The following is a 57,671-nucleotide window of genomic DNA, read 5'->3' as shown; positions in this document are numbered from 1 at the left end:
GTCATCTGCCTCATATTGATTAAGCTCATAATGTGGAATACTGAATGCATCCAGTAATTCGCGCAAAAGAGGAAACTGTTCAGAAAGCTCTGGCGGTGTTTTTTGTCTGCCGCCTTTATATTCCTGATATGTTTTATGACGAAAGGTAGTTTTTCCTGCGTCAAAAGCGACCAGCATGTGGGTAGGCTTTTCCGTATCTAATATTTTTAATAGCATATTGGTAAATCCATATATCGCATTTGTGTAGACACCTTTGTCATTGTTCAAAAGCGGCAATGCAAAAAATGCCCGATAGGCGATGCTGTTGCCATCGATTAGGATAAGTTTATTTGTCATCTTTTGCTCTCCTTTTTTCTTTTCTTATAGAATGTTGTAGCTCCCTACAAGGTAATTGTCGTTATTTGTTGTATGTATTCTTTGCTAACTAATCATTCCGTCTTCCCTTCTATCTTATCATGTTTAAGGAAAAGAAGAAAAAGTCATTCACCAGGAAGCAGCTAGCCACTCCACCAATGTTGAAGAAATTGTGTCTACATCCCGTTTAGGCAAGGAAATAAGTTCATGGGGGATCTGGCAGAGGCAATGTGCTGAACGGAATGAAATCTCGGTATTATATCCTCTTCCCAACACAAAGGGCTGCCCACCAGTCCTTTGACTAAATGAACAACCCGTTTTTTTGTTTAAGAAGAAGCCATTTTCGCTACTTTAATTATTTTTCCATTAAATAGGTCATCGAGGAGGAAATCAATGCTTAAAAAGTACGACTTTTTATGTATTTTCCGTTAAGCATTAAAAAATGGACTACGTTATGTCTCCCATCAATCCCATTATGTTGAAACAAGAGATAATAATCCAATTTTACTCCGGTTTTAAAGGAACTTTAATCGTGAAAGTTGTTCCTTCATTTACCTTGCTCTCTAAATAAATGGATCCCTTATGAGCCTCGATGATATGCTTGACAATCGCTAAACCAAGTCCAGTACCGCCAGTATTTCTGCTTCTTGCCCGATCAACTCGATAAAAACGTTCAAAAATGCGACTTTGAGCTTCCTCCGGAATTCCGATGCCGGTATCGGTTACGATAATTTTCAACAAATTGGAATCGGAGCTGACGGTCAACACCACTTTTCCGTGCTCTTGCGTATAATTGACCGCGTTGTTCAACAAATTGATAAACACCTGTTTCATTCGTTCTCCATCTATTACGGCCACTAATTCGTCTGGAAGATTGACAGACACCTCGATTTCCTTTTTCTCAGCTTGCTGCCGGACAACAGGCAGTAAATCATTTACCAATAAAGTTACATCATAATTCCCATACTCCAAACGCAACTCGTCTTTTTCCAGTTTTGATAGCTCCAATAAATCATGTACCAAGGCTTGCAAACGGCCACTTTCTGTCAGAATGATTTCTAAAAATTGACGGCGAAGCTCGGTATCGTCCATCGCTCCTTCCAGCAACGTTTCTGCAAAACCTTTGATGGAAGTAATCGGGGTTTTGAGTTCATGGGAAACATTTGCCACAAAATCCTTCCGCATTTCCTCCAGCCTTTTTAACTCCGTAATATCATGGAACACCAATACGGCACCTTTTAACTCCTTCTTCTCATTGAAGAGAGGTGCACCGACAGCTTCAACAGATTTCCGTTCCAATCCGGTAGGAATAGAAAAGGAGACCTTCACCTTATCTTCATACAAAAAAGCTTCTTGGACTGCTTTATGTATTTTTTCCTGTATCAGGACTTCATAGTAAAGAAACCCCACATAATCCTTTTCCTCGGCACCGAAAATTGACAAAAATTTCCGATTGACCATATGGACATATCCTTTTTCGTCAATCAGCATCAAACCGCTTTCCATATTGTCTATCACGGTACTCATCTGATTTTCCTGCATTTTTTCCTGTAACGTAATTTGCTGTAAGCTTCTTGCCAGAACATTGATGGAATTGCTTAATTTCCCAGCCTCCCCAAAATAACTGACATAGGTTCTCGCCTTGTAGTTTCCCCGTACCAGTTCGTCAGCCACCCTTGCTGCTGACTGAATGGGTTTTATGTATTTCTCGAAAATATTCATGATTAAAACCATAAAAACGATCAATCCGCCAAGAAGGCTGCTAATGCCTATGATCCTTTCTGTGAATCCCAATAATGGTATGATGATGACAGCCATGCCGGCAAAGACTAAGACTACTACAAAAATGTAGCTGAGAAAGGGTCGTACGTTAACCGATCCCATTTACATGATCCTCCATTTTGTACCCTAGCCCTCTAATCGTTTTAATATAGACCGGGTGTTTTGTATCAGGCTCTATTTTCTCCCGCAAATGACTGACATGTACATCCACAATGCGCGTGTCTCCAACGAAATCGTAGTTCCATACAGCACTAAGCAATTGATCCCTTGATAGCACTTTTCCTTTGTGTTTGGCCAGATAAAGTAAGAGTTCAAACTCTTTTCTCGTAAATAGCAATGGTTCACCCTTGAGCACTGCTTCGTATTGTTCGGGGTAGATTACCAAATCAGCAATTTTCAAAAAAGACATATCCGCTTCAGCAGGCTGCTTATTGGTCCTGCGCAAAATCGCTTTGATGCGGGCTATGACCTCCTTAGGACTGAACGGTTTCGTTAAGTAATCATCCGCGCCTAATTCAAGACCAAGAACTTTATCGAACTCGTCATCTTTAGCTGTCAACATCAAAATAGGAGTGTCTATTTGTTTTTGCCTGAGCAGCTTGCAAACTTCCGTCCCATCAAGCTCAGGAAGCATGATGTCCAGAACAATCATGTCAAAATTCTCCTGAACGGCTTTTTGGACTGCCGTCTGCCCATCGTATGCCACATCGGTATCAAAGCCTGCTTGTTCAATATTGTACCTCAACAAAGTGACAATCGATTCCTCATCGTCTACTATCAAAATCTTGCGGTTCATCCCAACACCCCATTGTCTCTAGTATGTCTGCTTTCTTTTTTCATCATACAATGAAGGAAGGGTTATGTGAATACAAGAAGCCTCTTTATTATCCATGTCATCTGTAAATTTTCCTTTACAAACTTTACATTTTACCGGGTGATCAACTCCTTTTAGTAAAAATTCTCCAAAGAGGAAGCAATCATCGATTTCGGTTCATAAGCAGGACAGACGACCAATTCTCCCTCTAGCACGGTTCTATTTTCCGTATCGTTACCACGGACATCCAACTTCACCTGATGCTTATCCAAATCGATCGAGGAAATATGCAAGTGAAAAAAGAGCTTGCTTTCATGATAGACAGGATGGGGATAGCGAAGCTGCTGCTCCAGAATATGGCTTCCTGGTCCCGGAAGGTGCATGGAAACAATAGAAGAAACGTTTCCAAACAAAAGAACAGACGGGACAATTGGACGTTTGTAGGGAGTTTGTGAAGCATAATCATGTTGGAGATATAGTGGGTTGGCATCGTTGGTAATTCCCAGATAAAACAGTAAATCCTGATCAGTCAATTGATAATCCTGTTGGTAAGAATCTCCGACATTCAATTCGGTTATCTTTTTACCCAAAGGTCTTTTTTTATCAAACATCCTAAACGCCTCCTGTTATGTATGCGCTTTCTTTCCATTATACCGGAAACAAACCAGACATGAAAAGGGAAGAATAAAGAAAGATGACGGTGAAAGAAAAGCGCAACTGCCCGTATGTCACCTTTTTCCTTCAGGGCCCCTCCTCGTCCTATCCTCTACTAATTATCTGCTACTATACTTACTTCTATTTGGGAGAATAGGAACCTCTTCCTAAATAAAAAAGATTTTATCGTTCCTTAAAGATACAAAAGGTAACCTAATGTTAGGGAAATTACTTTCCTTCTGGGTGAAATAAAGTACTAACCAACCGCTGCGGCAGCATACTTCGCTTTCCGCGGGCACGGCCTCAGCTTCCTCAGAAGCACACCCCGCTTCTTGCGGGATTTTCGGACACGTGCTGTTCCCACAAGAGTCTACGTATGTTGCGCTGGGCGTAGCATTCTGAACAAAGGAAATACAGCTTTCCTCCCACTTGGCTCATTCCAAAGTTACACATATTTCGAAACAAACAGGATGTTCGGATTTTCTCCCTATTTTTCTAAATATAAGCTTTCACCACACCAAGAAAAAGTTGCTAGTTTCCTCCGGTGGTCATCCATTGCGCGGAAATACCCTGCGCTTTCCGCGGGCGGCTGGTGAGCTTCCTCGAGCCAAAGCTCTGCGGGATCTCACCGAGGCCTTTCCTCCCGCGGGAGTCTTCGGGTATTTCCTCCGCAAGGAACAGCTTCTTGTTTCTAAATAAGATTTCCAAGAAAAGCTCCGACAGCGAAGAGAATCAAATTGTATTCTCAATGATTATTAGAGTTCTACCTTCGCTGGTTAGCACTTTGGAATAGTAATATTCTCAAATAGAACATGTCTGGCAAAAGAGTCTTCTGGAACTTCTAAAACAAAAAAGCTTTATGAGGAATATGGATCCCCATAAAGCTTTTCTATTAATTCAATATGTCGATTACCTTTTTAACAGACTCCGCCGACTTATCGAGGGCTGCTTTCTCATCTTCCATTAAATCGAGTTCGATGATGTCTTCCAAGCCATTTCCTCCGATGATAGTAGGAACCCCTAAATAAATATCTGAGTATCCATATTCGCCTTCCAGATAAGCGATGGAAGGAAGGACACGACGTTGATCTTTCAAAATGGCTTCTGCCATCACAGTCAAGGAAGCTGCCGGAGCATAATAAGCACTTCCATTTCCTAAAAGATTGACGATTTCACCGCCGCCTGTTCTAGTCCGGGCAACAATTTCATCCAGCCGTTCCTTGGAAATAAGATTTTCCAATGGTATTCCTCCGGCGAAAGAGTAACGAATCAATGGGACCATGTCATCACCGTGACCGCCTAAAACAAAGCCAGTAATGTCTTTGACCGACAAATTAAGCTCTTCTGCTACAAAAGTTCGGAATCTCGCAGTATCAAGCACGCCTGATTGACCGATCACACGGTTTTTCGGTAAACCCGATTCTTTGAAAACGGTATAAGTCATCGCGTCAACTGGATTAGTCAGGACGATGATAAAAGTATCCGGTGAGTACTTCATGATTTGCTGTGTCACACTTTTCATTATTTTAGCATTTGTGTTGACCAAATCATCCCGGCTCATCCCCGGCTTTCTCGCAATACCGGCAGTAATGATGACCAGGTCGGATCCCTCGGTATCCTTGTAATCTGCAGTTCCGATTATCTTCGCATCAAAACCTTGGACAGGGCTTGCTTCCAACATATCAAGAGCCTTACCTTTTGTAGGGTCTTCCATGTCCGGTATGTCTACCAAAACAACGTCAGACAATTCTTGTTGTGCAAGCATCAACGCAGTAGTAGCTCCAGTGAAACCACCGCCTACTACAGACACTTTTTTCCGTTTAATGGCCATGATATTAACCCCTTTTCTACAAAGCTTAATCCATATTCTTGATCAATGCATCTCCGAATCCGGAAGTTTTGACTTCTTTTGCTCCATCCATCATTCTGGCAAAGTCATACGTAACTTCTTTAGAAGCAATGGTCTTATCCATCGACTTTGTAATCAGATCAGCTGCTTCTCTCCACTCTAAGTGTTCAAGCATCAGAACACCAGAAAGGATGACGGAAGAAGGGTTCACCTTATCCAGGCCTGCATACTTAGGAGCTGTTCCGTGTGTTGCTTCAAAAATAGCATGACCAGTTTCATAGTTGATATTGGCACCTGGAGCAATACCAATACCACCAACCTGTGCGGCCAATGCATCGGAAATATAATCTCCATTAAGGTTCATCGTTGCCACGACATCAAATTCACGCGGACGGGTAAGAATCTGTTGAAGGAAAATATCGGCAATTGCATCTTTGACGATGATTTTTCCAGCTTTCTCCGCCTCTTCCTGCGCTTTATTAGCTGCATCTTTTCCTTTTTCTTCCACGATACGGTCATATTCCCACCAAGTGAAGACTTTGTCCCCGAATTCTTCTTGAGCAACTTCATAGCCCCAGGCTTTGAAGGCACCTTCCGTGAATTTCATTATGTTACCTTTGTGGACAAGCGTCACACTCTTACGGCCTTCGTTAATTGCATACTCAATAGCTGCACGTACCAACCGTTTCGTCCCTTCTTCTGAAACCGGTTTGATGCCGATTCCGGAAGTTTCAGGAAATCGGATTTTATGTACTCCCATTTCATTTTGCAAAAACTCGATGACCTTCTTGACTTCATCTGATCCTTTTTGCCACTCGATTCCTGCGTAAATGTCTTCTGTATTTTCCCGGAAAATTACCATATCTGTATCTTCCGGATGCTTAACTGGGGAAGGTACTCCTTGGAAATAACGGACTGGACGTAAACAAGTGAACAAGTCCAATTCCTGACGCAATGCTACGTTCAAAGAACGGATTCCGCCTCCTACTGGTGTGGTCAATGGCCCTTTAATAGCAATTTTATATTCACGAATCGTATCAAGTGTATCGTTAGGGAGCCACTCGCCAAATTGATCATAAGCTTTTTGACCGGCAAAAACTTCCTTCCACTCAATCGATTTTTCTCCATTGTAAGCTTTTTCTACTGCTGCCTCGATTACTCTCTTGGCTGCAGCCCAAATGTCGGGTCCTGTGCCATCGCCTTCGATAAATGGAATAACCGGGCGATCCGGGACGTTCAATACCCCATTGTCTACCGTAATTTTTCCGCTTTGTGCCATAAGATGACCTCCTCAAAAATTAATCAACCAGATAAATAGTATCATAAATCATGGTGAATTTTTATAATTATCAATTATCCGTTTCGTCTTCTCTTCGCAAAAGAAGGAAGCCCTTACTTTTCCAGGCGGAAGACAACCGCCTGAAAGCTATCGAATTGCCTTTTTCTTTAACGATCTTCAATAGACTTATAGGTTTGATGTTTTGGTCCTACGTATTCTGCACGCGGACGGATTAGCCGATTGTTTTCATATTGTTCGAGGATATGGGCTAGCCAACCGGATACTCTGCTTACCGCAAAGATTGGCGTAAATAAATCATGGTCGATTCCAAGGCTGTGATAAACAGATGCTGAATAAAAATCGACGTTTGCCGGCAAACCCTTATTTTCTTTAATATAGTCTTCGATTTTAACAGACATATCGTACCATTTCGATTGGCCTGTCAATTCTGTCAGTTCACGGGACATCTTTTTCAAATGCTTGGCTCTCGGATCGCCATTTCGGTATACTCGATGACCCATCCCCATTATTTTCTCTTTGTTTTGCAACTTCTTTTCGATATACGGAATGGCATGGTCGACTTCACCGATTTCCGTCAACATTTTCATTACCCGTTCATTCGCTCCGCCATGTAACGGTCCTTTCAAGGCACTGATTGCAGATGTAATTCCAGAATAAACATCCGATAATGTCGCCACACATACTCGGGCTGTAAAAGTAGAGGCATTCAGTTCGTGATCCGCATGGAGAACCAACGCCTTATTTACAGCTTCGATTTCAAGATCTTCCGGTTCTTTACCATTTAGCATGTAAAGAAAATTAGCTGCATAGCTCAATCCCTGCTTAGGAGAAACAGCTTCATTGCCCTCGCGGATTCTCGAAAACGCTGCCACAATTGATGAAATTTTAGCCTGCAGGCTGATGGCTTTCCGCTTATTAGCCTCTTCATCCATTTCATCTGCTTCCGAATCTAAAAGACCAAGCATGGAAACAGCAGTCCTTAATGCAGCCATAGGATGAACCGTGTTAAGGTCATAAGATTTTAAATGCTGGATAATCTCTTCAGGAAGTTCCATTTTGGAAAATAAATCTTCGGACAAACGATCCAATTCTTCTTTATTAGGAAGTCTCTTATTCCAAAGCAGGAAAATGACTTCCTCAAAACTTGAATTTTCAGCCAAATCATCAATTGTGTATCCAGCGTAGGTCAACTGATCATCGATGATGGAGCTTATTGATGATTCTGTAGCTACAATTCCTTCCAACCCTTTCGTTGTTGACATTACATCTCTCTCCTTTACCCGTATTTTCCTCGCGCTTACGCCCGACTGTCAGATAAACGATATTCTCGAAGACATCTGACTAACAAATAAGAAACCAAGCAAAGTAACCCGGTGGACCGGCCTGTCAGGCGAAGCAATCCAGCATTGCTGTATAAGGTCAGAAAGCGACAAAACTTTCCATACATTGATAGATAGAAAATGCTTTCCATTCATCCCCACGTTCAATTATAAACAATAAAGATAACAAAGTGAAACGTTTTCTTTTTCATAATAGAACACAATTGGCGTCACGGATGTTCTCCATGGACTGAATCGTGTCGAAAACGGTACCTTGCTGGATACTGCTGTTTGGTTGCCATGCTTTCATGCTATGTATGTTGAACTTATCAGCCTGACAATTATAGACTACCTTTAGTTGATTTATTTTTCAAATAATTCAACCTTATCATAGCCAGGTAATGGAAGGAAGTATTTACCGGGAAAGTGATATATTAAATAGACAGGGCTGGCTATCGAGTTAAAAGACAGGCGTGCTTGTTCCTGGCCCTTTCTTAGTTATACTGGGGAAAGAAGCAGGTAATGATGAACGATTTTCAAGCCAGTTGAAAAGGAATATTTTATGTTTTCCACCAATAAAATGTACAAGCGGTGAATAAGAAAGAGGATACTTTTCATGTCAGTATCCTCAACCAAATTTCAGCAAGGAATCGACCAGCTTCATCACCATATAGGCAATACCTGCTCCTATCAACGGGCCAACTGCCACTCCATGGAAAAACACAACCGCTAATATCGTTCCCATGACCAAGGCTGTAGTTAAATGCGGATCGTTTGCCAATAAATCCAGGCCATTTTTGGCAATCAAGGCCACGAATATACCTGCTGCAAGTGCAATCCAGGCATAATAGGATTTCACACTGTTCAGCAAATCCTGGAACCCGATATCTCCCGTCGCAATTGGCACCAAAACAGCAATTGTTATGATAGTGACTCCTAAGCTGATTCCTTTGTCAGCCAGATAAGGAAACACTTTATCATCCAACCGGAAGAGCTGCAGGCCCAATAAAACATAAACAGCTACCATAATTGATTGGTTTTTTCCGAAATATCCCAGTAAAAATAAAATGAGCAAAAAAATCGTTGATTGATTAAACATGTTGCTACCTCCACTCTGCATTACAAACCATTGTTAATCCTATCATATCAAGCGTCGTCGAAAAAGCATCAGGTTACTGTCCGCTCTTATTTTAATGTATTCAATTCTTCTAAATGAAGTTGGACTTCAGGGAGGTGTAAAATATGTACTCTGCATTATTAAACAAATGGCTGCGCCTTATTCTTGTTGTATGCTGTGCCGCAGTGGGAACCCTCGCCCTGTACTATGTTGCCAAATACACATATCCGTTTATCATAGCCATTGTCATGGCTATCCTTCTCAATCCAATCGTTTCTATTCTCCAACGCCTGACAAGGCTTCCCCGTGCAGCTTCTGTCGTGCTGGTGCTGGCAGGATTTCTCGTGATTGCTTCTTTCCTGGTCGCCTTTTTAATTGTCGAATTGATCAATGGAACAAGTTTCCTTGCAGCCAGAATTCCCGGACAGTTTAAGGAACTAATCCACTTTACAGAGGAGTTTGCTTCCTACTATTTAAGCCCTTTCTATGAAAAGATGAATAATCTTGTTGATAAACTTGAACCCTCGCAGCAGGATTTAGTAACTGGACAGTTAAAAGAACTCGGGGCAAATATCGCTGCCGCAGGTGCCCTCATCATTCAGCACTTATTGCAAATGGTATCCCAGTCACTAATCCGATTACCAAATTATTTTTCTATTTGGCTGTTTTCGTTATTAGGTACCTTTTTTATTTGTAAAGACTGGTACAAGCTGAAAGATACCTTCTTTAACTATTTGCCCTCATCATTTACTACAGGGGCAGCAGCAATGTATAAGGGGCTAAAGCAAGCATTCTTCGGGTATCTAAAGGCTCAAATGCTACTGATTTCCATCACTTTTCTCCTTGTATTGACCGGACTGCTAATATTGAAAATCGATCATTCGTTAACTATTGCTTTGATAACCGCATTGGTCGACCTGCTTCCTTATCTAGGTGCTGGCATTATTTTTTTTCCCTGGATGGTATATGTATTCTTTACTGGGAATTACGGGTTGACGATAGGCTTGGCCATTTTATATGGAGCTGTGGTGATTCAGCGTCAAATCAGCGAGCCGAAAGTTTTATCTGATAACATCGGAGTCAATCCTTTAGCCATGCTCATTTGCTTGTTTGCAGGATTTCAGCTATTCGGTTTATGGGGACTGCTCGCTGGGCCTGTTGCCCTCGTAACGGTGACCACTTTTATAAAAAGCGGTTTGTTGAAGCAGCTATGGGATTTTATAAAAGAGTAATATAACCTCCTATTATGGGTATTCTCAAGATGAATTTAAAAAAGAAGGACTGAACCCTATACGTTTACAGGACAGCCCTTCTCTTCATTTCACCTGCGAAAAATGGTAATGGTTCCCCTATCCATCATTCGACGCAGCATATTCATCATCCACCGCTTAATCGGTTTCCGTGTAGGAGGAAGCAATAAAAGGAAGCCAATTGCGTCAGTGATAAAGCCGGGAGTCAGGAGTACTGCTGCACCCACAAGGATGCAGATGCCATCCATGATTTCCTCCCTCGGCGGTTCGCCGTATGACATGGCTTGTCTTGCTCTGGCAAGCGTCTCCAGCCCTTGCTGTTTCGCCAGCCATGCGCCTATAACACCTGTCAAGATGATCAAAAACACAACCCACCAAGGGCCGATTCTGTTACCTGACCATACTAATACACCGATTTCCAAAGCAGGAACCACTAATACAAAAAGCAATATCCACCGAAACATCTGTTAATCTCCTTCCTCCTGTCGACCACCTGGTCCATCTTCATTTAAAAGAAAAGAAGAGGCCGCAAAACCTCTTCTTCGTTTCCTTTTACAGGACACTTGCATGTCCATTGTATATATCGCCTTTGCTAGCGTCAATGGTTATATCTTTTCCATCTTCCACTAACTCGATAGCCTTGTCAACTCCCACGATAACCGGGATTCCGAGGCTCAATCCTACCACCGCAGCATGGGAAGTCAGGCCGCCTTCCTGAGTGATCAGTCCACTAGCCTTTTCAATGGCAGGCATCATGTCTTTATCCGTACCGTAAGTCACCAGGATATCATCTTCTCTTACCTTTTCCAATGCTTCGGCTGTATTCTTGGCAACAACTGCCCGCCCATATGCGCTTCCTTTGCCGACACCTTGCCCTTTTGCAAGCACGTCTCCGATAACGTGGACTTTCATCAGGTTGGTGGTGCCACTTTCGCCCACTGGAACACCGGCAGTGATAATAACACGATTACCACGCTCCAGAATACCGGAATCAATTCCACGGTCGATAGCCACATCCAACACGTCGTCAGTAGAATGAGCGAGTTGACCGACGATTGTTTGTACACCCCACACAAGGGCAAGCCTGCGGTTAATTCGCTCATCGAAAGTCACGGCAATAATAGGAGCTTTCGGACGGTATTTGGAAATCATTCTGGCTGTATGACCACTAACAGTCGGAGTCAAAATCGCATCCACTTCCAAATTCATAGCTGAGTGGTTAACCGACTGACTGATTGCATCGGTAATCGTCATATCGCTGTTTTTCGAACGTAAATCAAGAATCGTTTTATGGTCAATTGCTGTCTCAGCCCTCATCGCGATATTGCTCATTGTTTGGACTGCTTCCACAGGATAATCTCCAGCTGCTGTCTCACCAGAAAGCATAATCGCATCCGAACCATCAAAAATGGCGTTCGCTACGTCAGATGCTTCCGCACGAGTAGGACGCGGATTGCGCTGCATGGAATCCAGCATTTGGGTTGCCGTAATAACTGGCTTTCCTGCTGTATTACACTTGCGAATCATTTCTTTTTGTACCAACGGAACCTCTTCAGGTGGGATTTCAACCCCAAGATCTCCCCGTGCCACCATTAATCCATCACTGACCTGCAGGATATGATCTAAGTTGTCGACACCTTCCTGGTTCTCAATTTTAGGGATGATTTGAATATGACCTGCATCATGCTTCTCAAGCAAGTCACGAATCTCCATCACGTCTGTTGCACGTCTGACAAAGGAGGCGGCGATGAAGTCCACACCCTGCTCAATGCCAAACTCGATGTCTTTCGCGTCCTTTTCCGTCATTCCTGGAAGGTTTACGCTAACGTTTGGTACGTTGACACCTTTTTTGTTTTTTAACAAGCCAGAGTTGAGTGCTTTTGTTTTCAGCTCGTTTTTGTCCTTTAGAATTTCTTCTACTTCCAATTCAATCAAGCCATCGTCCAATAATAATTTGGAACCGATGTGAACATCGTTGATTAAATCTGGATAGGTGACAGAAATCCGCTCTGCAGTACCCTCAATGTCCTCCATGGATACATAAACGGTATCTCCCTTAGTTAGTTGGGCTTCTCCGTCTTTTAATGTACCGGTTCTGATTTCAGGGCCTTTTGTATCCAAGAGAATCGCTACCGTACTTCCAGTTTTCTCAGCGGCCTCCCTGATGTTTTTGATGCGTTGTCCATGTTCTTCGAAATCTCCATGAGAAAAGTTCAACCGGGCAACATTCATCCCCGCCTCCATCAACTTTGTCAGTGTCTCTACTGATTCGGAAGCAGGACCGATTGTACTTACAATTTTTGTTTTTCTCATTTGATTTCCTCCTTTCAAAATTCCTCTTCTGTCATTTCTTCTTAGATGGAAAGCTGCTTGGAAAGCTCGTACATTTGAAAATCGACTTGATGCTCTTCATCCAATATTTCTAAAATATCATGATCGACCAGTTTGTTGTTTTGGATGCCGACTACCCTTCCGGCCTTTCCTTCCAACAGTAAATCGACGGCTTTGGCTCCAAGTCTGCTCGCGAGCACACGGTCAGCTGCTGTAGGCGAACCGCCCCGTTGTGTATGTCCCAAAACGGTAACACGTGTTTCCAGGTTGGTAGCATCCTTAATGCGCTGGCCAAAATCCATGCCAGACCCTACGCCTTCAGCAAGGACAATGATACTATGCTTCTTCCCTCTATCTTTTCCCCTTTTCAGGCGCTCAATAACATCTTCAAAATCATCCGCATGCTCCGGGATCAAAATACTTTCAGCACCATCAGCAAGTCCGGCCCATAATGCTAAATCACCCGCATGGCGGCCCATTACTTCTACCACATATGTACGTTCATGCGAAGTTGCGGTGTCTCTGATTTTATCAATCGCCTCAATAACTGTATTGAGTGCTGTATCAAAACCAATCGTAAAGTCTGTGCCAGGAATATCGTTATCTATCGTACCAGGTACGCCTATACAGGGATAGCCTTTCTGTGTCAGCTTTTCAGCGCCACGGAAAGAGCCATCTCCACCGATGACAATAAGCCCTTCAATTCCAAACTTTTTTAACTGTGCGATGGCTTTTTCTCTACCCTCTTCTGTACGAAACTCGTCACTTCGAGCAGTGTAAAGAATAGTGCCTCCTCGCTGGATAATATCACCGACAGAGCCGATTTCCATTTTTTTGATATTTCCATCTATTAAACCCTGGTATCCGTTATAGATACCATAGACTTCCATGTCATGAAAAATTGATTTACGGACAACTGCCCGGATAGCAGCATTCATACCAGGAGAGTCGCCGCCGCTAGTTAGAACTCCAATCTTTTTCATTTCTTATCACCTCTATTTAGATTATGCCTTTTAATTCCTCTCCCCATTCCAAGATAATCCCAAAGAATGATATTATCAAATAAAATTATACATGAAAAGGGCTGGCTTCGCACCAAACTTCCATCCGGCATGGAACGAGGGCATAGAAACAGCTGTCCTGACCTTGGCCGGGACAGCAATTAAACTCGAGCTGTTTAAGATTCCAACTCTGAATAATCTCCTATTTGTTTATATTTTTCCCAACGTTTATCTAGCAATTCTTCTGTTTCCAATTCAGAGAGTTCTTCCAGCGAAGCTGCGAGCACTTCCCCTATATAATCAGCCTGTTTTCTGACGTCTCGATGGGCTCCACCACGTACTTCCTGGATAATTTCATCGATGATGTTCAATTCCTTCAAATCATAAGAGGTTATTTTCATCGTTTCGGCAGCTCTTTGAGCCTGACCGGAATCCTTCCATAGCAAAGCCGCAGCTCCTTCCGGTGAAATAACGGAATAGGTCGAGTTTTCGAGCATATGGATTTTATCGCCGACCCCGAGTGCAAGTGCACCACCGCTGCCGCCTTCTCCAATAACGACACAGACAATCGGCACCCGCAACCCAGCCATCTCCATCAAGTTTCTTGCGATCGCTTCGCTTTGGCCCCGTTCTTCTGCTGCCTTTCCCGGGTATGCTCCTTTTGTATCGATAAAACAAATGACAGGTCGGTGAAACTTTTCTGCCTGTTTCATGTGACGAAGCGCTTTTCGATATCCTTCCGGGTGTGGCATGCCAAAATTCCGGCGTATATTTTCTTTTGTTTCTTTACCTCGTTGATGACCAACTACTGTGACAGGCTTTCCATTAAATTTAGCAATCCCTGCAACTAACGCTTCATCATCGCCAAACAGCCTGTCCCCATGAAATTCCATAAAATCAGTAAAAAGCAGCTCGATATAATCCAGAGTTGTAGGTCTTTCCGCATGACGGGCAATCTGTACCCTGTCCCATGGCTTGAGGTTTCCATATATATCATTTTCCAAGTTTTCCAGGCGTTTTTCCAAGGTTGTAATTTCTTCCGTTAAGTCGATTTCACTATCCTTCGTAAAAGCTTTCAATTCAGAAATTTTTTCTCGTAATTCTACCACAGGTTTTTCGAAATCAAGGACCTGTTTCATGACAATCCCTCCCCTGCCTGATGGATATCAAGCAATGTTGCCAATGTATCTTTCATGTCATGTCTGTTGATCACTTTATCTAACTGACCGTGTGCCAACTGAAATTCAGCTGTCTGAAAATCATCCGGAAGGTTTTCACGAATAGTCTGCTCGATCACTCGTCTTCCTGCAAAGCCAATCAATGCTCCCGGTTCCGCAAAATTATAGTCCCCTAATGAAGCAAAGCTGGCTGACACCCCTCCGGTAGTAGGGTTTGTCATGATCGAAATCATTAAACCGCCTGCATCGCTAAACCGCTTGATAGCCACCGATGTTTTGCTCATTTGCATCAGGCTGAGTACACCTTCCTGCATTCTTGCTCCACCGGATGCCGTGAAAATAATGAAGGGTAGGGATTCATCTCCTGCTTTCTCGATTGCCCTGGCTATCTTTTCTCCTACAACCGATCCCATGCTTCCCATGCGGAATCTTGCGTCCATGACAGCCACCGATGCTCGATGTCCATCAATGGTTCCAGCCCCCGTCACGACCGCCTCGTTTAAATCCGTTTTCTGCCTGTCTTTCTCAAGCTTGTCCTCATATCCGGGAAATTGGAGAGGGTTAGCGGAAATCAATTGTTTGTCCCATTCTTCAAATGTCCCTTCATCAAAAAGGGAAGCAATTCGATCATATGCAGGCATTTGATGATGATAACCACAATTAGGGCATACATTCATGTTTTTTTCCATTTCTTTTCGGTAAACTATTTTATGACAATTATTACATTTTTGCATTAAGCCCTCAGGAATATCTTGCTTTGCTTCCTCTCTAGGTATTGATGCATACTTTTTTTTCTTGCTAAATAAGTCTTTAAGCAAGGATGATCCCTCCTTCTAACTCTTACTTGAAGCCTGTCTGCTCCCTAAAGGGGGCTTATTCTGCCGCTTTATACATTCTTGTAAAGGGTGTTCTCATTCTGCTTCGGGTATAGTTTCCCGTTGCAAGCTGCTAAAGAGCGTTTCAATATTTTCATAATTACCATCCATATATATATGTATAAGCAGATGATAAAATTGCTTGTTATAGAAAACATTCTCCACTGCATAAGAAAAATCATTCAATAAGTGCCATATTTTTTGCAGGAGAAAATTTTCTCCGCTCTTAAAAATAATCGAGAAAAACTGATAATGAACCTGCTCAGCTGTTAACTGGTCATTTTCCAAGACCATTTGCAGCTCTTTCTTTTCCTGTTCGGATAAGTGGCTGTAAGCCAGCTTTGCCGCTTCTTTTTCTATGATTCGCTTTGAAAAGACAATATCTTGCTTGGTATTGGAATCCCGTAGAATAAACGATGACAACAGCTCTACTGTGTGATATGGTTGGTACATTTTCAAAAAGGTTCCCTCTCCTCTTCTCGTTTCGATTAACCCCAACAACTCAATAGCGCGGAGTGCCTCTCTGACGGATGATCTTCCAGCACCTAAATGCTCCGTCAATTCGCGTTCAGAAGGCAGCTTGTCCCCCGGCGACAAATCATTTTTCTCAATGAAATCCCGAATTTCGTTGAGCACTTCTTCATAGACCTTCATCTTCTCCGGCTTGGAAACGATAAGACCCCCCCTTCAACAAAACAAACAAGATGCTGGTTTCAAGCACCTTTAAAGCAAAATGGTTCCTTATGGAGAACAAGGAGAGCCTTGGTTTTTGACGCCAAGGCTTTCCGTTTACATGGAGCTTCGCTCATCGCAGTACAATCCTGCGCATGCTTTATTCGTTTTCATCAATCATCGTAAGTCTTCGGGTTTTTTCGGCAACCTGCTCCGGATCGACTTGAATTCTGGCCACCCCAGACTCCATTGCTGCCTTTGCTACACTAGCTGCCACAGCAGGAGCAACCCTTGGATCAAAAGGAGCAGGGATAACATAATCGGCATTCAGCTCTTTTTCGGTAATCAACGCAGCAATAGCTTCGGCAGCCGCAACTTTCATTTTTTCATTAATACGGGTCGCCCGAACATCTAAAGCGCCACGAAAAATACCAGGAAATGCAAGCACATTGTTCACCTGGTTCGGAAAATCGGAACGACCTGTACCAATCACCTTTGCACCAGCTGCTTTGGCATCTTCAGGCATTATTTCCGGATCTGGATTTGCCATTGCAAAAATGATCGGATCATCATTCATGCTTTCCACCATCTCTTTGCTCAGCAATCCACCTACGGAAACTCCGATGAACACATCCGCCCCTTCCATCACTTCTTCGAGGCTTCCTTGCTTGTGTTCCTTGTTGGTGATTTTCGCCACCTCATCTTTCACTTCATTCATCCCATCATTTCTACCTTCAAAAATGGCTCCTTTGGAATCACACATTATGATATCCCTAACACCAAGGTTATGCAAGAGTTTGATGATGGCAATTCCTGCTGCACCTGCCCCGTTTGCTACCACTTTTATATCAGAAAACTTCTTATCTACCAACTTCAAAGCATTTAAGAGACCTGCAACCGTAACGATAGCAGTTCCATGCTGGTCGTCATGGAAAATCGGAATATTCGTCTCTTTTTTTAATCTTTCTTCGATGATGAAACAGTTTGGCGCTGCGATATCTTCCAAATTCACGCCCCCGAAAGTCGGCTCCATCAGTTTTACTGTCTGGATGATTTCTTCAACATTATGTGTATTAAGGCAAATCGGAAAAGAATCCACCCCGGCAAAACTTTTGAACAGAACGGATTTTCCTTCCATGACAGGCAGTGCAGCTTCCGGTCCAATATTCCCCAAACCAAGGACAGCAGATCCGTCACTGACAACAGCAACCATGTTGCCTTTCATTGTGTACTCATATACCGCTTCTTTCCGGTCATATATCTCTTTGCATGGTTCCGCCACTCCCGGTGAGTAAGCTAAACTGAGATCGTTGGCATTTCTGACGGGAATCTTCGTCTGTGTCGATAATTTCCCCTGATTCGCTCGATGGATATGTAATGCCTCATCCCTTAAATTAGACATTTCCGACCCGCTCCTTTAATCATTCCGGACGTATTTCCGTCTGTTTTAAATTGGTCTGACCACTTAACTATTCTATTATAACAAAAGCTTTTTTGGTGTAAAGGCTGACTTTCTTGCACAAGTATCCACTAATTCTTAATTAGGATTCCGACTTTCGTACCGCAACATTCTCTTTTCCAAGCAACTGATAGAGCTGGTTCAAGCTTTGTTTGTTGATGTGAATATGATAGCTGCTGGCCAACTGATAGGTCTTTTTTCGGCCGGCATGATAAATGATGACCGGGCTGCTTCCCGGAAAAGCATTTGCAACTTTCTGGATTTGTAACAAGATTTGCTCTTCGTTTTGCTCAAAGATTTTCAAAAATAACCTGCTCTGGCCACTTACTTCTAAATATTCTTCGTCAAATGGAACAATTTCGGCCAAGAGCCACTGCAATCGTTCATTCCGCTGTTCTACTTTCCCTTTTATAATGATCATCGACTCTTCTTTAAGCCAGCGGTTGATCTGTCGATAGAGTTCTGGAAAAATGACGGCTTCCATCTGTCCATTTTCATCCCCCATTGTCATAAAAGCCATAGGGTCTCCCCGCTTGGTTCTGATCGTTTTGAGCTCTTGTACGACCGCTCCTGCCTTCATGTTATTTCTTCCTACAAAATGCTTCGAGTCTTCCAGTGCAATGAATCCGGCGGCCCTCAGCTGTTCTCTGTATTTTGCCAAAGGATGGCTCGATATATATATTCCTAGCACATCCTTTTCAAAGGAAAGCTTTTGTATATCAGAAAAGTCTTCTGTCTGTTTATAGGTGGCATCCAATTCAACACTCTCCTGGAAAAATGAAGGCTGGTCACCGAATTCCCCGAACAATTCTCCCTGTTCCATCGCCTGGTCGATTGTTCCGAGCAGGCTGGCCCGGTTAGCATTGCTTTCATCAAATGCTCCGGCAAGGATGAGTGATTCTAAAACCGGACGGTTTACTGTTTTCGAGGAAACACGCATACAAAAATCGAAAAGACTTTTAAAAGGGCGGTTATTCCGCGCTTGAACAATTTCCCTGACTGCTTGACCACCCACGCCTTTGATTTGTAACAACCCCATACGGATATGATGGTTTTCCACACTAAACCTGCCAAAGCTCTTATTGATCGAAGGCGGCAATACTTTTATCCCCAGCTGCTTGGCTTCATTAACATAAAGCTGGATTTTTTCCTGCTGTCCTGATACAGATCCCATGATCTCCGCCATAAAATGAGCGGGAAAATGAGCTTTCAAATAGGCTAATTGATAGGATATCATGCTATAGGCAACAGCGTGGCTCCGGTTGAATCCATAATTGGAAAATCGGACAATCCATTCAAAAATTTGACTCGCTGTTTCTTGGTCGTAACCATTGGCAAGGCAGCCTTTAAGGAATGCCTGTTTTTGTTCCTTCATGACGCTATGCTGTTTTTTGCTTACTGCTCTTCGCAGTATGTCCGCCTGGCCCAATGAAAATCCGGCCATCTTGCTGGCAATTTGCATGATTTGCTCCTGATAGACGAGAACCCCATAGGTTTTTGACAAAATCGGCCGCAAATCAGGGTGAGGATATTCCACCCTTTCCCGGTTATGTTTACGATTTACATACACAGATATATATTCCATTGGTCCGGGTCTGTACAACGCATTTACCGCTACAACATCCTCAAAGGAGGTCGGCTGTAAATCCATCAGGACGCTTTGCATCCCTTTCGATTCCAGTTGGAAAACCCCATTTGTTTGGCCACGCCGCAGCAATTGAAATGTTGCCTCATCCTCTAACGGAATGTCCCTTACATCAATTTCCACTTTTTCTTTGTGTTTGATTGATGCGGTAATCCTTTCGAGCAAGGACAAGTTCCGCAACCCTAAAAAGTCCATTTTCAATAGACCGATTGCCTCTAGTTCCTTCATGGCAAATTGCGTCAGTGCCACCTCATTATGGCCGGCAATTAACGGAACATGATGGACCAAAGGTTCCTCACTGATCACAATTCCGGCGGCATGCGTGGAAATATGGCGGGGCAGACCCTCAAGCCGAGCAGCAACCTTAAAAAGGGTCTGAAGCTTCGGTGACTGCCTGACATAATTCGTTATCGCTTCGCTTGCTTTCACCATGTCAGTGATCGACTGGGAAGTATGATGCGGAATCTCTTTTAAAATAAATGCCGCGTCTTGCTGATCAATTTGCAAAGTTTTGATCAATTCCCTGATCAAGGAGCGGGCCGCAAAAGTTCCATAAGTGATAATTTGGGCCACATGATCGGATCCGTACTTGTTTTTCACATATTGAATGACTTCTTCTCTTCGTGTATCTGAAAAATCGATATCGATATCGGGCATCGATACTCGCTCAGGATTCAAAAAGCGTTCGAACAGCAAATCATACTTTACCGGATCCACTTCCGTAATCCCCAATATATATGCAACCAATGAACCTGCTGCAGAGCCACGTCCCGGACCTACCATGATCCCGTTATCCTTAGCAAATTGAATGAAATCCCAAACAATCAGGAAGTAGTCGCTGAATTGCATGGAGGAGATCACCTTAAGCTCGTAATCTAGGCGCTTTTGCACCTTCTCTGAGACATAGCCGTATTTATCAAAAATAAAATCATAGCACAATTTTTTTAAATAATCATCTGCAGATTCTTCCCCTGGTACGGGATAGGACGGGAGCATTCTTCGGTCAAAACGAAGATCCACATTGCATTTGGCCGCTATTTCACCCGTATTTTCCACGGCTTCCGGCCAAAATTGGAAGGTGTCTTGCAATTCCAGTTTCGATTTCAGATGTTCCGCCGAACCCGCAGACACATGCTCATTTTCGGAAGGCTCCCATTTTTCACCCTTCCTCATGGCTTGAAGACAGTCATATGCAGAACGGTCGCCAGCAACTAAGTAACGCACATCCGTAAGAGCCACTGCCGGGAGACCGGCAGTCTGACTGAATTTTTTTAACGAAGACAGCTCCGGTGCATCAGCAAGGCTGCCATCAATTCCTAAATAAAGGTTTTCATACGAGAATACATCCCGCCCCTGGTCGATTAAATCGGCTAATTGACCGGAGGAAAAACTTTCCAATAGTTTTCGAGAGAGTGCCAGAATAGCAATCACGTCACCAGTAAATCCTGACAATTCCTCTAATCCTGGCTGTGCCAGGTTGTCTAACTGTAATGTAGAGCTCAATCTCAGCAATTGTTGATAACCTTGATTATTTCGGGCAAGCAGGATCCAAGGAATTTGCTCCTGGCCCAATTCCACTCCCATTCCCAAAATCGGCTTTATTCCTCTGGCAGTGCATGCCTGATAAAAAGGAACAGCTCCATGGAACACGCGATCGTCTGTCAGTGCAATCGACTTATATTCCATTTCCTCCGCTTTTTGCACTAATTGACTAATCTGAATGGTACTCTTCATTAAACTGTATCCGCTTCGCACTTGTAAATGTGTGAAATCCATATATACATACCTGCCTTTATCATTCATCCCTATTATATCCGATAGGCTAATCAGATTAAATGATAACCCCTTAACATAACTTGTCTTTTGTCATCATAAAATGAACAGAGAATTCGATACATCCGTTTGAATTCACGGTAAAAAAGTGAGACGGGAGGAAAGAAGCATGGAGGAAAGGTTTGTGTTCTCCCTGATCCATTGTTATTTCATTGCTTTAGGGGTAATCATGGGAGGATCGATTATAGGCAGTATTGGTTATCTGGCAACCGGTGATCCGCCTTTGACCTCTATCACAACTGTCGCAAGAAAGCTGAGAATATGGGCAATTGTTGCGGCAATAGGCGGAACCTTTGATGCCATTTCAAATTTCGAAAAAGGGATTTTGAATGGATCTACTCTCGATATTGTCAAACAAATCCTCTTGATCATCACCGCTATGGGTGGAGCCCAAACTTCCCTGCTGATCATTGAATGGCTTACACAGGAGGACATCGAATAAATGCACATTCCTCCTTACTATAAAAAAGAGAGCTGGCAGCGATTTTTTGCAGGGGGATTTATCGGTGCTATCATCGCATTTGTCATTTATTTGTATATGTATGGTCAATATTATGAAAAATGGCTGGAAGACAACATGAATTTACGCTCCCAAATAGCAGAATTGAAGAAACAGAATGAAGTGCTCCTCGAGAATGAAAAAGAAATGAATGAAAAAACAAAGCAAAAGGTGATTGTCCAGTCCGTCGATGTTGAGATAGACAATGCAGAGCAGTTAAAACTAGACCGACTTATCGTCCATCAACTACAAGAAGTAATAAAAGCGGAGATAGACAGCGTCATCGGAAAGGATATTGTCAGCTTGTCCGAAAACGACCAATTACTGATTTCGACTCTGGAAAATACCGTCTACCGAGTCGAAGATATCAACTATACAGCTTCCATCAACAGGCTCGTTATCGCTCCTACCCTGAAACTGCATCTTTCTCTCGACTTCTCCAATTAAAGAAAGCCGTCAAGAAGCAACCTTGCCATTTGGCAAGAGGCGGCCTGACGGCTTTGATTATGGCTATTCCTCTTTATATTCTGCACATACCTGCTCCATATCAGCAATGACATATTCCGTTTCTTCCCAATTTTCTACAGACGCTCCAGCAGCCATTGGGTGGCCACCTCCATTGTATTTGGCAGCTACTTCATTCACTACCGGCCCTTTTGAGCGGAGTCTGACACGGATTAAATCATCCTCTTCCACGAAAAACGCCCATGCCTTAATCCCTTCCATGTCCCCAAGAATGCCGACAAGCTGACTCGTCTCAAGAGACGTTACATCAAACTCCTCTAACGTTTGCTTTGAAATCTTCACATTGCAAAAACCAGCTTGGCTTATCTTGAAATGCTGGAGGATATACCCTTTCAGCCTTGCCACATTTGGCTTGGTATTATAAAGCGCAGTATAAAGCTTCGGCCGGTCAAAGTCATATACGACTAATTCGGATGCATATTGAAAAGTTCGTTTGGTTGCACTAGGGAATAAAAATCTTCCTGTATCTCCAACAATCCCTGCATAAATCAAACGAGCGGCTTTATCGTTAAAAGCAAAACCCATTTCCTTCCCTTCAAGATATAATTCATAAATCATTTCACTGGTGGAGCTTGCTGTAGTTTCTACCCAGGACAAGTCCCCGTACGGATCAACGTTAGGATGGTGATCGATTTTGATCAATTCTTTCCCATTTTTGTACCGCTGATCTGCAATCCTGGCTTGATTGGCAGTATCACAAACAATGACCAGAGCCGATTCAAACAATTCGTCCGGCACACTGTCCATTTGCGCCAAAAAGCTGAGGGAAGGATCTTCATCCCCGACAAGATAAACATTTTTATCTGGAAAAGAATGCTTGATCATTTCTCCCAGTCCTGCCTGAGAACCGAAAGCATCCGGATCAGGCCGCACGTGTCTATGGATAATGATTGTCTGGTATTGTTTTATTTTTTTTACTATTTCCTTGTTTTTCATCTGTACACTCCCTTTGGAATTATCTTATTTTATTCCTAGTAAAACGAGTAAAAAAAAGCTACAATGGAGACGTTGTAAAATTAGGTTAGGAGTAGATTTTATGGTAATATTCCCTATCGTCATCATGATCTCGCTAGTCTTATACGTTTATTATAAGGTAGCAATCCTCAGAAGTAACGATGCTTTAAATCAATTGTATATGAATGCAAAAGGCAAAATCTGTTTAGGTATTTTTGTTGTATTTTTCGGTATCAATCAATATCTATACTATCAAACACAACTGGCCTTATACATAGGTATTGTCTTTTTGTTATTGGGCGGTCTTCAATTCGTGGATGGATATAAACGAGCACGTCATTACCGCAACGAACGAAAGAGACTCTCCCGATAGGATACGAAAGATAGATATGTACAGCTAACCCCTGTTTGTGCCGGCCATTTTTGGCCGGCTCACAATACCCTAGCGGTCGATGAGCTGGGCTAGCAGCAGTGCTTTTCCGACTAATACTTTTCCGTTATAGACTTCGATATCCACCTTCGCGAACTTCCTGCCAGCTTCAAGCAAGCGCGGCTTTATCTCCAACATACTGTCCAATTGGACCGGCTTGATGAAGTAAATCGACAAATTTTCAACAACTAAATCGCCTTTTTTATATTGCCGAAGAAGTCTGCTCGAAGCTTCTGTAACAAATGAAGTGAAAACCCCGTATGACAAGGTACCAAGCTGGTTAGTCATTTGTGGCGTAACCACTGATCGGTAGATGGCCGGGTTTTCCCCGTCCTCGACGGCCTCCAGTCTGTTTGTGACAAGATTGTCAATCGTCTCTCCTACATGCGGCTGGCGCTGAATGTGCTGTAATGCTTTCAGTACATCCTGTCTGGAAACAAGCCCTTCCAGTTTTTGAGAAGGTCCGACAACGGGCATAATTTCTATCCCTTCCCATACCATCATATGGGCTGCATAGGTCAAGGAAGTTTCCTTTTGGACAGTCATCGGGTTTTTCGTCATGACTTTTTCGATAGTAGAAGATCTGTCTTTTCCGATAATGTCTTTGGAAGTCACCATGCCGATCACCCGATAGTTTTCATCCACCACAGGATAACGACTGTGGGTTGTTCGGTCATTCAGCTCGTACCATTTCTCCAGTTTATCCTTTGCTGTCAGTATAAAGGCATCCTTTTTTGGAGTATAAATATCTCCTACGAGGACAATTTCTTTTTTTATCAGTTGATCGTATATCGCTCTATTGATCATCGCAGCCACGGTAAAAGTGTCATAGCTGGTAGAAATGATCGGAAGCTTCTTTTCATCTGCCAGACGTTTGACATGATCCTCTGTATCGAAGCCGCCGGTTATTAGTACAGCCGCCCCTTCCTGGATTGCCAGTTCATGAGCACCCACCCTGTTACCGACGATCAACAAAGAGTCCCTTTCCGTGTAACGCATCATGGCATCCAATTTCATGGCTCCGATGACAAATTTATTCAGCGTTTTATAAAGCCCTTCCCTTCCGCCTAGTACTTGGCCGTCGACAATACTGATAATTTCAGCAAAAGTCAAATGCTCAAAATTCTCTTTTTTCTTTGTTTCTATCCGAATCGTGCCGACCCGTTCGATCGTGCTGACCATCCCCTGGTTTTCCGCTTCTTTAATAGCACGGTAAGCCGTCCCCTCACTAACGTTCAATTCTTTTGCGATTTGTCTTACGGATATTTTGTTTCCTACCGTCAGTGATTCTATGAACGAGAGGATTTGTTNCGATAGGATACGAAAGATAGATATGTACAGCTAACCCCTGTTTGTGCCGGCCATTTTTGGCCGGCTCACAATACCCTAGCGGTCGATGAGCTGGGCTAGCAGCAGTGCTTTTCCGACTAATACTTTTCCGTTATAGACTTCGATATCCACCTTCGCGAACTTCCTGCCAGCTTCAAGCAAGCGCGGCTTTATCTCCAACATACTGTCCAATTGGACCGGCTTGATGAAGTAAATCGACAAATTTTCAACAGCTAAAGCGCCTTTTTTATATTGCCGAAGAAGTCTGCTCGAAGCTTCTGTAACAAATGAAGTGAAAACCCCGTATGACAAGGTACCAAGCTGGTTAGTCATTTGTGGCGTAACCACTGATCGGTAGATGGCCGGGTTTTCCCCGTCCTCGACGGCCTCCAGTCTGTTTGTGACAAGATTGTCAATCGTCTCTCCTACATGCGGCTGGCGCTGAATGTGCTGTAATGCTTTCAGTACATCCTGTCTGGAAACAAGCCCTTCCAGTTTTTGAGAAGGTCCGACAACGGGCATAATTTCTATCCCTTCCCATACCATCATATGGGCTGCATAGGTCAAGGAAGTTTCCTTTTGGACAGTCATCGGGTTTTTCGTCATGACTTTTTCGATAGTAGAAGATCTGTCTTTTCCGATAATGTCTTTGGAAGTCACCATGCCGATCACCCGATAGTTTTCATCCACCACAGGATAACGACTGTGGGTTGTTCGGTCATTCAGCTCGTACCATTTCTCCAGTTTATCCTTTGCTGTCAGTATAAAGGCATCCTTTTTTGGAGTATAAATATCTCCTACGAGGACAATTTCTTTTTTTATCAGTTGATCGTATATCGCTCTATTGATCATCGCAGCCACGGTAAAAGTGTCATAGCTGGTAGAAATGATCGGAAGCTTCTTTTCATCTGCCAGACGTTTGACATGATCCTCTGTATCGAAGCCGCCGGTTATTAGTACAGCCGCCCCTTCCTGGATTGCCAGTTCATGAGCACCCACCCTGTTACCGACGATCAACAAAGAGTCCCTTTCCGTGTAACGCATCATGGCATCCAATTTCATGGCTCCGATGACAAATTTATTCAGCGTTTTATAAAGCCCTTCCCTTCCGCCTAGTACTTGGCCGTCGACAATACTGATAATTTCAGCAAAAGTCAAATGCTCAAAATTCTCTTTTTTCTTTGTTTCTATCCGAATCGTGCCGACCCGTTCGATCGTGCTGACCATCCCCTGGTTTTCCGCTTCTTTAATAGCACGGTAAGCCGTCCCCTCACTAACGTTCAATTCTTTTGCGATTTGTCTTACGGATATTTTGTTTCCTACCGTCAGTGATTCTATGAACGAGAGGATTTGTTCATGTTTGGTAGCCAAGCTTTTTCACCAATCTTTCATCTGTACTAATAATTTTTTTCTACTTGTTATTATACAGATGTTCGATGCCGCCTTCAATTTTTACCAATTGCTGTTTGCTTCTCGCGGCTTTGCTCCATGACCGGAGGTTTGGTCATTTTTAGCATGGTTGCTAAGTTTGCTCCAACTACCAGCAAGAAGAAGATCAGCCAGCCAGCCCAAAAATATCCGCCAGCATTACTGGTTTGCTTGCCGATTTCCGGCCAAGCCACATATAAAAAGAAACAAGCCAGCAAGATTCGCAATAGCGCATACTGTTTCACTCTTTCACCCCCAGCTGTTTTGTTCTATTGTATGCAACGGGCCAACAAGACATGCTCTGGACAAGAAAAGCGAAAGTGCCTTGCCCACCCCCGATACACTTAAAACGATACACGGTTAGAACACCTTCAAAGAAAGATAGGAAGGCAGCTGCCTTTCTCTATTTGCTTCTTTCAACCATTCATTGCACCAAATTTCTCTTTTGCAAAAATGACATAGACTAAAAAAAGAACCCTTGCCAAAAATGGCAGGGGCTCCTTTGAGTATATTACAGTTCGATGGATTCACCTGGTTTAAGGGCTATACCTTTTCCAGGTTTCACTTTTTCTGCAAACGCATCCCCATTCTGTTCAATCAGCGGGAATGTATTATAATGGATCGGAACGACTTGTTTCGCTTGAATCCATTCTGCAGCAACCAGCGCATCATCTGGTCCCATCGTAAAATTATCACCAATCGGAAGGAAAGCAAGATCAATATTATTTCTGTCGCCTATTAATTTCAAATCGGAGAATAGTCCGGTATCCCCTGCGTGATAAATGGTTTTTCCTTCGACTGTCAACAGGATTCCAGCTGGCATACCGGTATAGATACTCTCTCCATTTTCATCAGTAAACGAAGAGCCGTGAAAAGCCTGGGTGAGCTTCACCTTTCCAAAATCAAATGTATGAGCACCGCCGATATGCATCGGGTGGGTATTCAATCCCCTTGAGTCCAGATAATTGGCTAGTTCATTCGGCGCAACGACCAACGCATCATTACGTTTCGCGATGTCGATTGTATCTCCGACATGGTCGTTGTGACCGTGGGTAAGCAAAATGACATCCGCTTCGACTTTGCTTGCATCCAAATCAGAAGATCCGTTACCTGTTATAAAAGGATCAATAAAAATCGTATGGTTGGCTGTAACAACCTTTATTGCAGATTGGCCATGGAAAGATACTTTCATTTCTTCACACTCCTCCAAAGTTATTCTTATCTTCATCCTAGCAAGTCAACATTTACTATTCAAATGTTATACCCTTTCTTGCTTTTTCTAATAGTTTTCCCAGGCTTTTTCATACTTCTGAATCAGGTTGGGGTCAATCAGCGTATTAGGTTCCAATTCCATCTTGTCGCTTCTCTCGGTACCAACCGGGGGACCTTCATCCTTACCAAAAACGGTCAAACCGGGAAGCAATTCGGTGGTGAGGAACCTGGCTGGTACAGATACTTCCAAATCGTTTACATCGATTGGATTCCTGCTCCCCATCACGAATCCCCAATTCCCGAAACTCGGTACATCGACATGAAAGTTTTCGATCGTAAGGCCGGTTGCTTTGATGGTTTCGGATATGGTCCAGTACACTTCCCTGGCAAAAACCGGGCTTGTCGCCTGAACCATCATGGCCCCGTCATAATTTAAATGATTGCGGGCGAGCGAATAAAATTCTTTCGTATACAATTTATTTAAACTCTCATCATTTGGGTCAGGCAGGTCAACAAGAATAACATCAAACCAACGATCGGTGGATTCCAAAAACTGAAACGCATCCTCATGGATAATTTCCACTTTTTCATCTTGAAGAGCGCCCTGATTCAAATCCAACAAGTGCGGATCCCGTTCTGCAAGATCGACTACCGCCGGATCCAAGTCAACAAGTGTAAGGGTGTCTACATCCTGATATTTCAATACTTCTTTGGCAGCTACCCCATCCCCGCCACCTAAAATCAATACAGTGCAATGGCTGTCCGCCTGTGCCATTGCCGGATGAACAAGCACCTCATGGTAACGGTATTCATCGGTAGAACTAAGCTGCAATCCTCCGTTCAAATATAAGCGCGTATCATCTCCGTCTTTCGTCAGAATAATTTTTTGGTACTGACTTTCCTCCATATGGATAATGGGGTCCTGATACAACTTTTGTTCGAAGCTAAACGCCATTTCCTCTCCAAACAGGAAACCCAGCAGCAGTGCGACGAAAATGATACCGCCTATTGCAAAATGTAAGGCTATCCGTCTGATTTCTTTGCGGAAAAGCCATAAAACAATTAACGCCACCAGCAGGTTGATACAACCTACAAAGAATGCGCTCTTTACCATGCCCAAAGCCGGACGTAGAAAAAACACAAACAAAAGACCACCTATGAGACCCCCGGCATAGTCGGAAAACAAAACACGGGCAGTACTTCGATTCAATGCAACCCCGATTTCATTGGCTTTTCTGATTAATATCGGCAGTTCCAGTCCCGTCAAACCTCCAACCGTCAGCGTAATGAGATAGAGGAATAAAGCATCCGATCCATCAGGAGAAAAAGCGGTGATTCCAAACATCGCAAAACTGGAAAAGCCGCCGATCAACGCTACAAGAAATTCAATATAGACAAAAGCAATCAGTAAATGCTTCATTACTTTTTCACTTATACTTGCGCCGATTCCCATTCCAGTCAAGAAAAAGGAAATGACCAATGTGTACTGTTTGACACCATCTCCAAGAATATAAGATCCCAGGGCTCCAAACAGCACCTCAAATACTATCCCGCAAATCGAAACAATCCCTGAAGCCCAGTAGATAAAATTACTTTGCCTGACAGCTTGTCTTTCCAAATAGATTCACTCCGTCTTTCCTAAGTCTTTGAAAAAAAGTTGGGTCTGACTTTTCACTTTAAAGTCAGACCCCCTTGATACAACTGGTTTTATGTAATGGATGCACCAATTACAAAAGCTAATCCGATGGACACAGCCAGGGATACGATGCCGACTGCTACATTATTTTCTTTGAGCTTTACTTCCACCGAGAATTTTCTGGTCAGCATTTCAAAAAGCAGGTAGGCAACAACTTGCAGAACCAGTCCGTATACTCCCCAAATGATTGTTTCCCAGATGCTCACGCTATGATAAATGGCAAAAGCGAGAACAATGCAAATACCGATTATCTTTCCCGAAACCGACAGAGCAACAGCTGCGTTTCCATTTTCTATTTCCTCCCAGTCGCGATACTTTCTTGTCAACATTTCAAATACGGCCACTCCGGCCAGAACAACCAAGATAGCAATCACAAAATAAATAAACGTCGATATAAATGGTCCCATTTCTTTCCCTCCTCTAAAAGTTATTTACCAGCACTTGCTCCTCCACCACGATAGGAAGACATCCCTCTTTTCGTATTCAGTCCTCCCCGGTCACGTGTCGTGTAACCGCCGTAACAGCCGCCATTTCGACACTGTTCCATTCGGGAATTCTCCCAGCCGGAGGTTCCCAGCATCCTGTTTAACAGTAAAAACGTAAAAAAACCATTCAAATGGTTGGGAGAATAGTTGCTGCGAACAAACTGGTCAGATGCCACTTCGATCAACAACACATCCGCATCTTCTTCACTTGGCTTGAAAGTGACAAAATAATCCGGATAAATCAATATCTGCTCCCCATCTTTTACCTCACTTGCTTCCTCAGGCGGCTTTACATTGGAAACAAGCGATACAAGCTGTTCTCTCGTAAATTGTCGTGTAGCATACACATTAGCCTGAGCATCTTCCCCAGTTACGACATCCAATAGGTAAAAATTGTTTGCAAAAAAGGATTCGATTTTCTGACCGGAAGAAGCTCTCAGCTTCTCCTCTATTTCCCGTCTATCCGGCTCTTTTGGAATCTCTTCAACCGACACCGAAGGTTCTTCTTCTACCCCTGACAGCTCGGAAAGATTGGAGCCGCAAGCTGTCAACAACAGAACGAGAGAAAGCAACCAAACACCTACTATTTTATGCATGACGGAAGCCATACCTCCTTTCTGACCACTTGAAAAAACCTACAAAAACCCTTGCAACCTATGATTGGTACAAGGGTTTTTCCGGTGATTGCTTCCCCTGTCTAATCCATCCCCTGATAGCTCCGGAAACGTTATTCTTTGCCGAGTTTTTTCTTTAATGCGGCCAATTCATCGTCTACATCGCTCTTTTCCAGGCTTTCAAACTCATCATCAAGCGATTTTCCGGCTGCAGATAAATCATCGGATGTATCTGCTTCCGCTTCAAACTGGAGGACCTTTTCTTCCATGCGTTCAAAACCACGTTTTGATTCATCACTGCCAATCGAGGACATCGTCCGATTCATTTTTGTTCTTGTTTTTGCAGATTCGGCACGGGCTTTCAATGAATCCTTTTTCAGCTTCATCTGCTGGTATTCTTTTTTCATTTCATCCAGTTTATCCCGAAGAATCTTGGAATCATTTTTGGCTCTTTCCCAAGACTCTTTTAGTGTATCAGCCTGTTCCTGTTGGTCCTTTTTGTCTTCCAGCGCCCGACGGGCAAGATCTTCGTTCCCAGCTTCAATCGCCTTTTCGGCTTGGCCCTGCCGTTTATCGACCAACGCCTGTGCGTCGTCATATTTCCGTTTCAACATCTTTTCATTAGCGATTTGTTTAGCAACCGAACTTTCGACCTCACGGATGTCCGACTCCATATCCCGCATAAACTGCTCCAGCATTTTCACCGGATCCTCCGCTTTATCCAACATGGCATTCAGCTCTGAATTGACGATTGTACTGACGCGTTTAAACATTTTAAACATAATGTGTATCCTCCTTTTTATTAGTTGGAACCTGCAATAATTTTTATCTCATAAGGTTCGATTTCATACCCGTAACTGGCTTCGACCTCACTTCCCCAGTCTTCCAGGCTTAAATAATGCTCTTCTTCTTCATCACAGTATTCAGCATATTGAATTTGTCTTCCGTTTATGTTTCTGCTCCTGCCTTCTCCTACCACTCTTGCTTCTCCTTCTTCCTCCAGGTAATAAGTGGTATCCTGATAAGTCAGTTCCTTTGGAAATGGTTTGGACACCGGAAGATTTATCGATTGATATATCCCAAGCTCCAGCTGTTCATCCGTTTCAGCAGACAGCCAAATGGAATTTTTGCCTTCCAGTAGTTGATAACCGAACCATTCATAATTGTCTTGCCGGTAAGTGATTTTTCCGACTACTTCATAATCAACTAGATCATAGGTGATAATGTCGCCAACTTCTATGGACAAGGGCGACCGTTCCTTTATCTGCGGTTTGTCTGTATCTTTTTTAAACAGTTTCGAGAAAATCCCCACTGGTTCACCTCTTCTTTCCAAGATAATTCCTATTACATTCTTGTTTACGGTCGACAACATACTCAGGTTTCATTTTTTTAATTATTTCTTCTCATTGTTTCCATGGTAACAGATTTTTCTCCGGAAACATATTTCGGGTTTATTTGACTCGGTATCATTGTCATTATGTCCATTTAGTTTGTTATACTATTAGAAGACAAAGAAAGGTGGAAAAACCATGGAACGATTACAAACGTTGACCGAAAAACTAAAACAAAACCATTTTGACAGTGCCCTGGTTACCTCCAAGGCAAATGTGTACTATCTTAGCGGGCATTATACCGATCCACACGAAAGACTGGTAGCAGTCTACATAGGACAAGATGGGGAGCCTTTGTTCATACTACCTGAAATGGAAAAGGAAGACGCCATTGCATCCGGCTGGAAAGGGGACTTTCTCACTTACAAGGATCAGGATAACCCATGGAGTTTATTCAGAGAGTATTTAAAGAAACGCCACAAATCCCCGGAAACGATCGCTATTGAGAAAGAAGATTTTTCCGTTTCCCGGTTCGAACAGTTACAGCATATAATGCCGGAAGCACAAATAATCGATGCTACTGAAATGTTAGCAAGCTTGCGGGTGATTAAGGATAAGAAGGAATACACCATCTTAAAGCAAGCAGCTGAATTAGCAGATTTCGGCGTTAAAACGGGTGTAAAAGCTATCCAAGAAGGCGCCACCGAAATGGAAATACTGGCAACCTTAGAATATGAGTTAAAAAAGCAGGGTGTCCGGGAAATGTCTTTCTCGACCATGGTGTTGTCAGGCAAAAAAACAGCTTCCCCGCACGGAACTCCCGGTCAGAAAAAGGTAGAACCAGGAGACCTCGTTTTGTTTGATCTTGGGGTCGTATTTGACGGATATTGTTCCGATATCACCAGAACCGTTGCTTATAAGCAGATAAATCCGGAACAGGAAAAAATTTATCAAACGGTTCTTGCTGCACAGGAAAAAGCAATCAACGCTGCGGTGATCGGTAATGCCGCCGGCAAAATGGACCAAGTGGCCCGCGAACATATTGCGAGCCAAGGGTATGGAGAATACTTCACCCATCGGATCGGACACGGTATCGGTGTCGACGTCCATGAATACCCATCCCTTACGTCGGAAAATGAACTAACCTTAAAAGAAGGCATGAGCTTTACGCTGGAGCCCGGGATTTATGTGCCAGGGGTTGGCGGTGTCCGGATAGAAGATGAAGTTTTCCTAACCAAAAAAGGCCCTGAACGGTTGACCACTTATCCAAAAACGTTACAGATTATCGAATAATGTAGAAAGAAGCCTGGAATTTTCATTGAAAACCAGGCTTCTTTTACTTCAGAGACAGAAGCCGTTTTTCATCCAACTTTACGAATTTGTTAGATCCGCTAAGTTTTTTGCTACATAATTGAATGTGGAGACATAGGTGACGGGAGTGCGACGCAACTTTATCATAAAGAATTATTTGGAATTAGTTTAAGTTCGTCGAGAAGTTAAACGAACAGTTATAAAGCGAAATAGCGTAGCAGAGAAAATAAGCGTGACTCCTGCGGAAAACGGGGCAACCGAGACCCCGCAGCGGGTTTTGCGAGATGGCTCGGTAATTCATCCGCGGAAAGCGAGTTTATTTCCTCTGCGGCCATAGTAAAGTCGCTATTTCTTAAGATTGAGTCTTTCGATTAATAGTTGGTGGAGCAAAAAAAGCACACCACCATTGTCTATTCGACTGGCAATAGAAAGGAGCTACTTTAAAAACTTTTTATCAACTGTCCGTACTTAACGGGTTTCCAATAAGGCTTCTACTTCCGCGTATTCCAGCTTGTGGGCTTCCGCAACAGCTTTGTACGTTACGTAACCATCCAGTGTATTAATGCCTTTCAAGAGTGCCTGGTTTTCTGCACATGCCCTGCGATAACCTTTATTCGCCAATTGCAAAGCATAAGGAACCGTTACATTGGTTAACCCGATTGTAGAAGTACGTGGCACTGCTCCCGGCATATTGGCTACCGCATAGTGGAGCACACCATGCTTGTTGTATGTAGGATTATCATGGGTGGTGATACGATCGGTAGTCTCAAAAATACCTCCCTGATCAATTGCCACATCAACGATTACAGATCCTTCACGCATCGATTTGACCATTTCCTCTGTAACCAGCTTCGGCGCCCTGGCTCCAGGGATCAATACCGCTCCAATCACTAAATCGGATTCCTGCAGTGCTTCTGCTATATTCAGTGGATTGGACATGAACGTATTGATCGTAGAACCGAATATATCATCCAGCTGACGAAGACGATCTGGGTTCAGGTCGATTATGGTAACATCAGCTCCAAGCCCCACGGCAATTTTGGCTGCATTCGTCCCGACTACTCCCCCACCAATGATGGTCACCTTCCCCCGTCTGACACCAGGAATGCCCGAAAGCAATACCCCTCTGCCACCTTTCGGTTTTTCCAAAAATTGAGCTCCGATTTGGGATGCCATCCGTCCTGCAACCTCACTCATCGGGGTCAAAAGCGGTAACGAACCATTGGCAAGCTGGACTGTCTCATAAGCAATCGATACTACTTTATTGTCTATCAATGCTTTGGTCAATTCCGGTTCAGGCGCCAAGTGCAAATACGTGAATAGGATTTGCCCTTCATAGAAATAGCCATATTCCTCTGAAAGCGGTTCCTTTACCTTCATGACCATTTCCTGTTTCCACGCTTCGCTTGCGGTTGCAACGATTTCTGCTCCAGCGGCGACATACTGTGCATCCGTAAAGCCCGAGCCTAATCCTGCGCCGGTCTCCACGAAAACGTGATGTCCGGCATTCCTGAGAGTTACAACCCCCGCTGGCGTCATCGCCACACGATTTTCATTGTTCTTAATCTCTTTAGGTACACCGATATTCATTTGTCATCCCTCCAAATAGTCTGCATTTCTTACAGAAATCTCTTGTTATGTATGGGAAGAACGCCTGTTCACCGATAACGATGAATGACATCCAAACCACCTGTGATTTCAAAAACAGAGCCTGTGATCATGTCGGAATCTTTCTCGCAAAGGAACAAAATCGATCTGGCAATATCCTCTCCGGTTCCCGATCTGCCTATCGGTGTCTGTTCATCAGGTATTTTGCGACTTTTCTCAATACCTGCCTCCTTCATGTCACCTGTAATATTACCAGGGCATACCATATTAGAAGTAATTCCATATTCAGCTTCTTCGTATGCGATAGATTTAGTTAAGGATACCAAACCGACCTTAGCTGCAGCAAAAGCGGACCGGTACAGCCAACCAGCTGCAGTATTGGCCCCCTGAAAACCATAGTTAATCACCCTGCCGAATTTCTGATCACGCATTTTAGGAATCGTAAGTTGCAATAGATGAAAAACAGAATCCAGATTCCCTTTCATCATAGCATCCCATTCAGCTTGTGAATAGTCCATTAATTTCTTTCTTTCGAATATGTATGGCCCAGCATTGTTAATCAAGTAATCTATCGTGCCATATCTATCCATTGCTTGGTTCACTAACCACTCTAAATCCCCTTTGCTGGTAACATCCGCTTGAACGATCTGTAGACGATCATCCTTATACTGTTCTGCTAATGCTTCTGCTTTTGCCCTGTCTTTCCAAAAGGTGGCAGTGACTTGGTGCCCTGCCCGCAAAAACGCTTCTGTTACTTGTCTGCCCAAGCCTTTAGTCCCTGCAGTGATAAGTGCATGTCCCACAGATTGCACCTCCATTGTCAATGAATCGTTCGACATTTCATCTTCACTCTTATTTTAACATATGTACCTATTCTACTTTCACGAAATTAGTCTTGTCTATCTGTGAAGTTTCCCCCGTGATATAATAGAAAAAAGAAGGAGAAAGGGGTCTTTTCTATGGAGTTTGAATACAAGCAAATCGTAGCAGCCGTTGATGGTTCAAAAGCTGCGGAACTCGCCTTTAACAAAGCTGTTGATATTGCCAAGCGTAACCATGCGACGCTTATTCTCGCCCATGTCATTGATCACCGTACGTTTGCGACCGCGGAAGCGTATGATCGTTCATTGGCGGAACGGGCAGAAACGTATGCAAAAGAATTGTTGGCAGGTTATCAGGAAAAAGCTGAAAGAGCTGGTGCTGCTAATATTATAACCGACATAGAATATGGATCTCCTAAGATTAAAATCGCCAAGGATATCGCTAAAAAGTACGATGCGGACTTGATTATCTGCGGTGCCACCGGAATGAATGCCGTAGAAAGATTCCTTATCGGCAGTGTTTCCGAAAGTGTTACACGCTATGCTACTTGTGATGTATTAGTAGTAAGAAGTGAATAAATAAAGAAACCGCCTATCCCGTTGTTTTAGGGATAGGCGGTCGATTAAGAAGGACAACGTTTTTGATAATAGCGAAGGGCAAATTCTCCAACACGCTTCGACAACCGATAATTCAATGCAGCACCAGTTGTCATCCCAAGCAAAGGAATACCTTGAACGATTTTTCTTTTTGCACTTAAAATAAACAATGATTTGGCCGCTTGCTTAAGTGGGTACCGCAGCCACTTTTCATCTACCAACATATCGCTACCCTCGTAAACATAACCGGTGGCATCCTTCGTTTCTTCCAACAACACCTGCCAAGCATTCCATTGCAGACTTTTCGGCAGGGTAGCCGCGTGAAACACCTTTAACGATAACATCATTTCTACCGGCCGTCTGATCTCCCTTCCAAAAGCCATTGCTATTAACTGAACCAACCGGAGATTCATTACCAGCTGTACTGGAAAATCGAAAGCCAACAGGAAAATACCACCTGTTCCTGCCGCTCCGCCCTGGGCCATGGCATATAATTGACCTCTTGCCATCTCTTGTAATGCCAGGTGGGTCGATTGTTCGACAGAGAGCACTTGCATGTCTTCAATAACCAGGATTTCCGGATGAAAAATTCTAGCTTGAGCGATTAAACGTTCCCTTGACTCCCTTTGAAAGGCAGAGCCTTGCAAATAAGCGTGCGAGTGAAATAGCAGATCATCCATTTTACGGAACCATTCTTCCTTCCTGTTTTTGTCCAAGTGGTTAAAAGCCTGGTGCTGCCAGTTATGATAAAGTCGTTCAAAATCATTGGATGCATGTAATTTCAACTTGTTTTCCCAACCAGTTATTTCCTGACTAATCGGATTTCCAACCACATGATCCCCCTCTTCCCCGCTTTCCTTTTATCGTATCATATGGACAAAAAGGAATCGCAGCAAAACGTGAAGATTCCCCTAAAAAGAGATCTTTGCTGTCGCGACAAGCCTGCCATCATCGTAAAAATAACCATTAAAAAAATGCCGGACAGTTCAGCCCGGCATTGCTTTCAATATCCTTTTTTTATTGGGACAGTCGAACTGTATCCCGGGCAATCATTACTTCTTCGTTCGTCGGGATGACAATGACTTTTACTGGGGAATGCGGATAGTTAATAAACGCTTCTTTCCCGTGAATATTGTTAAGGGAAGGATCCCAGTATACACCCATGAATTCAAGTCCCTTTAAGACACGCTCGCGAATTTCAGCGCTATTTTCTCCGACGCCTGCCGTAAAGATGATCGCATCTACGCCATGCATTCTTGCAGCATAGGAACCAAGGTACTTATGAATCCGTTCTGCGAAGACTTCAAGTGCAAGTTCAGCACGATCATCCTTATCCTTAGCACGCTGGGTAATGTCTCGCAAGTCACTGGAGAATCCGGACAAAGCAAGCATACCGCTTTCCTTGTTAAGGACCGTCATAACCTCATTGGCTGTCTTTCCTGTTTTCTCCATGATATACGGAATCAATGCTGGATCAATGTTTCCGGATCTTGTTCCCATCGTTACCCCAGCCAGAGGTGTAAAGCCCATGGAAGTATCGATCGATTTTCCGTTCTCAATCGCTGCGATGCTTGCACCATTTCCAAGATGGCAGGAAATTAGGCGCAATTGCTCCAATGGTAATCCAAGCAGTTCAGCGGCACGTTGGGATACATACTTATGAGAAGTGCCATGGAAACCATACTTACGGATTCCGTATTTTTCATAGTATTCATATGGAAGACTGTATAAATAAGATTGCTCTGGCATTGTCTGGTGAAAAGCTGTATCGAAAACCGCAACAGCCGGTACCTCCGGAAGAATTTCACGAAAAGCGCGAATACCGGTCAGGTTTGCCGGGTTATGAAGCGGTGCAAGATCGGACACCTCTTCGATTTCACGAATGACTTCATCGGTGATTTTCACAGAGTCACTAAACCGCTCGCCTCCGTGTACCACTCGATGGCCGACGCCCTCGATTTCATCCAAGGATTGGATGACACCAGACTCTGTCAGCTTGTCCAATAGCATTTTTACTGCCTGCTCATGGTTCGGGATATCTGTTGTCGTTTCATCCTTCTCCCCTGTAGCTTCTATGGTGAAAACAGAATTTTCGATACCGATCCGTTCGACCAAGCCTTTGGCAATCACTGTCTCTTCAGGCATCTCGATTAATTGAAACTTAAGAGACGAACTGCCTGCATTTATCGCTAATATTTTGCTCACTATGATTCAATCCTTTCATTCAAAACGTCCTTACATACTCCCTTACTCATTTAAACACCGCTTCAACAAGTTTGCAATATCAAGGTTTCAATGATAACGCTTGCCTTCCAAAATCTTTATTTTCAAACTATTTGACCGGGTGTTTCAAGAAATTCCTTCCTGTTTGAACCATTGATTAATTTTGACCAGAATATCATTCATCGCATGGACATTTTTAAAGGATGGAAGCTTTGCCATAAGGGCTTCTTTTGGAGCCTTGGTATCCTGCCCTTTTTTTTGCAGCAAAAAGATACTTTTCGCATTTTGTTCTGATTTAAAGATACTTTCCGGCAATTGAACAATACCGAAAATGTGCGTATTTTTTTGCAAGAAGGTGTTTAATTTTGGTGCCTGGTCACTGTCAAACAAAAAATTCGGGATAATTAAAACGAGATAACCGCCATCCCTCGTGTACCTGATACTTTGCTCAATCAACAAATGATGAGCATAGGAATGTCCTTCTTCCGCTTTAAGTTCGTAATCATTAGCAATAATATCATCAGGATAGTAGCCGACAGGTAAATCGGATACTATCAAATCTGCCGGCTCCATAACAAACGGACGGAGGCTGTCCTGATGGAATAGCTCCATATCGATTTGCTGAAGGTTGGCGCTCATAAGGGCAATCTTAATTAAGGTGGGATCTACTTCGCTCCCGAATGGTACAGTTTGCTGCGGCAGCTGGTTATGGACTGCTGTCAGCAAATTTCCCGTTCCACAGGCGGGATCAAACAAACGCACCGGATTCCGGTCTTTCATCAATTTGTTTGCTAAATAGCCGGCAAACATTGCCACCGTGTCAGGGGTGACTAAGTGCTGCTGTTGTGTCGCACCTTTCATGCCTTTTAAGGATGCCAATTGTATCGCCTTTCTTATCTCTTCCCGTTCAAAAGAATTTATATCAAGCTCGCTAGCTTTTTTGCGTAAATGTTGAAGGGCGAATTCATTGAGTTCCCCTGTCGTTTCTTCGGTAAGAAAATATTCCAGCGCCTGAGCCAGACTGTCTAAGTACGGCTGGTCCATTTGGCGCACTATTTGTTCAGCTGATTCATCCAAGAAATTATATATTGTTTCCACATTATTGTGTTCCACTTTGCTTCCCCCATTCATTTACCTTCATCAGCCTATTATTTTAACAAAACTATGGATTCAGAGAAAATATATGACTATGTATTGCCCGTTTTATTAGTAAATGCACAAAAAACCCCGAATGCTTAGCCGCCGATGCACTACAAAGAATACAGATTCTCGTAGGTACTGATCGGCCGAAAAAGTCACTCGGGGCAAGGCTTTACTTGTCCGAAGCCTATTTCGTTTCTTTTACAGCAGCAAGAGCTTTTTCGTAATCCGGATGGTTGGTTCCTTCGCTAACGTATTCCGTGTAAGTTACTTTTCCTTCCGAATCGATGACAAAAACAGAACGGGCCAACAGGCGCAGTTCTTCCATTAATACACCATATTGATGGGCGAAGTCTGCATCTTTATGATCGGAAAAGATATCGATATGCTGAATATCATTTGCCTGAGTCCAACGTTTTTGGGCAAACGGTAAATCCATGCTGATGGTCAACACTTTTACATTTTCCAGCTTTTCCGCTGCATCATTAAAACGTTGCGTTTGCTCTGCGCATACTCCTGTATCGACAGAAGGAACAACACTGATCAAGCGTACTTGACCGCTGTAATCAGTTAAACGGACTTCATTCAAATCATTATCCAGCACCTTAAAATCCGGCGCTGTTGCGCCAACTTTCACTTCATCCCCAACAAGAGTCATCGGGGTACCTTTAAAGGTTACATTCGCCATTCTATCAACCTCCATCCTTCATTCTCGATTTTCATTATGAAGGTATTAGAAGGGAATGTCTAACATAATGCTAAGCAAGTATTACTCGTCTTCATTTTCCTCCGAATCATCATCTTCGCTTTCTTCTTTATTTTTCTTCTCTTTCCCTTTTTTATCCTTCTTATCCTTTCCTGCTTTTTCCCCTTTTTCTTTTTCTTCTTTACCGCTTCCCTTTTCCAGTTTTCCCATTGTTCCTTTCAACATTTCCTGAATTTTATCCAGAGCTTGCGGTGCGAAATCCAACAGTTTTTCATAGAGATGGGTGCTTTGATCAAGGTGAATCATTTGCACGCCTTTTTCATTGACGATCAAAAACGCTATTGGCGTAATGGATACGCCCCCTCCACTACCGCCTCCGAATGGCATCCCGCTTCCACCCTCTGAATCGGAGCTGTCCCCTCCACTCGACTGGCCCTTAAATTCTGATCCTCCTGCTGCAAACCCAAACCCAACCCGGGATACCGTGATGATCATACTCCCGTCAGGTGATTCTACAGGATCCCCGATAATCGTATTGACATCGACCATATCCTTGAGATTTTCCATAGCTGACGTCATCAAGCCTTCAATTGGATGTTCACTCATATATTTTCTACCTCCTAAGTAATTGCCTGTACGTTCTCGTTTTCCATTCAGAGAACAGTTCCTAAATATGTCGAATGATGCACATAGCTTTTCCTAAATCACTAGAAAAGATACACCACGAAGATCTTGCATTAAATATTCATGAAATAAGGATGTTTCTTCTCCACTAGCTAGCTTTTAAACATGCGTTTTTTCGATTACGACAAAAGAATCTTGTTCTTTCCTAATCTGTACAGCAAACAAAACAAAAGGTTTACGTTCAAATGGAAAAACGTAGCACTATTTTCGCGTTTTAACCTTTATTTGTTTTCTTCATGAATATTCCTGGGTATGGTTTAACCGTGAGTGAGGGCGAGGTAAAACTTGGCCATCAGAAGCTCATAAGAAAAAACTTCAAGGAGGAAATGTGGATGAAAAAGAAGATTTTAAAAATCGCTGCACCAACATTGGCAATGGGGCTCGCTTTCTCTCCTGCGGTCAATGCTGCACCGTTTAATTCCAATGCGGATGGAAACAGTGCTGTTCAGGTTAAAGCTGGACAAGCTAACGGATTCAACGCTCAAAAAGTGACGAAGCATCTTTTCCAAGTAGAGAAAAAGGTAAATTCAGTAGAATCTGAGCTTGAATTTGTTGCTGCACAATTGAGTGACACAGAAACACTTACTCCTGAGGAATATGAATTCTTCCAGGGAGAATTCGTTTCTTTAAGTAACCAGCTGAACGCCGCAACGAATAAACTTTCTGCGGTTACTGCCAAAGCTGATGATGCACAACCTGAAATCATCGAAACAGAAAACCTCATCGAAGAAGTTGAAGAAGCTATAGAAAGTGAACAAAGCATTCTCTATACACTGCCGATCGTAGAAGAAGAGAATGAAGCAGAAATTCCAGAAGAAGATGAAGGAGAAGTTTTACCCGACCAACCAGATGAAGAGGATGACGGGGAAGTTAATCCTGAGGAACCCAATGAAGAAGATGGCGGAGAAGTAACTCCTGATCAACCCGTAGAAGAAAACGATGGAGAATTTTAATCGTAAATAAAAAATCATAGCTTGTATCGTGAAGCAAATCCATGAAAGCATGCAAGAAAAGCCCTGCCGACTAGTGCAGGGCTTTTTACTTATTTAATAACCTTATACCTCAAATGGTGCGCTATCTTCAAACGTCTTAGACGGAGGATAGTTGCTTGGAAATTAATCGAATAAGGCGAATTGCCTTTCCTAAACGAAAAGAAAAGTTACATTCCGCTTCCGTGTATAAATTTTTTTGTTGGAATAATGGTTGGATTTCAATCTCTTCCCCGGATATCCTTTTCACATGGGATCGTATCCAGGCAACCAGACTATATTTGATTCCCCATCCTGCACCAGCTGCTATGCCAGTTGCCCTTGCATCTGCCAGGCCAAGTTTTGACTTCCAGGATAGTTGATGGATGGAAACTTTCGAAATAAACACGAGTATTTGAGGTAAAATAGAGCGCAAAGCTTGCAAATTCCGTTTCCAATTATGCCATTTTTGCTCTAGTGTCTTTTCGCCGTCCGGGTTACCCCAAGTATTTGGGCGATTATCCCCTTCAGACAGAACGGTCAATTCTTTTTGGAATACACAAATACCAAAAACTTCTATCTCAACACGTAAATAGTCCGAGCCATTATGATATCTATAATATAAAGTTGTATAAACTCGTAATAAGAGTAATAGCATAAGGGTGAAAAGGACAAGTAACAAGATGATCCCCCCTGCAAGCAGCCAGCCCATGAAAACACCTCCATCGTCACCAGTATTTTCAAAAACACATCAGAATAAACCGTTTCCGGCAGATATCTTCCCGCTGGGAATATGAAAAAAAGAATGATAACATGGATATATAAAGCGTTTTCTCACAGAAAGTATTCTGTGAATACAAACTTCAATGCTTACATACAGACAGGAGGAAGCAATATTGGACAATCGCCGCAATCTTTACTTTTATTACCCAAAAGAGAAAGAACTTGAAGATGCATTTCAGCCGCTATTCAAGCTCGCAAAAGAGAATGGATTTCAAATTGTCGACCAGTCAGAGGACGCCAATATAATCATAAGCGTTGGAGGAGACGGCGCTTTTCTCCAAGCCGTAAGAAAGACTGGATTTCGTCAAGATTGTTTATACACAGGTATTGCCAAATCTAATGAAGCAGGATTGTACTGTGATTTCAGCCTCGATCACTATGATGAGATGGTTCATTCCATCCTTCATGAAGAATTGGAGGTCCGCCGGTTTCCAGTCATCGATGTTTTGGTCAATGAGCAAGCGCACTTTTTATGTTTGAATGAAGCCAGCATCCGATCGACTTTGATTAAAACGATTGTGATGGATGTATTTATCGATGACCAGCATTTTGAAACTTTCCGGGGCGACGGATTGATTGTTGCCACCCCTACAGGCAGTACAGGTTATAATAAATCTACCCATGGAGCTGTCGTCGATCCGAAAACACCATGTTTCCAAGTGACCGAACTGGCTTCTTTAAATAATAACCGGTACAGAACCTTGGGCTCTTCCTTTATATTGGACAAGTCGAGGAAACTCACGCTCAAAGTCATCCAGGATGGAAATGATTATCCTATCATCGGCTTTGATAATGAAGCTTACTCTGTACGAAATGTACAAGATTTAACCGTCACACTCAGCGATAAAATTGTGAAGACGGTGAAATTGAAAAATAATTCATACTGGGACAGAGTGAAAAGAACCTTTTTATAAACCAAAAAAATGAGCAGGCTGGCATGGGTATTTCCCATGCCAGCCTGCTTTTAGCAGAAAAGACTAGATTTTGTTAAAAACCGGGAGAACTGATTTATCTACGTTACCAGGTCTCGTTTGAACCATTAACACCATCTCTTCTAATAAGGATCTGTTGTCCGATAATTGTTTCGGTAAACGACCGATTCATCCACAACCGTTTGTTGTACTTGCAAAGTCGTAATTTTCTCTGGATCTATTTTAAACGGGTCTTGATCAAAGATGGTAAAGTCCGCTTTAAACCCAGGTGCTATTCTACCCTGATCCTGTTCGTGACAAGACGCATAAGCGCTACCGTTTGTGTACAAAGAAATAGCCTCGTACATCGATAAGCGCTGTTCATCTTGATAGTTTTGGCCATTTACACTAGACTTTCTCAAAACAGCTGCCTCTATGCCGAGCAGCGGGTTAATGCTTTCAATGGGTGCATCAGAGCCGGCAGCACATGGAATTTGTCGGTTTAGAAAGGTTTTCCAAGCATACGCATGTGTTAAGCGCTTTTCTCCTATTCGATCGATTATCCAAGGAAAATCCGAGGCCACAAACGTCGGTTGAATGTCGAGCACGACATCCAGTTCTTCCAATTGATCGAGAAGATAGTCGTTGACGATTTGGGCATGTATAATACGATCCCGCCGCCCATTCTTAAGCGGATGCTTTTTCAATGTTTCCACAACTGCTTCTACCGCCTTATCGCCAATTGCATGAATCGCGACTGGCATACCATACTCTCTCGCCTTTTGAACCAGAGCTTCTAAACTATTCTTACTATGGATATTGATTCCACTATTTTCCGGGTCATCATTATACGGCTCTGAAAGCCAGGCGGTTCTACCACCTAAAGCACCATCAGAAAAGATTTTCATCGCTCCCATTTCGACGAATTCCGTGCCTTCCTGGTAATCCAGCCCTGCTGATTTCATATCGTCTATCACTTCATGGTGGACAAGTAGATGCGCGCGAAACTTTCGTTTATTACCATCAATTCCATTGGTGAATGCTTGATAAGTTTTAAGAAACCCTCCATAGTAATTCAAATCCTCGGTATGACCGCCTACCAATCCGTTTCGGTGTAAATCATCCACTGCAGTTTGGACAATAGCTGTTAAATGCTCTTCTGACATCTCTGGAATTACATTCTTAATAAATTCCTGTGCTGTATCCAAAAAATAACCGGTTGCCTTTCCGGAATGATCTCTTACGATAACACCGCCTTGCGGATCTTCCGTTGCATCCGTAATCCCCGCTTGTTCCATCGCAGCAGAATTGGCCAGGAGGGCATGTCGGCAAATGCGGCTCAACATCATAGGATTTTCAGGACAAATCTCGTCCAGTTCATCCTTATGAAGGATAACAGGATTCTCCCAATGATTTTCATTCCACCCTTCCCCAATTAGCCATTCGCCCGGTTCGAGCTGTGAAGCACGGCTGCGAAGAGCAGCTTTTACTTCCTCTGAAGATTTCATGGTCGATAAGTCCAAATGAATTAATTTTTCCCCATGTCCGATAATATGTAAGTGACTGTCCGTAAATCCCGGAAACATGGTATTACCATGCAAATTATGAATGCGGTCAATCCGGCCCTCATACGCTCTTTGTAAATCGGACGCTGATCCTGTGTCTACTATTTTCCCATCTTCTGTGAACACAGCTTCCACTGTATCCATTTCGGATATCATGGTGTAAACTGTTCCACCTTTCCAGATAATTCCCATCACATGTTTCCCCTTTTCCGTTATTCTTGATTGCCTCGTAAAAGTTGTCGGAGTTTGTTGAATTGTAAATCATTTTAACGGTTTTACTTGCAAATGAAAAGGGCAGTGCTCAAGCACTGCCCTCGTTTCGCCATACTTATTTATTTTAATATTATCCACGCATTTGTTGTTGAGCCATTGATACCAAGCGTTTGGTGATTTCTCCACCAACGGAACCGTTAGCCCGGGAAGTAGTATCAGCACCAAGCTGTACTCCGAATTCTTGAGCAATTTCCGTTTTCATTTGATCCAAAGCCTGTTCAACTCCAGGTACAAGAAGCTGGTTGTTGTTGTTGCTTGCCATAGTTCTCACCTCCTTCCCTGCACTTCTAGCATGCTCGGGAGGAGTCGAAACCATTCCCTAAGAAAAATGGGAGAAATGACAGCATTACCCAGCTATTATTTTCCGTAAGACCCACCTTGCTCTTTAAAAGGTTGAGAGCAACGTTTCGCTATGGTTACAACGGAAAATTCGAATACGTTCACCAGGGGCCTAAGGAATAGTAAAGTATTTACCTGACGTTAAACTTACTTTTATAACAAGGCGTCAAATTCTTCTTCTTTTGCTTGAGAATCAATTGTCACTACTTCCACGTTTTCCAATGTTTCATCCAAAAGATCGTCAAAATCCTCTGCTTGTTCAAACTGGTTCACCTTCTCTTTACGCGGCGTAGTTTTAGGTGCATCCGGAACAAATACGGTGCAACAATCTTCGAATGGGCGAATCGAAATATCGTACGTATCGATTTTTTGAGAAATACTGATAATATCCTCTTTGTCCATAGCGATCAATGGTCGCAGTACTGGATAATTGGTGACTTCATTAATTGCGTGCATGCTTTCCATCGTTTGACTGGCTACCTGCCCAAGACTTTCACCGGTGGTCAACGATAAGATGCCTTCTCTCGAAGCAATTTGTTCACTGATCCGCATCATCATCCGCCGCATTACCGTCATCGAGTAGCCATGCGGTATCGTTTGATGTACCTTTTGCTGCAGCTTTGTAAATGGTACCACATGTATGCGGATGGAATGGCCGAATTTAGTCATTTGACGCGCCAAATCAAATACTTTTTGTTTGGCGCGTTCACTTGTAAATGGAGGGGAATGAAAATGAATTGCTTCCAATTGAACCCCACGCTTCATCGTCAAGTAACCAGCAACCGGGCTGTCGATTCCTCCGGATAAAAGAAGCAGTGTTTTTCCTGAGGATCCGACCGGCAGTCCTCCGGCACCAGGGATTTTTTGAGAAGTAATATACGTACCGTCCTGCCGAATTTCCACCCTTAATTCCATATCTGGTTGATGAACATCAACTGCATATTCTTCCGTGTTCTTCAGCAGATACCCGCCTAGCACTTGGTTGAATTGTTGAGATCTAACAGGAAAGGTTTTATCTGTCCTTTTTGTCGTTATCTTAAACGTTTTGACTCCGTGCGCTCCTTCAAGGGCAAACAATGCAGCTCTTTTAATCTCCTCTTCTTCATTGGCTACTTTGATTGCCTTGCTTAAACTGTGGATCCCAAATACTGTTTTACAACGGTCAATAATCGGCTCCGGATCCTGCCCGTTTAGTAAAATATACATTCTGTCCCGCTGCCGCTTCACTTTTATATTCGGTATGTCCTTTAATTTGTTTTGGACATTTTCCTGTAGTTTTTGCGTAAATGTCTTTCTATTTTTTCCTTTTAACGCTATTTCTCCATAACGGATTAAAATATATTCATAATGCATTGTATCTACCCCATTATTTCGCTAAATTGATGCAGAACCTCGTCAAATGCTTTGCAAAAGCCTTCGATTTCCTGCAGCTGATTGTGATAAGAAAGGCTGATGCGTAATGCAGAACTGCTTCTTGATTCAGACAAACCGCAAGCGGCCAGCACAGAGCTTACATCTTCATTTTTCGAGGAACAGGCCGATTTCGTAGAAATATAAAAACCTTTTTCGCTCAGAGCATGAATGAGCACCTCTGGTTTATAACCGGGAACGGAAATGTTGATGATATGCGGTGCATGGCCTGCCGGAGAATTGGTTGTTACCTGCTCCATCCCGTCCAGACAATTCCATAGCCTTTCTTTCATGTCCAAGAGATGCTGACTTTTCTGCCGTTGTTCCTCTAATATGAGACGTATAGCCTTTACCAGTGCAACTGATCCGGCTAGATTTTCGGTACCTGAACGGATGGACCGCTCTTGTCCCCCGCCATGCATCAAAGGAAACAAATGTGTTCCTTTCTTCGCAAAAAGCAAACCTGTTCCTTTCAGGCCATGAATTTTGTGGCCGGAAATCGTACACAAATCAATCCCACTATCAGACAAGGATAGTGGCACTTTCCCAAATCCTTGCACATGGTCCACATGAAAATGCAATTTTGGATAGCGCTTGGTAATTTCTCCTATTTCTTTAATAGGCTGAATGGCACCAAGTTCGTTATTGACATGCATAATGCTTACCAAGATTGTTTCTTCGGTAATTGCTGCCTCGACATCGGCAGGTTCGATTAGCCCTTGATGGTTTACAGGAAGATATGTTACACGGAAACCAAAATCCTCCAAACCTTTACAAGCTTCCAGCACGGATGGGTGCTCTATCTGTGAAGTAATAATATGTTTGCCTCTATTATGATGGGCAAGTGCTATTCCCTTAATAGCTGTATTGTTCCCTTCTGTCCCTCCGGAAGTAAAAACAATTTCTTCCTCTTTTACTTCCAACAAATCAGCCGCCTGTTGTCTTGCTCTTAATAATAACTTCTCAGCTTCAGCACCAGTTCGGTGAATCGATGAGGGATTTCCATAATACTTTTGTGATACTTGGGTAAAACTATCGATAACTTCTTGATACGGTTTCGTGGTAGCACTATTATCTAAATAAATCATGGAAACGCCCCCTCCCCTTTTGTATTTATGCAATCACTTATAATATCATAATTAATCCCTTGCTACAAACTTGCCAGCAAGGGATTAATACGGCCTATGGTTCTATTTGGAGATCGTTAAGTAACTGATCGATTGATATTACCTGTTTCTCTTTATATCCGCCAAATTTCATTTCCTGTAAATCGTTTCGATCGGTAAAAGAAGCTATATTATCTGTTTTCTTATGATATAGCGTGCTCTTTGACAGCGAATGAGCAGCTGTTAAGGTTCTGTCTTTTTCAAACTGCAAATCCTTAATTACCATCCATGCTATGCAACCCCAAAAGGAAACAGCTGTAACGACCAATATGCCTATAAGCCAGCGCACCTTCATGTTATTAGTCAGCTTGGAACCTTGTTATATTCTTCCAGTTTCTTCAAAGCACCCGGTTCTATTTTTTCCAAAGCCTGGACCGCTTCTTCCAAGGCATTCTCATATTCAAAATTACGGAACATACTTTCAGCCTCAGAAAGCCTGGCTGCTAATAAAGGATACTTGCTACGGTAACGATTGGCATACTGAATAACAAGTTCTACCAGACGCGCTTGTTCCAATAGCATTTCTGTCTGTTCCGTCATCGAAGACACTGCCTTTTGTGCCTCAGATAGCGAGTGTTGAATCTCTCCCATATCAAGGGGTTGTTTTTCCAGTTTTCCGGTAACTTCCTCCACTCGCTCGGCGGCCTCCTCAAAAAGCTTCCAAATAAAATCGGGAACCCCCGGGATATTGCTTTTCATCAAGGTCCGGTGTGTGTCTTGAAGAGCTTTTCGCATTTCAATAATCAGTTCTTTTGCAGCCAATTCGTCTTTTCTCAACGTTTGAATCTGGCTTTTGAATGCTTCATGGCGGGCCTTCAGCTTTTCCAATTCTTTCGAAGCCGTTTCCACCTTTTCGCGAAGTTCAATGTGGGTAGCGGTATGTTCATCCAATCCACGGTCGATATCTTCAAGGCTTTCTTTCAACTGTTTGACCAATTTTTCTAAGTTCAAGTGGTTCTCCAGATCATTATCTTCCAAATAGTAGGCTTCCTGAAGACTTTCTACTTCCTTGGTCGTTTCTTCAAAGGATTGAAGTTCCGCTTCTACGTTCCGCCGAAAACCTGGAATCTGCTTTTCTATATAGTTTTTTGCGATGGCTTCTTTTTCAAGAAGCTGGTACATTTCCTTCATTCTTTCTTCAACTTGCTCAAGGAAAGGCACTATTTCCTCCAGCATTCCTTTATCAAGCTGTTCTACAAACTCCTGCAGTTGAGTCTTATACTGATGAATTTCTTTTTCAAACCCTAGATGGGAAATATGATACCCATCCTTTTTCATTCCAATAATACCGTTCTGCAGTTCATCTAGTTGATTAGGAAGTGTCTGCCGGCTCTTTTTGTAAACATCTGGAAATTCTCCCATTTTTGATTCTAATTCCGTGATGTGATCGCGCAATCCATCGACAAGCTTCTGAGCTTCAAAGTAATTACCCTCTTCCGTAAGCTGGTAATACTTCTCGATGTTTCCATCGATTTCATCCAAATCACCTTCGAAACGCGCTTCCGATTTACCGAAGTTATGGCGATTTTGCAGAAGAGACCTTCTCAACTCTTTCATTTTCGGTTTTAATGCTTCTACAGCTTTTCGGCTGTTCTCCTCCGAATCAAGCAATAGTTCCAGTTCGTTATACATTTGTTCAATGTCAGCTTCAATGGCTTTTAATGCACCGTCCACCCGAAGTAAATTTTGCTTGGCGGTAGAAAAACGGTATTTGTCAGCCGCCTCTTCAGCATCAAAGAGGTATTCTTCCATATCCGGAAGCTCCCTGGTAAGGATTGTATCCCATCGGTCCTTCCATTTCTCGAAATTTTCCTGCGTTTCTCCGGATAAATTCAATGCTTTCACCCGGGATAATTCCGCACTTACATTCCTGTTCATGATATCCATCTTCCAGCCTTCCAAGCGGTCGACTTCATCATAAATTCTTTTTCGCCAAATAAGTCCAAAAATGATTAAAGCGATTAAAATAAGAATACCGCCGATTATGTATGCCATAAAAAACCTCCTGAAATCCAATAAACTGTTATATATAAGATGAGAGGAAAGAGATTACTCTCGGCTAAGCCCTTTCTCAGCTCTTTTGCAAGCACCGCAGCGTTCGATCGCTCTCTGCGACCTTAAACTCCTTTGATAAAATCCAAACACTATGTCCAGTTAAATGATTACTATTATGATACCATGTTAACCGCTATTTTTGTTTATAAATTTTCAAATTTATTCACACAACGACAATTTTTTCAAAATCGTTTTAAATACGAAGTCGGCGGCGGATTCCAGTACATCCTTATGCCATAAACCAGTCACAGAAATACTTACCTTTTAACTGGAACTCCTAAACTATCCAGGTAATCGATTTGTTATCATGTGATTAGCATCCTTTGATAAAGGAAGAGAGTATCCAAATTCCGCTTAGAAAAAATTAAAAGAAAAGCCCGCCGATTGGCGGGCTTTTCGAGATGATGGCAGGGGTCATACGGTCTTCCTGAATTCCCCCTTTCCAGTATCTATAAGCGTAACATGGCAGTTTATCGGGAAAGTATGCTTGGTTTGCTTCGTTCATCCAAGCTCAAGCCTTCTGATAAGTGATCAATCCACCTGCAGATCAAATGGACGTATTTCTTAGCAAAAAAATCTTGCGATTGATTCCAGTTCACAAGCGTTTTCCACTCATTTGCAGAAGAATACGGACTGTTTAACAATCCTTTCAGCTGAACATATAAAAATTGCAGATCTAAGTTTGTTATTCCCGCGTCACGTAAAGCCTCTTTAAAAACATTGTTGATCAAATAATTTTCTTTCGCCAAATAAGTAACCATCATCTCCCTGACAAAAACAGAATCCAGTGAAAGTTCCCGATGGATGAAACAAGTAAATTGATGCTGTTCCTGTTTATAATGTATAATTGTTGCAATCATTTGCTTCAGTCTATCGATTTTGGACAATGCTTCGGTATCCGTTATCGTTCCCTCCAGGACAGCCATATACTGTTCGTAATAACTGGTAACGATTGACTCTAATAAACCTTGCTTGCTTTTAAAATAATAGTTGATCAACGATACGTTCACCGAAGCTGAATGAGCTATATCACGGACAGAAGTGCCATGGTAGCCCTTTGTATAAAACAACTGGCAAGCTGCTGACATTACTTTTTGTTTTGTTTGGCTGTTAGTCACCCGTAACACCTCCTCTTGTCATTTACGACATAACGGAGAAGAGTCCTGCAACTTTCGCTCGTCAAATACTGCGCCTTGTATGTCGAGATACGTTAATCGTGGCGAAGAGTAGCGGATGGAGCAAAATATTGTCTGACAATGCTATTAAAAAGGTGGGAATGCTAATGTTTGAAGTGAAAAATTATTCAGGTTCTAAGGAAAAAGATTATAGCCTGTTGCTAAAACAGCTGGAGGCATTAATCGAAGATGAGCCGGATGCAATAGCCAATCTTTCCAATGCATCCGCACTACTTAACCAGTTTTTGACAGATGTCAATTGGGTCGGATTTTATTTATGGAAAGAAGACGAACTTGTTTTGGGGCCGTTCCAAGGTTTACCGGCTTGTGTGAGAATAAAGTCTGGAAAAGGAGTTTGCGGAACAGCCGTCCAGGAAGGTAAAACACAGCTTGTTGAGGATGTACACCAATTCCCTGGCCATATTGCGTGTGATGCCGCAAGCCAATCTGAAATTGTCGTGCCGCTCCACAAAGAAGGAAGTATTTATGGCGTTCTGGATATTGATAGTCCCAGCAAAGGAAGATTCGACAAAGAAGATCAACATTACTTAGAACAATTTGCTGCAATTCTTGAAAAATATATTTGAAGAAACAGAAGGCTGGTCATTAAGACCAGCCTTTAATTCAGCTCCCTGATACATCTTGCTTGGACTACACAGTTTTTCCCAAGTTCCTTTGCCTGATATAAAGCTGCATCTGCTCTATCAAATACATTGCCCGTACGCTCGCTTTGACCTTTGTCCCAATAGGAAACGCCCACCGAAATCGTCACCGTCGGCTCGGTGAAGGCTTCGACTTGTCTGACTAACTGATGTGCCGTTTCCATGCCTTCTTTAACGGAAGCATTCGGCAAATAAACAGCGAGTTCTTCCCCTCCCCATCTGGCCGCAAAATCGTCTGTCCCTATATGTCCTTTGATAATGGAGGCAACTTGGATGATTAGTTCATCTCCCAGTTCATGGCCATAAGTATCGTTAAATTTTTTAAAGTCATCTATGTCGATCAACAGAAAAGCACCTTGCTCATCCTCTGACAAATGCTGCTGGAGACGTTCATCCAAATACTTTCTCGAATACAAACCAGTCAAATAATCGGTTATGACCAAGTGTTCCAGCTGTTCGCGGAGCATAGAATTGACAAAAGCGAGCGTAGAATGATGAACAAGTGATTGAATCAACTTAAACGCCTCAAAGGAGAAAAAGTACGGGTCTTGATGAAGGACAAAAATTGCCCCTTTAATTTGTTTTGATTGCATCATCGGTATTGCCATAACCGAATGATAGAGGAAATTGACTTCCGGATATTTAATGGAAAAATCACCTATAAAAACAGCATCATGCTGCTTTCGAAGCAATTCCAGTGTATTGGCAAGAAAAGGCTTTGCTTTTTTGGATAAAAAGTAATCCGTACTTCCATCCAGAATTTCGTATTCCTCCTGGTCGTCTTCTTTGAATAGAATATACCCTATTTCCTGCGCTCCAAATTTATCTTTGATTTGCTTGCTCATAAAAGTGGTCGTCTCTACTAACCGCAAATTCGAATTCAAAGTATGGGAAGTTTCATTAATTAACTGCAAATCCTCGATCAGCTGTTTTGAATGCTGATATAGCCGAGATTTCTCCATGGCACTTCCGGCTTCATTTGCCATCAATGATACAAATTCCACATCCTCTGCTGGAAAGGAAATTACGGTAGGAGCACAAATTTGTAAAACGCCATACACACCTTGCTCTCCTTTCAGAGGAATGTAACAGTTTGTTTCACGCGTTTCGGTTATTTGTTCATACTGAACATCGCCGGTAAGAAAGGCATGAACGCTTACTCTGTTGGTCACATCATCATTGTAAATCAGTTCTCTGGTTGGCAGGTCTTCGGCACCGGGGAATTCTTGCGAAAGGTACAAATAGTAATCAAATTCCGGATATACATCCTTCAATGTGTTGATCACTACTTCCAATACATCCTTCGTATGGATAGAAGCATGAAACGCAGAAGTAACCCTATATAAGACCTGATGATTGTGATTTGTTTTTATAGTATGAATTTGATTAGACATGATCCGTAGTTGACCGGAAAGTTCTTCAGCAATCGTTCTGCAATCCTGACGGGACTGTTCCGATAGACGGTCTGCCGCAATAAAGAGAAAGCCAATTACGTTGTCTCCATCCCTTAAAGGAATCAACATAGCCTCTAGAGATTGGGGAGAAATAAACATCTCCTGTCCATCTGAATAGGTATCCACCCTGTCCGCCGCAACTGTGTTCGGAAGAATTTCCAACACCCTCTGTCTTAGTGCAGAATCTTCTGTTTTCAGAAAGAAACCATTTTTCCATGCATCATAGTAGTAAATACCCGCATGCCGAACAGGTACAAATTGCTTAATCACTTCACAAGCATTCGTGATCACATCATCAATGGAAGGGTTATTTTCCCGCATGAACCCCTCCAACATTTGATACCAGCATTCATACCTCGATAATCTATTGTTGTCCATAAAATCTCACCTATCGTTTGCATTGACAGCTTCCCGGACGCACCGGAACTGCCTGGATTATTGTTTTTCGTCACTTTATATCGATGAAAATAATTATAAGATGGTATAATAAATTTACAGAATAATAAAGGCTATAGGAGATATATCCTAATTATATATGATTAAACATGCTTTTCCTACTTATATCCTATAATAATTCCGTATATTTGATTAAAAGAAATCGGTTCTTGACTTCTGATTCTAAAAAAACTATAATGGACTTTGTGTAAAAAAGGTAGCCTACGTGAACCTCCGACTGTTTCATTTTGTTCCTTACAGTTAGTAAGGTGTATCGTGTAACTCTCTGCTGCTGGAGCGATGGTACATGAAAACAAAATGGGCAGCGATTGGGAACACACTGTCTTATTTTATGCAAATCTACTATATAAAGGAGAAGATGTACAATGGCTCGCTATACAGGTCCTGTATGGAAAAAGTCTCGTCGTCTTGGTATTTCTTTAACTGGTACTGGTAAGGAACTAGAAAAACGCCCTTACGCACCAGGACAACATGGTGCTAACCAGCGCCGCAAACTATCTGAATACGGTCTTCAATTGCAAGAGAAGCAGAAGCTTCGCTTCATGTACGGAATTAACGAACGTCAATTCCGTCGCTTGTTCGACCAGGCAGGAAAAATGAAAGGTATCCATGGTGAAAACTTCATGATCCTTCTTGAATCCCGTTTGGATAACCTTGTTTACCGTTTAGGTCTTGCCCGCACTCGCAGACAAGCACGCCAGCTTGTAAGCCACGGCCATGTTACCGTTGACGGTGGACGCGTCGATATTGCTTCTTACCGCGTGAAGCCAGGACAAGTGATTGGTCTTCGTGAAAAATCACAAAACCTAGATATCGTGAAAGAAGCAGTGGAAACGAACAACTTTGTTCCTGAATACCTATCTTTCAATGAAGATACTTTGGAAGGAACTTACACTCGTTACCCTGAACGTTCTGAACTTCCAGCCGAAATCAACGAAGCACTTATCGTTGAATTCTACTCTCGTTAATCTATATAGTTTGCAGATTAACATACAAAACTCCCTTGAAATGTTGTTATATCAACGTTTCAAGGGGTTTTTTAGTTTTATCTAGTTTGCAAATTAATGCAAGGTAATGGTCTAATTTGGGGCCAACTGGGCCAAATTTGGACCAAAAAATCACTAGCATGGGTGAAGGAATAGAAAGAAAGTGGCTCTATACTGAATGTGGTGGTGTCCCCTGTTGTGATGGGTGTTCCTGCAGTGTGCAAAAAAATACACTCATTCCCTCTCTCTTTGACCNCTAAGGTAGCGAAATTCCTTGTCGGGTAAGTTCCGACCCGCACGAAAGGTGCAACGACTTGGGCACTGTCTCAACGAGAGACCCGGTGAAATTATACTATGCGTGAAGATGCGCATTACCCGCGACAGGACGGAAAGACCCCGTGGAGCTTTACTGTAGCCTGATATTGAATGTTGGTACAGCTTGTACAGGATAGGTGGGAGCCTTAGAAACCGGAGCGCTAGCTTCGGTGGAGGCGCCGGTGGGATACCACCCTGGCTGTACGGACCTTCTAACCCAGGACCGTGATCCGGTCCGGAGACAGTGTCAGGTGGGCAGTTTGACTGGGGCGGTCGCCTCCCAAAGAGTAACGGAGGCGCCCAAAGGTTCCCTCAGAATGGTTGGAAATCATTCGCAGAGTGTAAAGGCAGAAGGGAGCTTGACTGCGAGACCTACAAGTCGAGCAGGGACGAAAGTCGGGCTTAGTGATCCGGCGGTGCCGTATGGAAGGGCCGTCGCTCAACGGATAAAAGCTACCCCGGGGATAACAGGCTTATCTCCCCCAAGAGTCCACATCGACGGGGAGGTTTGGCACCTCGATGTCGGCTCATCGCATCCTGGGGCTGTAGTCGGTCCCAAGGGTTGGGCTGTTCGCCCATTAAAGCGGTACGCGAGCTGGGTTCAGAACGTCGTGAGACAGTTCGGTCCCTATCCGTCGTGGGCGTTGGAAGTTTGAGAGGAGCTGTCCTTAGTACGAGAGGACCGGGATGGACACACCGCTGGTGTACCAGTTGTTCCGCCAGGAGCATAGCTGGGTAGCTACGTGTGGAAGGGATAAGTGCTGAAAGCATCTAAGCATGAAGCCCCCCTCTAGATGAGACTTCCCATCATTTCAAATGAGTAAGATCCCTCAGAGACGATGAGGTTGATAGGTCCGAGGTGGAAGCGTGGTGACACGTGCAGCTGACGGATACTAATCGATCGAGGACTTAACTTAAAACAAAAAGCGGAGACGACCGTTAAGGTCCGACTGGATAAGTAAGACCGCGACAAGGCTGGGTTTCAGCCTTGTAGAGGAATTGCTTATACAGCGAGGACCTGGGAGTCGGAGCTGGATTAAAACAAAAAGCGTCGCGGGCTTGGTCAGATGCGACACGCATAAGCCAGTCATCGAAAAGCCCTGCATTTATGGGCTTGTAGGGGAATGACTTATGACGCGAGCATCTAGCCCGCAGAGCTGGATTAAAAAAACGTGTCAATGTTCATTGAATGTCTTCCCTCTTATCTAGTTTTGAAGGTACATCTTTCTTAAAAGCACCTAAAGGAAGTTCTGTTAAGACCGTTCACGTCCTGTGAACAACACAGAACGACCTGCATCCTGCAGGTCTGGTGGCAATAGCGGAGAGGTCACACCTGTTCCCATGCCGAACACAGAAGTTAAGCTCTCCAGCGCCCATGGTAGTTGGGGCTTTGCCCCTGCGAGAGTAGGACGCCGCCAGGCAAAACTGAAACACCCTTGAATGAGAACCACTCGTTCAAGGGTGTTTTTTCGTTTCGTGTTTCCTATTGTTTTGTAAAAATAGGCTCTATACTGAATGTGGTGGTGTCCCCTGATGTGATGGGTGTTCCTGCAGTGTGCAAAAAAAAATACACTCATTCCCTCTCTCTTTGACTGGGGATTAAAGATAAACAAGTAGATGTATCGAATATAGAGGAAGAAGGAAGCGCCTTAAGAGTAGAGCTTTACACAAGACATTGGCAACAAAAGTGCCCGTTCTGTAAAGAGAAAACAATGGTTTAAGACAAGTGATGAGAAGACAGCCGGAAAAGGGCTGGAAGAATGTTTGAAATGGATGCGTGCTTCAAACATAGAGGCATTTCGCCGTGTAAGAAAAACGTTCATGCGTTGGAAACAAGAGATTTTACAGTCATTCATGTATCCATTTCATAATGGGTATATCAAGGGAATAAACCATACGATAAAGGTTTTAAAACGAGATTCCTTTGGAATCAAAGACGTTGAACGATTAAAGCATAAAATTTTATGGCAGCAAGCGGTTAAAAAGGCTCTGTAGAGCGAAATAGTGTAGCAGAGGAAATAAGCGAGACTCCTGCGGAAAAACGGGCGGCCGAGACCCCACAGCGGGCCTTGCGAGGAGGCTCGGGCGTTCGTCCGCGGAAAGCGAGTTTATTTCCTCTGCGGTCTG

52 protein-coding genes, 1 rRNA gene, 1 pseudogene and 1 other annotated feature (1 of these 55 only partly in view) are annotated in these 57,671 nt (G+C 43.1%); of the genes and pseudogenes, 12 read left to right on the top strand and 42 right to left on the bottom strand.

Features of this window, described 5'->3' with window-relative positions; genetic code table 11:
• From polA to BN1067_RS11185, 8 genes are all read right to left on the bottom strand, one after another.
• Positions 1 to 336, bottom strand: the 5' portion of a protein-coding gene (polA, locus tag BN1067_RS11220; RefSeq protein WP_053218941.1) for a DNA polymerase I. The gene continues 2,304 nt to the left of window position 1, outside the view; the window shows 336 of its 2,640 coding nt (coding positions 1-336); its start codon is at positions 334 to 336; the stop codon falls past the left edge of the window.
• A gap of 522 nt (positions 337 to 858) precedes the next feature.
• The gene (gene pnpS, locus BN1067_RS11215; RefSeq protein ID WP_053218940.1) at positions 859 to 2,238 is read right to left on the bottom strand and encodes a two-component system histidine kinase PnpS; all 1,380 of its coding nucleotides are present in this window, start codon (positions 2,236 to 2,238) and stop codon (positions 859 to 861) included.
• On the bottom strand, positions 2,225 to 2,932 hold the full coding sequence (locus tag BN1067_RS11210) for a response regulator transcription factor (RefSeq protein ID WP_053218939.1): 708 nt from the start codon (positions 2,930 to 2,932) through the stop codon (positions 2,225 to 2,227). The genes pnpS and BN1067_RS11210 overlap by 14 nt, the downstream gene beginning before the upstream one ends.
• Before the next feature lie 152 nt (positions 2,933 to 3,084).
• The gene (locus BN1067_RS11205; protein WP_053218938.1) at positions 3,085 to 3,561 is read right to left on the bottom strand and encodes a MaoC/PaaZ C-terminal domain-containing protein; all 477 of its coding nucleotides are present in this window, start codon (positions 3,559 to 3,561) and stop codon (positions 3,085 to 3,087) included.
• Positions 3,562 to 4,496: 935 nt separating this feature from the next.
• On the bottom strand, positions 4,497 to 5,435 hold the full coding sequence (gene mdh, locus BN1067_RS11200; RefSeq protein WP_053218937.1) for a malate dehydrogenase: 939 nt from the start codon (positions 5,433 to 5,435) through the stop codon (positions 4,497 to 4,499).
• A 25-nt stretch (positions 5,436 to 5,460) separates the two neighbouring features.
• Positions 5,461 to 6,732 (bottom strand): NADP-dependent isocitrate dehydrogenase, encoded by a 1,272-nt coding sequence (gene icd, locus BN1067_RS11195; RefSeq protein ID WP_053218936.1) that lies wholly within the window; start codon positions 6,730 to 6,732, stop codon positions 5,461 to 5,463.
• A gap of 167 nt (positions 6,733 to 6,899) precedes the next feature.
• A complete protein-coding gene (citZ, locus tag BN1067_RS11190) occupies positions 6,900 to 8,015 on the bottom strand; it encodes a citrate synthase (protein ID WP_053218935.1) in 1,116 nt (371 codons plus the stop codon).
• Positions 8,016 to 8,700: 685 nt separating this feature from the next.
• Positions 8,701 to 9,171 (bottom strand): DUF441 domain-containing protein, encoded by a 471-nt coding sequence (locus BN1067_RS11185; RefSeq protein WP_053218934.1) that lies wholly within the window; start codon positions 9,169 to 9,171, stop codon positions 8,701 to 8,703.
• A gap of 143 nt (positions 9,172 to 9,314) precedes the next feature.
• On the opposite strand from BN1067_RS11185, the gene ytvI reads away from it, so the two are divergent.
• A complete protein-coding gene (gene ytvI, locus BN1067_RS11180) occupies positions 9,315 to 10,421 on the top strand; it encodes a sporulation integral membrane protein YtvI (protein WP_053218933.1) in 1,107 nt (368 codons plus the stop codon).
• An 89-nt stretch (positions 10,422 to 10,510) separates the two neighbouring features.
• Here ytvI and BN1067_RS11175 read toward each other — a convergent pair whose 3' ends face one another.
• The 8 genes from BN1067_RS11175 to dnaE form a co-directional block, all read right to left on the bottom strand.
• Positions 10,511 to 10,903 carry an FxsA family protein gene (locus BN1067_RS11175; protein WP_053218932.1) on the bottom strand — a complete coding sequence of 131 codons (393 nt, stop codon included), beginning with the start codon at positions 10,901 to 10,903 and terminating at the stop codon, positions 10,511 to 10,513.
• An 88-nt stretch (positions 10,904 to 10,991) separates the two neighbouring features.
• The gene (pyk, locus tag BN1067_RS11170; protein WP_053218931.1) at positions 10,992 to 12,752 is read right to left on the bottom strand and encodes a pyruvate kinase; all 1,761 of its coding nucleotides are present in this window, start codon (positions 12,750 to 12,752) and stop codon (positions 10,992 to 10,994) included.
• 41 nt (positions 12,753 to 12,793) lie between these two features.
• Positions 12,794 to 13,753, bottom strand: coding sequence for a 6-phosphofructokinase (gene pfkA / locus BN1067_RS11165; protein WP_053218930.1), 960 nt, complete (start codon positions 13,751 to 13,753; stop codon positions 12,794 to 12,796).
• Between the two features lie 194 nt (positions 13,754 to 13,947).
• Positions 13,948 to 14,910, bottom strand: coding sequence for an acetyl-CoA carboxylase carboxyl transferase subunit alpha (gene accA, locus BN1067_RS11160; RefSeq protein WP_053218929.1), 963 nt, complete (start codon positions 14,908 to 14,910; stop codon positions 13,948 to 13,950).
• Positions 14,907 to 15,767, bottom strand: coding sequence for an acetyl-CoA carboxylase, carboxyltransferase subunit beta (gene accD / locus BN1067_RS11155; RefSeq protein WP_053218928.1), 861 nt, complete (start codon positions 15,765 to 15,767; stop codon positions 14,907 to 14,909). The genes accA and accD overlap by 4 nt, the downstream gene beginning before the upstream one ends.
• Positions 15,768 to 15,860: 93 nt before the next feature.
• Positions 15,861 to 16,478: a FadR/GntR family transcriptional regulator gene (locus BN1067_RS11150; RefSeq protein ID WP_053218927.1), complete on the bottom strand. Its 618-nt coding sequence runs from the start codon at positions 16,476 to 16,478 to the stop codon at positions 15,861 to 15,863.
• A gap of 178 nt (positions 16,479 to 16,656) precedes the next feature.
• Complete coding sequence (locus tag BN1067_RS11145; protein ID WP_053218926.1) at positions 16,657 to 17,898, bottom strand: NAD(P)-dependent malic enzyme; 1,242 nt, start codon at positions 17,896 to 17,898, stop codon at positions 16,657 to 16,659.
• 139 nt (positions 17,899 to 18,037) lie between these two features.
• The gene (gene dnaE, locus BN1067_RS11140) at positions 18,038 to 21,376 is read right to left on the bottom strand and encodes a DNA polymerase III subunit alpha (protein ID WP_053218955.1); all 3,339 of its coding nucleotides are present in this window, start codon (positions 21,374 to 21,376) and stop codon (positions 18,038 to 18,040) included.
• 166 nt (positions 21,377 to 21,542) lie between these two features.
• Between dnaE and BN1067_RS11135 the strand changes: the two genes are divergently transcribed.
• Together BN1067_RS11135 and ytrI are read left to right on the top strand one after the other, a co-directional pair.
• Positions 21,543 to 21,875 carry a YtrH family sporulation protein gene (locus BN1067_RS11135; protein ID WP_053218925.1) on the top strand — a complete coding sequence of 111 codons (333 nt, stop codon included), beginning with the start codon at positions 21,543 to 21,545 and terminating at the stop codon, positions 21,873 to 21,875.
• On the top strand, positions 21,876 to 22,379 hold the full coding sequence (ytrI, locus tag BN1067_RS11130; RefSeq protein ID WP_053218924.1) for a sporulation membrane protein YtrI: 504 nt from the start codon (positions 21,876 to 21,878) through the stop codon (positions 22,377 to 22,379).
• 63 nt (positions 22,380 to 22,442) lie between these two features.
• Here ytrI and BN1067_RS11125 read toward each other — a convergent pair whose 3' ends face one another.
• Complete coding sequence (locus BN1067_RS11125) at positions 22,443 to 23,393, bottom strand: DHH family phosphoesterase (protein WP_053218923.1); 951 nt, start codon at positions 23,391 to 23,393, stop codon at positions 22,443 to 22,445.
• A 100-nt stretch (positions 23,394 to 23,493) separates the two neighbouring features.
• On the opposite strand from BN1067_RS11125, the gene BN1067_RS11120 reads away from it, so the two are divergent.
• Positions 23,494 to 23,784 (top strand): YtpI family protein, encoded by a 291-nt coding sequence (locus tag BN1067_RS11120; RefSeq protein ID WP_053218922.1) that lies wholly within the window; start codon positions 23,494 to 23,496, stop codon positions 23,782 to 23,784.
• Between the two features lie 69 nt (positions 23,785 to 23,853).
• Here BN1067_RS11120 and BN1067_RS11115 read toward each other — a convergent pair whose 3' ends face one another.
• The 9 genes from BN1067_RS11115 to BN1067_RS11075 all read right to left on the bottom strand — a co-directional run bounded on the left by BN1067_RS11115 (position 23,854) and on the right by BN1067_RS11075 (position 31,917).
• Positions 23,854 to 25,161 (bottom strand): DRTGG domain-containing protein, encoded by a 1,308-nt coding sequence (locus BN1067_RS11115; RefSeq protein ID WP_053218921.1) that lies wholly within the window; start codon positions 25,159 to 25,161, stop codon positions 23,854 to 23,856.
• Between the two features lie 66 nt (positions 25,162 to 25,227).
• Complete coding sequence (locus BN1067_RS11110; protein ID WP_053218920.1) at positions 25,228 to 26,541, bottom strand: DRTGG domain-containing protein; 1,314 nt, start codon at positions 26,539 to 26,541, stop codon at positions 25,228 to 25,230.
• 74 nt (positions 26,542 to 26,615) lie between these two features.
• Positions 26,616 to 26,843, bottom strand: coding sequence for a hypothetical protein (locus BN1067_RS11105; protein ID WP_053218919.1), 228 nt, complete (start codon positions 26,841 to 26,843; stop codon positions 26,616 to 26,618).
• A 266-nt stretch (positions 26,844 to 27,109) separates the two neighbouring features.
• On the bottom strand, positions 27,110 to 27,790 hold the full coding sequence (locus BN1067_RS11100; protein WP_053218918.1) for a metal-dependent hydrolase: 681 nt from the start codon (positions 27,788 to 27,790) through the stop codon (positions 27,110 to 27,112).
• An 87-nt stretch (positions 27,791 to 27,877) separates the two neighbouring features.
• Positions 27,878 to 29,428, bottom strand: coding sequence for a polyamine aminopropyltransferase (locus BN1067_RS11095; protein WP_053218917.1), 1,551 nt, complete (start codon positions 29,426 to 29,428; stop codon positions 27,878 to 27,880).
• A gap of 89 nt (positions 29,429 to 29,517) precedes the next feature.
• Positions 29,518 to 29,913 carry a DUF350 domain-containing protein gene (locus BN1067_RS11090; RefSeq protein ID WP_053218916.1) on the bottom strand — a complete coding sequence of 132 codons (396 nt, stop codon included), beginning with the start codon at positions 29,911 to 29,913 and terminating at the stop codon, positions 29,518 to 29,520.
• A gap of 20 nt (positions 29,914 to 29,933) precedes the next feature.
• Entirely contained in the window at positions 29,934 to 30,587 is a 654-nt protein-coding gene (locus BN1067_RS11085; protein ID WP_199868521.1) for a DUF4247 domain-containing protein, read from the bottom strand.
• A 131-nt stretch (positions 30,588 to 30,718) separates the two neighbouring features.
• Positions 30,719 to 31,387 (bottom strand): PspA/IM30 family protein, encoded by a 669-nt coding sequence (locus BN1067_RS11080; RefSeq protein ID WP_053218914.1) that lies wholly within the window; start codon positions 31,385 to 31,387, stop codon positions 30,719 to 30,721.
• Positions 31,388 to 31,407: 20 nt separating this feature from the next.
• Entirely contained in the window at positions 31,408 to 31,917 is a 510-nt protein-coding gene (locus BN1067_RS11075; RefSeq protein ID WP_053218913.1) for a DUF4178 domain-containing protein, read from the bottom strand.
• A gap of 217 nt (positions 31,918 to 32,134) precedes the next feature.
• Here BN1067_RS11075 and BN1067_RS11070 point away from each other — a divergent pair, with 217 nt between their 5' ends.
• The gene (locus tag BN1067_RS11070) at positions 32,135 to 33,229 is read left to right on the top strand and encodes a M24 family metallopeptidase (protein WP_053218912.1); all 1,095 of its coding nucleotides are present in this window, start codon (positions 32,135 to 32,137) and stop codon (positions 33,227 to 33,229) included.
• Between the two features lie 486 nt (positions 33,230 to 33,715).
• On the opposite strand, the gene ald is transcribed toward BN1067_RS11070, so the two are convergent.
• Positions 33,716 to 34,837, bottom strand: a complete 1,122-nt coding sequence (gene ald, locus BN1067_RS11065; RefSeq protein WP_053218911.1) for an alanine dehydrogenase — start codon at positions 34,835 to 34,837, stop codon at positions 33,716 to 33,718.
• 68 nt (positions 34,838 to 34,905) lie between these two features.
• Positions 34,906 to 35,694: an SDR family oxidoreductase gene (locus BN1067_RS11060; RefSeq protein ID WP_199868520.1), complete on the bottom strand. Its 789-nt coding sequence runs from the start codon at positions 35,692 to 35,694 to the stop codon at positions 34,906 to 34,908.
• A 120-nt stretch (positions 35,695 to 35,814) separates the two neighbouring features.
• Between BN1067_RS11060 and BN1067_RS11055 the strand changes: the two genes are divergently transcribed.
• Positions 35,815 to 36,255 (top strand): universal stress protein, encoded by a 441-nt coding sequence (locus BN1067_RS11055; RefSeq protein WP_053218909.1) that lies wholly within the window; start codon positions 35,815 to 35,817, stop codon positions 36,253 to 36,255.
• Positions 36,256 to 36,299: 44 nt separating this feature from the next.
• Here the strand turns inward: BN1067_RS11055 and BN1067_RS11050 are convergent, their stop codons facing one another.
• The 5 genes from BN1067_RS11050 to ytfJ form a co-directional block, all read right to left on the bottom strand.
• Entirely contained in the window at positions 36,300 to 37,106 is an 807-nt protein-coding gene (locus BN1067_RS11050; protein WP_053218908.1) for an EcsC family protein, read from the bottom strand.
• A gap of 184 nt (positions 37,107 to 37,290) precedes the next feature.
• Positions 37,291 to 38,478 (bottom strand): acetate kinase, encoded by a 1,188-nt coding sequence (locus BN1067_RS11045; protein WP_053218907.1) that lies wholly within the window; start codon positions 38,476 to 38,478, stop codon positions 37,291 to 37,293.
• A 144-nt stretch (positions 38,479 to 38,622) separates the two neighbouring features.
• Positions 38,623 to 39,609: a class I SAM-dependent methyltransferase gene (locus tag BN1067_RS11040; RefSeq protein ID WP_053218906.1), complete on the bottom strand. Its 987-nt coding sequence runs from the start codon at positions 39,607 to 39,609 to the stop codon at positions 38,623 to 38,625.
• Positions 39,610 to 39,823: 214 nt separating this feature from the next.
• Complete coding sequence (gene tpx / locus BN1067_RS11035; protein ID WP_053218905.1) at positions 39,824 to 40,324, bottom strand: thiol peroxidase; 501 nt, start codon at positions 40,322 to 40,324, stop codon at positions 39,824 to 39,826.
• An 81-nt stretch (positions 40,325 to 40,405) separates the two neighbouring features.
• Positions 40,406 to 40,948, bottom strand: a complete 543-nt coding sequence (gene ytfJ / locus BN1067_RS11030; protein WP_053218904.1) for a GerW family sporulation protein — start codon at positions 40,946 to 40,948, stop codon at positions 40,406 to 40,408.
• A gap of 410 nt (positions 40,949 to 41,358) precedes the next feature.
• On the opposite strand from ytfJ, the gene BN1067_RS11025 reads away from it, so the two are divergent.
• A complete protein-coding gene (locus BN1067_RS11025; protein WP_053218903.1) occupies positions 41,359 to 41,979 on the top strand; it encodes a hypothetical protein in 621 nt (206 codons plus the stop codon).
• A gap of 136 nt (positions 41,980 to 42,115) precedes the next feature.
• On the opposite strand, the gene BN1067_RS11020 is transcribed toward BN1067_RS11025, so the two are convergent.
• Positions 42,116 to 42,706, bottom strand: coding sequence for a DUF2953 domain-containing protein (locus BN1067_RS11020; protein WP_053218902.1), 591 nt, complete (start codon positions 42,704 to 42,706; stop codon positions 42,116 to 42,118).
• A gap of 181 nt (positions 42,707 to 42,887) precedes the next feature.
• Between BN1067_RS11020 and BN1067_RS11015 the strand changes: the two genes are divergently transcribed.
• Positions 42,888 to 43,691: an NAD kinase gene (locus BN1067_RS11015; RefSeq protein ID WP_199868577.1), complete on the top strand. Its 804-nt coding sequence runs from the start codon at positions 42,888 to 42,890 to the stop codon at positions 43,689 to 43,691.
• Between the two features lie 140 nt (positions 43,692 to 43,831).
• On the opposite strand, the gene BN1067_RS11010 is transcribed toward BN1067_RS11015, so the two are convergent.
• The 7 genes from BN1067_RS11010 to refZ form a co-directional block, all read right to left on the bottom strand.
• Positions 43,832 to 45,445: an amidohydrolase gene (locus BN1067_RS11010; protein ID WP_053218900.1), complete on the bottom strand. Its 1,614-nt coding sequence runs from the start codon at positions 45,443 to 45,445 to the stop codon at positions 43,832 to 43,834.
• A gap of 151 nt (positions 45,446 to 45,596) precedes the next feature.
• Entirely contained in the window at positions 45,597 to 45,788 is a 192-nt protein-coding gene (locus tag BN1067_RS11005; RefSeq protein ID WP_053218899.1) for an alpha/beta-type small acid-soluble spore protein, read from the bottom strand.
• A 230-nt stretch (positions 45,789 to 46,018) separates the two neighbouring features.
• Complete coding sequence (thiI, locus tag BN1067_RS11000) at positions 46,019 to 47,218, bottom strand: tRNA uracil 4-sulfurtransferase ThiI (RefSeq protein ID WP_053218898.1); 1,200 nt, start codon at positions 47,216 to 47,218, stop codon at positions 46,019 to 46,021.
• Positions 47,219 to 47,223: 5 nt separating this feature from the next.
• Positions 47,224 to 48,363: a cysteine desulfurase family protein gene (locus BN1067_RS10995; protein WP_053218897.1), complete on the bottom strand. Its 1,140-nt coding sequence runs from the start codon at positions 48,361 to 48,363 to the stop codon at positions 47,224 to 47,226.
• A gap of 94 nt (positions 48,364 to 48,457) precedes the next feature.
• Positions 48,458 to 48,736 (bottom strand): hypothetical protein, encoded by a 279-nt coding sequence (locus BN1067_RS10990; protein WP_053218896.1) that lies wholly within the window; start codon positions 48,734 to 48,736, stop codon positions 48,458 to 48,460.
• A gap of 8 nt (positions 48,737 to 48,744) precedes the next feature.
• On the bottom strand, positions 48,745 to 50,436 hold the full coding sequence (ezrA, locus tag BN1067_RS10985; protein ID WP_053218895.1) for a septation ring formation regulator EzrA: 1,692 nt from the start codon (positions 50,434 to 50,436) through the stop codon (positions 48,745 to 48,747).
• 530 nt (positions 50,437 to 50,966) lie between these two features.
• Complete coding sequence (refZ, locus tag BN1067_RS10980; RefSeq protein WP_053218894.1) at positions 50,967 to 51,614, bottom strand: forespore capture DNA-binding protein RefZ; 648 nt, start codon at positions 51,612 to 51,614, stop codon at positions 50,967 to 50,969.
• Positions 51,615 to 51,778: 164 nt separating this feature from the next.
• On the opposite strand from refZ, the gene BN1067_RS10975 reads away from it, so the two are divergent.
• Positions 51,779 to 52,258: a GAF domain-containing protein gene (locus BN1067_RS10975; RefSeq protein ID WP_053218893.1), complete on the top strand. Its 480-nt coding sequence runs from the start codon at positions 51,779 to 51,781 to the stop codon at positions 52,256 to 52,258.
• A 32-nt stretch (positions 52,259 to 52,290) separates the two neighbouring features.
• On the opposite strand, the gene BN1067_RS10970 is transcribed toward BN1067_RS10975, so the two are convergent.
• Positions 52,291 to 54,165, bottom strand: coding sequence for a sensor domain-containing diguanylate cyclase (locus BN1067_RS10970; RefSeq protein ID WP_110943459.1), 1,875 nt, complete (start codon positions 54,163 to 54,165; stop codon positions 52,291 to 52,293).
• Between the two features lie 443 nt (positions 54,166 to 54,608).
• Between BN1067_RS10970 and rpsD the strand changes: the two genes are divergently transcribed.
• The 3 genes and pseudogenes from rpsD to BN1067_RS10950 all read left to right on the top strand — a co-directional run.
• A complete protein-coding gene (gene rpsD, locus BN1067_RS10960; RefSeq protein WP_053218891.1) occupies positions 54,609 to 55,211 on the top strand; it encodes a 30S ribosomal protein S4 in 603 nt (200 codons plus the stop codon).
• A gap of 368 nt (positions 55,212 to 55,579) precedes the next feature.
• Positions 55,580 to 56,449, top strand: a sequence feature (23S ribosomal RNA rRNA prediction is too short).
• A 400-nt stretch (positions 56,450 to 56,849) separates the two neighbouring features.
• A 5S ribosomal RNA gene (gene rrf / locus BN1067_RS10955) occupies positions 56,850 to 56,965 on the top strand.
• 286 nt (positions 56,966 to 57,251) lie between these two features.
• Positions 57,252 to 57,539, top strand: a pseudogene (locus BN1067_RS10950) (transposase); the annotation flags it as partial.
• Positions 57,540 to 57,671: the final 132 nt, after the last annotated feature.

The organism is Virgibacillus senegalensis (genome assembly GCF_000821245.2).
GTDB classification, from domain to species: domain Bacteria; phylum Bacillota; class Bacilli; order Bacillales; family Amphibacillaceae; genus Sediminibacillus; species Sediminibacillus senegalensis.
This window is presented reverse-complemented; position numbering and strand designations above follow the sequence as displayed.

What these genes read in the sequence shown, in the direction of transcription:
- pnpS (WP_053218940.1), bottom strand. Translation starts at nt 2,238, where the DNA reads ATGGGATCGGTTAACGTACGACCCTTTCTCAGCTACATTTTTGTAGTA.
- BN1067_RS11210 (WP_053218939.1), bottom strand. Translation starts at nt 2,932, where the DNA reads ATGAACCGCAAGATTTTGATAGTAGACGATGAGGAATCGATTGTCACT.
- BN1067_RS11205 (WP_053218938.1), bottom strand. Translation starts at nt 3,561, where the DNA reads ATGTTTGATAAAAAAAGACCTTTGGGTAAAAAGATAACCGAATTGAAT.
- mdh (WP_053218937.1), bottom strand. Translation starts at nt 5,435, where the DNA reads ATGGCCATTAAACGGAAAAAAGTGTCTGTAGTAGGCGGTGGTTTCACT.
- icd (WP_053218936.1), bottom strand. Translation starts at nt 6,732, where the DNA reads ATGGCACAAAGCGGAAAAATTACGGTAGACAATGGGGTATTGAACGTC.
- citZ (WP_053218935.1), bottom strand. Translation starts at nt 8,015, where the DNA reads ATGTCAACAACGAAAGGGTTGGAAGGAATTGTAGCTACAGAATCATCA.
- BN1067_RS11185 (WP_053218934.1), bottom strand. Translation starts at nt 9,171, where the DNA reads ATGTTTAATCAATCAACGATTTTTTTGCTCATTTTATTTTTACTGGGA.
- ytvI (WP_053218933.1), top strand. Translation starts at nt 9,315, where the DNA reads ATGTACTCTGCATTATTAAACAAATGGCTGCGCCTTATTCTTGTTGTA.
- BN1067_RS11175 (WP_053218932.1), bottom strand. Translation starts at nt 10,903, where the DNA reads ATGTTTCGGTGGATATTGCTTTTTGTATTAGTGGTTCCTGCTTTGGAA.
- pyk (WP_053218931.1), bottom strand. Translation starts at nt 12,752, where the DNA reads ATGAGAAAAACAAAAATTGTAAGTACAATCGGTCCTGCTTCCGAATCA.
- pfkA (WP_053218930.1), bottom strand. Translation starts at nt 13,753, where the DNA reads ATGAAAAAGATTGGAGTTCTAACTAGCGGCGGCGACTCTCCTGGTATG.
- accA (WP_053218929.1), bottom strand. Translation starts at nt 14,910, where the DNA reads ATGAAACAGGTCCTTGATTTCGAAAAACCTGTGGTAGAATTACGAGAA.
- BN1067_RS11150 (WP_053218927.1), bottom strand. Translation starts at nt 16,478, where the DNA reads ATGAAGGTCTATGAAGAAGTGCTCAACGAAATTCGGGATTTCATTGAG.
- BN1067_RS11145 (WP_053218926.1), bottom strand. Translation starts at nt 17,898, where the DNA reads ATGTCTAATTTAAGGGATGAGGCATTACATATCCATCGAGCGAATCAG.
- dnaE (WP_053218955.1), bottom strand. Translation starts at nt 21,376, where the DNA reads ATGGATTTCACACATTTACAAGTGCGAAGCGGATACAGTTTAATGAAG.
- BN1067_RS11135 (WP_053218925.1), top strand. Translation starts at nt 21,543, where the DNA reads ATGGAGGAAAGGTTTGTGTTCTCCCTGATCCATTGTTATTTCATTGCT.
- ytrI (WP_053218924.1), top strand. Translation starts at nt 21,876, where the DNA reads ATGCACATTCCTCCTTACTATAAAAAAGAGAGCTGGCAGCGATTTTTT.
- BN1067_RS11125 (WP_053218923.1), bottom strand. Translation starts at nt 23,393, where the DNA reads ATGAAAAACAAGGAAATAGTAAAAAAAATAAAACAATACCAGACAATC.
- BN1067_RS11120 (WP_053218922.1), top strand. Translation starts at nt 23,494, where the DNA reads ATGGTAATATTCCCTATCGTCATCATGATCTCGCTAGTCTTATACGTT.
- BN1067_RS11100 (WP_053218918.1), bottom strand. Translation starts at nt 27,790, where the DNA reads ATGAAAGTATCTTTCCATGGCCAATCTGCAATAAAGGTTGTTACAGCC.
- BN1067_RS11090 (WP_053218916.1), bottom strand. Translation starts at nt 29,913, where the DNA reads ATGGGACCATTTATATCGACGTTTATTTATTTTGTGATTGCTATCTTG.
- BN1067_RS11085 (WP_199868521.1), bottom strand. Translation starts at nt 30,587, where the DNA reads ATGCATAAAATAGTAGGTGTTTGGTTGCTTTCTCTCGTTCTGTTGTTG.
- BN1067_RS11080 (WP_053218914.1), bottom strand. Translation starts at nt 31,387, where the DNA reads ATGTTTAAAATGTTTAAACGCGTCAGTACAATCGTCAATTCAGAGCTG.
- BN1067_RS11070 (WP_053218912.1), top strand. Translation starts at nt 32,135, where the DNA reads ATGGAACGATTACAAACGTTGACCGAAAAACTAAAACAAAACCATTTT.
- ald (WP_053218911.1), bottom strand. Translation starts at nt 34,837, where the DNA reads ATGAATATCGGTGTACCTAAAGAGATTAAGAACAATGAAAATCGTGTG.
- BN1067_RS11060 (WP_199868520.1), bottom strand. Translation starts at nt 35,694, where the DNA reads ATGTCGAACGATTCATTGACAATGGAGGTGCAATCTGTGGGACATGCA.
- BN1067_RS11055 (WP_053218909.1), top strand. Translation starts at nt 35,815, where the DNA reads ATGGAGTTTGAATACAAGCAAATCGTAGCAGCCGTTGATGGTTCAAAA.
- tpx (WP_053218905.1), bottom strand. Translation starts at nt 40,324, where the DNA reads ATGGCGAATGTAACCTTTAAAGGTACCCCGATGACTCTTGTTGGGGAT.
- ytfJ (WP_053218904.1), bottom strand. Translation starts at nt 40,948, where the DNA reads ATGAGTGAACATCCAATTGAAGGCTTGATGACGTCAGCTATGGAAAAT.
- BN1067_RS11025 (WP_053218903.1), top strand. Translation starts at nt 41,359, where the DNA reads ATGAAAAAGAAGATTTTAAAAATCGCTGCACCAACATTGGCAATGGGG.
- BN1067_RS11020 (WP_053218902.1), bottom strand. Translation starts at nt 42,706, where the DNA reads ATGGGCTGGCTGCTTGCAGGGGGGATCATCTTGTTACTTGTCCTTTTC.
- BN1067_RS11010 (WP_053218900.1), bottom strand. Translation starts at nt 45,445, where the DNA reads ATGGGAATTATCTGGAAAGGTGGAACAGTTTACACCATGATATCCGAA.
- BN1067_RS11005 (WP_053218899.1), bottom strand. Translation starts at nt 45,788, where the DNA reads ATGGCAAGCAACAACAACAACCAGCTTCTTGTACCTGGAGTTGAACAG.
- thiI (WP_053218898.1), bottom strand. Translation starts at nt 47,218, where the DNA reads ATGCATTATGAATATATTTTAATCCGTTATGGAGAAATAGCGTTAAAA.
- BN1067_RS10995 (WP_053218897.1), bottom strand. Translation starts at nt 48,363, where the DNA reads ATGATTTATTTAGATAATAGTGCTACCACGAAACCGTATCAAGAAGTT.
- BN1067_RS10990 (WP_053218896.1), bottom strand. Translation starts at nt 48,736, where the DNA reads ATGAAGGTGCGCTGGCTTATAGGCATATTGGTCGTTACAGCTGTTTCC.
- ezrA (WP_053218895.1), bottom strand. Translation starts at nt 50,436, where the DNA reads ATGGCATACATAATCGGCGGTATTCTTATTTTAATCGCTTTAATCATT.
- BN1067_RS10975 (WP_053218893.1), top strand. Translation starts at nt 51,779, where the DNA reads ATGTTTGAAGTGAAAAATTATTCAGGTTCTAAGGAAAAAGATTATAGC.
- BN1067_RS10970 (WP_110943459.1), bottom strand. Translation starts at nt 54,165, where the DNA reads ATGGACAACAATAGATTATCGAGGTATGAATGCTGGTATCAAATGTTG.
- rpsD (WP_053218891.1), top strand. Translation starts at nt 54,609, where the DNA reads ATGGCTCGCTATACAGGTCCTGTATGGAAAAAGTCTCGTCGTCTTGGT.